The 57,671-nt window shown below is 44.6% G+C and carries 44 protein-coding genes and 1 riboswitch (2 of these 45 running past the window's edge); of the genes, 22 read left to right on the plus strand and 22 right to left on the minus strand.

Annotated features, from left to right (window positions below; genetic code table 11):
- A protein-coding gene (locus ACHA99_RS02415) for an O-acetylhomoserine aminocarboxypropyltransferase/cysteine synthase family protein (protein ID WP_393940830.1) crosses the window boundary here: on the minus strand, positions 1-487 show its beginning. The gene continues 812 nt to the left of window position 1, outside the view; 487 of the gene's 1,299 nt are visible here — the first part of the coding sequence; the start codon lies at positions 485-487; the stop codon falls past the left edge of the window.
- A gap of 123 nt (positions 488-610) precedes the next feature.
- Positions 611-2,050: a PLP-dependent aminotransferase family protein gene (locus tag ACHA99_RS02420; protein ID WP_263208612.1), complete on the minus strand. Its 1,440-nt coding sequence runs from the start codon at positions 2,048-2,050 to the stop codon at positions 611-613.
- Between the two features lie 158 nt (positions 2,051-2,208).
- Between ACHA99_RS02420 and ACHA99_RS02425 the strand changes: the two genes are divergently transcribed.
- From ACHA99_RS02425 to ACHA99_RS02440, 4 genes are all read left to right on the plus strand, one after another.
- A complete protein-coding gene (locus ACHA99_RS02425; RefSeq protein WP_393940833.1) occupies positions 2,209-3,543 on the plus strand; it encodes a cytochrome ubiquinol oxidase subunit I in 1,335 nt (444 codons plus the stop codon).
- A gap of 60 nt (positions 3,544-3,603) precedes the next feature.
- Positions 3,604-4,611 (plus strand): cytochrome d ubiquinol oxidase subunit II, encoded by a 1,008-nt coding sequence (cydB, locus tag ACHA99_RS02430; protein ID WP_263148378.1) that lies wholly within the window; start codon positions 3,604-3,606, stop codon positions 4,609-4,611.
- Between the two features lie 101 nt (positions 4,612-4,712).
- Entirely contained in the window at positions 4,713-4,847 is a 135-nt protein-coding gene (locus tag ACHA99_RS02435) for a DUF2474 domain-containing protein (RefSeq protein WP_105250029.1), read from the plus strand.
- A 623-nt stretch (positions 4,848-5,470) separates the two neighbouring features.
- Positions 5,471-5,875: a GreA/GreB family elongation factor gene (locus tag ACHA99_RS02440; protein ID WP_028759523.1), complete on the plus strand. Its 405-nt coding sequence runs from the start codon at positions 5,471-5,473 to the stop codon at positions 5,873-5,875.
- 775 nt (positions 5,876-6,650) lie between these two features.
- Here ACHA99_RS02440 and ACHA99_RS02445 read toward each other — a convergent pair.
- Positions 6,651-7,427: an AraC family transcriptional regulator gene (locus tag ACHA99_RS02445; RefSeq protein WP_393940836.1), complete on the minus strand. Its 777-nt coding sequence runs from the start codon at positions 7,425-7,427 to the stop codon at positions 6,651-6,653.
- A 212-nt stretch (positions 7,428-7,639) separates the two neighbouring features.
- Here ACHA99_RS02445 and ACHA99_RS02450 point away from each other — a divergent pair, with 212 nt between their 5' ends.
- Both ACHA99_RS02450 and ACHA99_RS02455 read left to right on the plus strand, forming a co-directional pair.
- The gene (locus ACHA99_RS02450; protein WP_028761579.1) at positions 7,640-8,530 is read left to right on the plus strand and encodes a DMT family transporter; all 891 of its coding nucleotides are present in this window, start codon (positions 7,640-7,642) and stop codon (positions 8,528-8,530) included.
- Positions 8,531-8,683: 153 nt separating this feature from the next.
- The gene (locus tag ACHA99_RS02455; RefSeq protein ID WP_393940838.1) at positions 8,684-10,315 is read left to right on the plus strand and encodes a methyl-accepting chemotaxis protein; all 1,632 of its coding nucleotides are present in this window, start codon (positions 8,684-8,686) and stop codon (positions 10,313-10,315) included.
- Between the two features lie 281 nt (positions 10,316-10,596).
- Here the strand turns inward: ACHA99_RS02455 and ACHA99_RS02460 are convergent, their stop codons facing one another.
- On the minus strand, positions 10,597-11,442 hold the full coding sequence (locus ACHA99_RS02460; RefSeq protein WP_393940840.1) for an FAD:protein FMN transferase: 846 nt from the start codon (positions 11,440-11,442) through the stop codon (positions 10,597-10,599).
- Between the two features lie 723 nt (positions 11,443-12,165).
- Here ACHA99_RS02460 and ACHA99_RS02465 point away from each other — a divergent pair.
- Entirely contained in the window at positions 12,166-13,497 is a 1,332-nt protein-coding gene (locus ACHA99_RS02465) for a Na+/H+ antiporter NhaC family protein (protein WP_105250033.1), read from the plus strand.
- A 51-nt stretch (positions 13,498-13,548) separates the two neighbouring features.
- On the opposite strand, the gene ACHA99_RS02470 is transcribed toward ACHA99_RS02465, so the two are convergent.
- Entirely contained in the window at positions 13,549-13,680 is a 132-nt protein-coding gene (locus tag ACHA99_RS02470) for a hypothetical protein (protein ID WP_263195863.1), read from the minus strand.
- 705 nt (positions 13,681-14,385) lie between these two features.
- Between ACHA99_RS02470 and ACHA99_RS02475 the strand changes: the two genes are divergently transcribed.
- From ACHA99_RS02475 to ACHA99_RS02485, 3 genes are all read left to right on the plus strand, one after another.
- Positions 14,386-15,114, plus strand: coding sequence for a 23S rRNA pseudouridine(2604) synthase RluF (locus ACHA99_RS02475; protein ID WP_393940843.1), 729 nt, complete (start codon positions 14,386-14,388; stop codon positions 15,112-15,114).
- 606 nt (positions 15,115-15,720) lie between these two features.
- Positions 15,721-16,410 carry a hypothetical protein gene (locus tag ACHA99_RS02480; RefSeq protein WP_393940845.1) on the plus strand — a complete coding sequence of 230 codons (690 nt, stop codon included), beginning with the start codon at positions 15,721-15,723 and terminating at the stop codon, positions 16,408-16,410.
- Between the two features lie 141 nt (positions 16,411-16,551).
- Positions 16,552-17,034, plus strand: a complete 483-nt coding sequence (locus tag ACHA99_RS02485; RefSeq protein WP_393940847.1) for a hypothetical protein — start codon at positions 16,552-16,554, stop codon at positions 17,032-17,034.
- 695 nt (positions 17,035-17,729) lie between these two features.
- Here the strand turns inward: ACHA99_RS02485 and ACHA99_RS02490 are convergent.
- The 3 genes from ACHA99_RS02490 to gbpA all read right to left on the minus strand — a co-directional run bounded on the left by ACHA99_RS02490 (position 17,730) and on the right by gbpA (position 23,337).
- Positions 17,730-19,886, minus strand: a complete 2,157-nt coding sequence (locus ACHA99_RS02490; RefSeq protein WP_393940849.1) for a S46 family peptidase — start codon at positions 19,884-19,886, stop codon at positions 17,730-17,732.
- A gap of 268 nt (positions 19,887-20,154) precedes the next feature.
- A complete protein-coding gene (locus ACHA99_RS02495) occupies positions 20,155-21,330 on the minus strand; it encodes an aromatic amino acid transport family protein (RefSeq protein WP_173248682.1) in 1,176 nt (391 codons plus the stop codon).
- Positions 21,331-21,891: 561 nt separating this feature from the next.
- Entirely contained in the window at positions 21,892-23,337 is a 1,446-nt protein-coding gene (gene gbpA, locus ACHA99_RS02500) for an N-acetylglucosamine-binding protein GbpA (RefSeq protein WP_393940851.1), read from the minus strand.
- Positions 23,338-23,460: 123 nt separating this feature from the next.
- A riboswitch (cyclic di-GMP riboswitch) is annotated at positions 23,461-23,560 on the minus strand.
- Between the two features lie 410 nt (positions 23,561-23,970).
- Here gbpA and ACHA99_RS02505 point away from each other — a divergent pair.
- Complete coding sequence (locus tag ACHA99_RS02505; RefSeq protein WP_131524629.1) at positions 23,971-24,525, plus strand: TMEM165/GDT1 family protein; 555 nt, start codon at positions 23,971-23,973, stop codon at positions 24,523-24,525.
- 50 nt (positions 24,526-24,575) lie between these two features.
- Here ACHA99_RS02505 and norR read toward each other — a convergent pair whose 3' ends face one another.
- Positions 24,576-26,183 (minus strand): nitric oxide reductase transcriptional regulator NorR, encoded by a 1,608-nt coding sequence (gene norR / locus ACHA99_RS02510; RefSeq protein ID WP_393940854.1) that lies wholly within the window; start codon positions 26,181-26,183, stop codon positions 24,576-24,578.
- Between the two features lie 226 nt (positions 26,184-26,409).
- Here norR and norV point away from each other — a divergent pair, with 226 nt between their 5' ends.
- The gene (gene norV, locus ACHA99_RS02515; protein ID WP_173497349.1) at positions 26,410-27,939 is read left to right on the plus strand and encodes an anaerobic nitric oxide reductase flavorubredoxin; all 1,530 of its coding nucleotides are present in this window, start codon (positions 26,410-26,412) and stop codon (positions 27,937-27,939) included.
- Positions 27,932-29,098, plus strand: a complete 1,167-nt coding sequence (gene norW / locus ACHA99_RS02520; RefSeq protein WP_393940856.1) for an NADH:flavorubredoxin reductase NorW — start codon at positions 27,932-27,934, stop codon at positions 29,096-29,098. The genes norV and norW overlap by 8 nt, the downstream gene beginning before the upstream one ends.
- A gap of 115 nt (positions 29,099-29,213) precedes the next feature.
- Here the strand turns inward: norW and katB are convergent, their stop codons facing one another.
- The 6 genes from katB to fkpA all read right to left on the minus strand — a co-directional run bounded on the left by katB (position 29,214) and on the right by fkpA (position 36,448).
- A complete protein-coding gene (katB, locus tag ACHA99_RS02525) occupies positions 29,214-30,689 on the minus strand; it encodes a catalase KatB (protein WP_173246491.1) in 1,476 nt (491 codons plus the stop codon).
- A 326-nt stretch (positions 30,690-31,015) separates the two neighbouring features.
- On the minus strand, positions 31,016-31,258 hold the full coding sequence (locus ACHA99_RS02530) for a YgjV family protein (RefSeq protein WP_028761593.1): 243 nt from the start codon (positions 31,256-31,258) through the stop codon (positions 31,016-31,018).
- Positions 31,259-31,340: 82 nt separating this feature from the next.
- The gene (locus ACHA99_RS02535) at positions 31,341-31,778 is read right to left on the minus strand and encodes a PaaI family thioesterase (RefSeq protein WP_028761594.1); all 438 of its coding nucleotides are present in this window, start codon (positions 31,776-31,778) and stop codon (positions 31,341-31,343) included.
- A gap of 105 nt (positions 31,779-31,883) precedes the next feature.
- Complete coding sequence (locus tag ACHA99_RS02540) at positions 31,884-32,339, minus strand: hypothetical protein (RefSeq protein ID WP_393940859.1); 456 nt, start codon at positions 32,337-32,339, stop codon at positions 31,884-31,886.
- 110 nt (positions 32,340-32,449) lie between these two features.
- On the minus strand, positions 32,450-35,062 hold the full coding sequence (gene exeM / locus ACHA99_RS02545; protein ID WP_393940861.1) for an extracellular exonuclease ExeM: 2,613 nt from the start codon (positions 35,060-35,062) through the stop codon (positions 32,450-32,452).
- Positions 35,063-35,680: 618 nt separating this feature from the next.
- Positions 35,681-36,448: an FKBP-type peptidyl-prolyl cis-trans isomerase gene (gene fkpA / locus ACHA99_RS02550; protein ID WP_131524662.1), complete on the minus strand. Its 768-nt coding sequence runs from the start codon at positions 36,446-36,448 to the stop codon at positions 35,681-35,683.
- Between the two features lie 154 nt (positions 36,449-36,602).
- On the opposite strand from fkpA, the gene ACHA99_RS02555 reads away from it, so the two are divergent.
- From ACHA99_RS02555 to ACHA99_RS02585, 7 genes are all read left to right on the plus strand, one after another.
- Positions 36,603-37,553: a WD40 repeat domain-containing protein gene (locus tag ACHA99_RS02555; protein ID WP_173246498.1), complete on the plus strand. Its 951-nt coding sequence runs from the start codon at positions 36,603-36,605 to the stop codon at positions 37,551-37,553.
- A gap of 9 nt (positions 37,554-37,562) precedes the next feature.
- Positions 37,563-37,775: a SlyX family protein gene (locus tag ACHA99_RS02560; RefSeq protein WP_006080410.1), complete on the plus strand. Its 213-nt coding sequence runs from the start codon at positions 37,563-37,565 to the stop codon at positions 37,773-37,775.
- Positions 37,776-37,839: 64 nt separating this feature from the next.
- Positions 37,840-38,397: a peptide deformylase gene (gene def, locus ACHA99_RS02565; RefSeq protein WP_393940865.1), complete on the plus strand. Its 558-nt coding sequence runs from the start codon at positions 37,840-37,842 to the stop codon at positions 38,395-38,397.
- On the plus strand, positions 38,397-39,800 hold the full coding sequence (locus ACHA99_RS02570; RefSeq protein ID WP_263168114.1) for a COG3014 family protein: 1,404 nt from the start codon (positions 38,397-38,399) through the stop codon (positions 39,798-39,800). The genes def and ACHA99_RS02570 overlap by 1 nt, the downstream gene beginning before the upstream one ends.
- Before the next feature lie 69 nt (positions 39,801-39,869).
- A complete protein-coding gene (lpoB, locus tag ACHA99_RS02575; protein WP_173246506.1) occupies positions 39,870-40,463 on the plus strand; it encodes a penicillin-binding protein activator LpoB in 594 nt (197 codons plus the stop codon).
- A 256-nt stretch (positions 40,464-40,719) separates the two neighbouring features.
- Positions 40,720-43,353: an aminopeptidase N gene (pepN, locus tag ACHA99_RS02580; protein WP_393940868.1), complete on the plus strand. Its 2,634-nt coding sequence runs from the start codon at positions 40,720-40,722 to the stop codon at positions 43,351-43,353.
- A gap of 496 nt (positions 43,354-43,849) precedes the next feature.
- Positions 43,850-45,742: a methyl-accepting chemotaxis protein gene (locus ACHA99_RS02585; RefSeq protein WP_105250050.1), complete on the plus strand. Its 1,893-nt coding sequence runs from the start codon at positions 43,850-43,852 to the stop codon at positions 45,740-45,742.
- Between the two features lie 134 nt (positions 45,743-45,876).
- Here the strand turns inward: ACHA99_RS02585 and ACHA99_RS02590 are convergent, their stop codons facing one another.
- Positions 45,877-47,304: a diguanylate cyclase domain-containing protein gene (locus ACHA99_RS02590; RefSeq protein ID WP_393940870.1), complete on the minus strand. Its 1,428-nt coding sequence runs from the start codon at positions 47,302-47,304 to the stop codon at positions 45,877-45,879.
- A 291-nt stretch (positions 47,305-47,595) separates the two neighbouring features.
- Here ACHA99_RS02590 and ACHA99_RS02595 point away from each other — a divergent pair, with 291 nt between their 5' ends.
- Complete coding sequence (locus tag ACHA99_RS02595; protein ID WP_263163760.1) at positions 47,596-48,549, plus strand: DUF72 domain-containing protein; 954 nt, start codon at positions 47,596-47,598, stop codon at positions 48,547-48,549.
- 386 nt (positions 48,550-48,935) lie between these two features.
- Here the strand turns inward: ACHA99_RS02595 and ACHA99_RS02600 are convergent, their stop codons facing one another.
- From ACHA99_RS02600 to ACHA99_RS02610, 3 genes are all read right to left on the minus strand, one after another.
- Positions 48,936-49,784 (minus strand): isocitrate lyase/phosphoenolpyruvate mutase family protein, encoded by an 849-nt coding sequence (locus ACHA99_RS02600; RefSeq protein ID WP_393940873.1) that lies wholly within the window; start codon positions 49,782-49,784, stop codon positions 48,936-48,938.
- A gap of 134 nt (positions 49,785-49,918) precedes the next feature.
- Positions 49,919-51,388, minus strand: coding sequence for an inorganic phosphate transporter (locus tag ACHA99_RS02605; protein ID WP_105252986.1), 1,470 nt, complete (start codon positions 51,386-51,388; stop codon positions 49,919-49,921).
- A gap of 249 nt (positions 51,389-51,637) precedes the next feature.
- Positions 51,638-52,453 carry a helix-turn-helix domain-containing protein gene (locus ACHA99_RS02610; RefSeq protein ID WP_131524707.1) on the minus strand — a complete coding sequence of 272 codons (816 nt, stop codon included), beginning with the start codon at positions 52,451-52,453 and terminating at the stop codon, positions 51,638-51,640.
- An 84-nt stretch (positions 52,454-52,537) separates the two neighbouring features.
- Between ACHA99_RS02610 and ACHA99_RS02615 the strand changes: the two genes are divergently transcribed.
- A complete protein-coding gene (locus tag ACHA99_RS02615; RefSeq protein WP_131524678.1) occupies positions 52,538-53,269 on the plus strand; it encodes a glutamine amidotransferase in 732 nt (243 codons plus the stop codon).
- A gap of 83 nt (positions 53,270-53,352) precedes the next feature.
- Here ACHA99_RS02615 and ACHA99_RS02620 read toward each other — a convergent pair whose 3' ends face one another.
- The 3 genes from ACHA99_RS02620 to katG all read right to left on the minus strand — a co-directional run.
- A complete protein-coding gene (locus ACHA99_RS02620; RefSeq protein ID WP_393940875.1) occupies positions 53,353-55,041 on the minus strand; it encodes a glucan biosynthesis protein in 1,689 nt (562 codons plus the stop codon).
- Positions 55,042-55,410: 369 nt separating this feature from the next.
- Positions 55,411-55,845 (minus strand): PaaI family thioesterase, encoded by a 435-nt coding sequence (locus ACHA99_RS02625; protein WP_028761608.1) that lies wholly within the window; start codon positions 55,843-55,845, stop codon positions 55,411-55,413.
- 170 nt (positions 55,846-56,015) lie between these two features.
- Positions 56,016-57,671 carry the 3' portion of a catalase/peroxidase HPI gene (gene katG / locus ACHA99_RS02630; RefSeq protein ID WP_393940878.1) on the minus strand. Its footprint extends 510 nt past the window's final position, so 1,656 of the gene's 2,166 nt are visible here — the last part of the coding sequence; its start codon lies off the right edge, out of view — the gene reads right to left on this strand; its stop codon occupies positions 56,016-56,018.

Below are 57,671 nucleotides of genomic sequence, written 5' to 3' on the forward strand. Positions count from 1 at the left end.
GTAAATCGACAATATTGCCCGCTGGATTACCAATCGATTCGCAGAATAAGGCCTTAGTTTTGTCATCGATCAGCTCATCGAGGCCTTCAAAATCATCGAAGGCCGCCATGCGCACTTCAACGCCTTGGCGCGGCAGCGTATGGGCAAACAGATTATAGGTGCCGCCATAGAGCTGACTGGTACTGACGATGTTATCGCCAACTTGAGTCAGGGCTTGAATCGCATAGGTAATCGCCGCCATACCCGATGCCACGGCCAGCGCACCTATGCCGCCTTCAATGGCCGCCAGACGTTGCTCTAGCACGCTAGTGGTAGGATTCATTATCCGTGTATAAATATTACCAGCGACTTTTAAGTCAAATAAATCAGCACCATGTTGGGTATCATCGAAGGTATAAGAGGTCGTTTGATAGATAGGTACTGCGGCCGCCTTCGTGGTCGCTTCTGACTCATAACCGTAGTGTAATGCCAGTGACTCTAATTTCATTTTCCCTTCCTTATCCGTAGCAGCCCAGTTTTCAATCGACATTGAGAATTGCACAAGATTTGTGCATGCTCAACAAGCTAACAGATAGACATCTAGAAGTCTAAAACTTTTTAGCCACAGCCTTTAACTTCGGCGCGAATAGTTACGAATAAGTTCGGCCAGCACCACGACCGCAGAGACTATCTCTGGCGAGCACTCGTATGAGGCATTCAAACGCATAAAATGGCGGAATTCGACCTGATTACTAAAGAGATTTCCGGGTGCAATACTGATCTCACGCTCAATCGCCTGATAATAAATTTGTGTAGCGTCCATGTGTGATGGCAGCGCTAACCAGAGAAAATAGCCGCCCTGCGCGAAGTTGACCCCCACAGATTCAGGCAGATGCGCGCACAATAATTGATACATGGCCAATTTACGGCTGGCTAACTTTTTACGTAACTGTTTCAAATGGCGTTCATATTGCGCCGACTGAATAAAATCGGCGATGGCGAGCTGCATGGGCGCACTGGTCGATAACGTCGACATGACTTGTAAACGTTGTAACTGCGGTGCATGGCATCCCGCCGCCACCCAGCCGACACGATAACCAGCAATCAAAGACTTAGAAAATGAGCCACAGTGCAACACCCGTCCTTCGGTATCGAAGGCTTTTACTGGCCTTGGCGCGCTGGAGTCGACATAGAGTTCTTGATAAACATCATCCTCAATCAAACTGACTTTATGCTCGTTTAGTAGCTGATAAAGCGCCTGTTTTTTAGCATCCGATAAGCTGCAACCTAAGGGATTTTGATGTTGGCTCATCAACCAGCAGGCTTTCACTGGATAGGTATTTAACACTTCTGCCAGCGCCTCGAGATCAATCCCCTGTTGTGGATCGGTCGCGACCGCAATCGCCCTGAGTTTAAGCCGTTCAATGGCTTGCATCGCGCCATAAAAGGTCGGTGATTCAATGACAACCCAATCACCCGCTTGAGTCAGCGTCGCTAAGCTCAAGTTGAGCGCCTCCATGGCACCCGAGGTAATGATGATTTCGTCGGGCGAAATGCTCATGCCCAATTTGGCATAACGTTGGGAGATCGCCTTACGCAATCCCGCATTTCCTGGCGGTAAATTATCGGCGGCAAAAGAAGGTGACATGTGCCGAGTCACCTTAACTAAAGATCGCGCCAGTGCTTGTTGCGGGAATAAACTAGGATCGGGAAATCCAGAGCCAAAGGGCACTATGTCCGCCTGCTTTGAAGCCTGCAGAACATTGAATACAAACTCATTAATATCCACGCTATCGGAAAGATAAATCGGCTTTTGTCGCTCGGGATAACGAAAGGCTTCTCCCTGCCGCGCGATTAATTCCGGCTTTGGCACCACTAAATAGCCCGATTTTGCCTGCGCCGAGATCACGCCTTGGCTTTCCAATAGCTGATAGGCATTGAGCACTGTCATCAGACTCAAGCCCGAATCGGCCACAGTTTGGCGCAGCGACGGCAACTTGTCCCCCGCCTGCCAGACACCTTGGGCTATTCGTGTCTTTAATTCCTGCGCTAACTGCTCGTACTTCGTCATCTGTTATAGCCAATCCAAGATATTCTGTGTCTGTTATAGCCAGCATATCCCATGGTCTAATAGCACACAAGCTTTCACCGTCAAGCCAATTTAGGGTTCAGTGAACGCGACTAGAACAATGCCTTTGTAACGAGAAATGCCTATCGCTCGAGGAAATTATGTTTGATTTTGATGCCACAGTGCTCGCTAGGATCCAATTTGCTTTTACCATCTCTTTTCACATTATTTTCCCCGCCATCACTATCGGCCTCGCCACCTATCTGGCGGTATTAGAAGGCTTATGGCTGAAAACAGCGAATGAGGTGTACCAACAACTCTATCAATTTTGGTCGAAGATTTTTGCCATAAACTTTGGCATGGGCGTGGTCTCAGGCATAGTGATGGCCTACCAATTTGGTACCCATTGGAGCGCTTTTTCCGCCTTCGCGGGCAGCGTAACTGGGCCGCTACTCACCTATGAAGTCCTCACCGCCTTCTTCCTCGAAGCGGGGTTTCTGGGGGTCATGCTATTTGGTCAGCAGAAGGTAGGCAAAAACCTGCATTTCTTCGCCACTTGTATGGTCGCCACGGGCACGATTATCTCAACCTTCTGGATCTTAGCTTCAAACAGCTGGATGCAGACGCCCCAAGGTTTTGAAATTGTGATTAATCGCGTCATTCCTGTGGATTGGTTTCAGATAGTGTTTAACCCTTCATTTCCCTATCGTTTAGCCCATATGACAGTGGCGGCCTTTATTTCATCGGCTTTCTTTGTGGGCGCATCGGCGGCTTGGCACTTACTCAAAGGTAACGACACGCCCGCGATCCGCAAGATGTTGTCTATGGCGATGTGGATGGCGTTAATTGTCGCGCCGCTGCAAGCTGTGATTGGTGATTTTCATGGTTTAAATACCCTTGAATATCAACCTGTAAAAGTCGCGGCAATGGAAGGCCATTGGCGTAATGAGGGTGACAAACCCACACCGCTTATCTTATTTGCGATTCCCGATATGGACGCAGAGAAAAACCACTTCAGTCTCGAAATCCCAGGGCTGGCGAGCCTGATCTTAAAGCATGATTTAAGCAAACAAGTGCCAGCCTTGACTGAGTATCCCGCCGAGGACAGACCCAATGTGTTGTTAGTGTTCTGGAGTTTTAGGCTCATGGTCGGCTTAGGCTTATTGATGATTTTTGCTGGACTGTGGAGCGCTTATCTCAGGCGCAAAGGCAGCCTCTACAGCAACAAACACTTTCTGCGATTTGTATTGGTGCTCGGCCCCGCCGGATTGCTCGCCACACTAGCAGGTTGGTTTACCACCGAGCTTGGCCGTCAACCTTGGGTGATCCAAGGATTGATGCGCACTCAGGATGCCGTGTCTTCCCACAGCGTTACCCACTTGAGTATCAGCCTAGGGATTTTCATCGTCAGTTACTGCGGCATCTTTGGCGTTGGTTATCGCTATATGATGCGACTCATCCGCAAAGGGCCAGATATCGCGGCAACAAGCCATTAATTTTAAAGTAAATGAATCTAGTTTTACTTATTCAATCTTAAACATATTTAAGGGCTCACCATGGAATTCGATCTACCCTTGATTTGGTTCGGGATCATCATTTTTGCCACCTTAATGTATATCGTGATGGATGGCTTCGATCTCGGCATCGGCATACTGTTTCCCTTTATTCACGATGAGGACGACAGGGATATTATGGTCAATACCGTCGCCCCCGTTTGGGATGGAAACGAAACTTGGTTAGTGCTCGGCGGCGCCAGCCTGCTCGGTGCCTTTCCCCTCGCCTATGCCATAGTGCTCGAAGCGCTAACCATACCGCTGCTCATCATGCTGCTGGCATTGATTTTTCGCGGCGTGGCATTTGAGTTTAGATTTAAGTCGGGCGCAGAAGCTAAACCATTCTGGGATAAAGCGTTTATGTTCGGTTCTATCACGGCCACCTTTTCACAGGGCGTAGTGCTGGGGGCGTTTATCTCTGGCATTTCGGTGAGTAACCAACAATTTAGCGGCAGTAGTTTCGATTGGTTAACGCCCTTCTCACTTTTCTGCGGTTTTGGTCTTATGCTGGCCTATGCTCTGCTCGGCGCGACTTGGCTGGTGAAAAAATGCCAAGGCGAGCTTAAAACGACCATGCAACAACTCGGCAAAGCACTGACCTTATGCCTGTTGATGACCATAGGTTTAGTCAGTTTATGGACCCCCTTCGTGCAACCCAATATTGCCCAGCGCTGGTTTAGCTTGCCGAATTTATTCTACTTCGCCCCAGTGCCAATACTGGTATTAGCCTGCGGTTGGGCCTTGATAAAATCCCTAAATCGTGATGATAACTATCAGCCATTCCTACTCACTCTAGGGCTGATTTTCTTAGGATTTAGTGGCTTAGGGATCAGTATCTGGCCGCACATTATTCCACCCAACATCAGCCTTTGGCAGGCAGCAGCCCCCGACAGCAGCCTAAGCTTTATGCTCGTCGGCGCCCTGATGATCATCCCGCTGATTTTGGTTTATACCTTTTGGAGCTACTACGTGTTCCGCGGCAAAGTAACCAAGGATGCAGGCTATCACTAGCCATGACTCAGGTAAAAGAGGCTCCCCAAAACGCGACCTAAGCTAACTTGGCTTAGGTCGCTGATTCACCTTAGATAACTTTACATATGCAGGAGATCAACATGACGACCCAAACGAAATCCCTCGCCTATCGACTCGGCTGGTTAGTGCTGATTTGGTGTACAAGCGTAAGCTGTCTGTTCCTCGTCTCTATGTGTATCAAAATACTTTTAAAAGGTGCGGGCTTAACAACCTAAGTAAATATTGACTTTAGAAGCTTATATTAAGGCTTAATTCAGTTAGTGCCCATAGCATCTAGCGACAATGCACTAGAACATTCAATGGTTGAATTAATTTGGCTTTCAGTTCCGCCAAATTAACAAGTGCTCAGTTTACTTTACGAGTGCTAGCATTAAATTGACGAAGACTAGCCTCAATGTAGCAAAGTTAAAACTATGTTAAATCTAGCTTTGCTGTTATCAGTATATTCAGCAAGATTAGCTTAGTTAGGCTTGCTTTATATTTTTACTTGACCTATGGTATCAGCCAAGCAATTACTTATTTAGTTAATGGCAAGATTTAGTTAACAGCAAGGCCGATATACTAAATCGATATACAAAAAATAAATAATCAATCGAATATCAACTTTTGACTGGAGATGTAACACTATGTTTAGCACTGCATTTTCATCACTATTTTCCCATGTGTTAGCTAACACATCTAGTTCCGTAAGCTCAATCCGCCTCTCGCTCAAATTCCCAGTCTAAGCCGAGCGTCACTCGCGCTCGGCAGAATTATAACTTCTTGTGAAATAAGCACAGAGTAATACTCATTTTAATTTCTATGCTTATATTTTAACTTTGTTATTTCAGAGGCGGCAATGGCATATTCTTTTTTTAGTGGTCTTTTCCAGAATTTTATTCTAAAAACTGAAACCTATTATTTACAAAACAGTTTTAATGCCTCTCTACGCCCAACGGCTTTGGCAGGCGTGATTAGTAAGCTTGAGCAGCTAAAGCATGATACGACGAGTGATAAAGTGACTGTGGGACGGGAAATTCACTTAGTTAATCTGCAGGATCAGCAAGAGTACCAAATTGAACTCGTGTATCCACCAAGGCATAAACCCAGTGCAGGACGTTTCTCTGTCATATCAGATTTAGGCGTCAGCTTACTTGGGTTATCAAAGGGCGAACTGGCAGAGGTGAGCATTTTAGGCAAACCAGTTCTGTTTATGATTAAAGATGTCAGTTTAACGAAAAAACAACCTAAAAAGTCTGTATAGGAAAAAATCATTTGGGCATACTTTTTGTAAATGGCTATTGAGTATTGCTACTTGATAACATTTCAGAAAATTTTAAAGATATGATTATAAGGTTGTAAGCATTTTAAAATAGAGCATGTTCAATTCAGTGGCAACATGCTTTGAACTCGCTATTAGCGGCGGCTTATAGCGGCATTTTCAACATGATATAATAAGAGGGAATGTTATTTTGAAGTCATTAACTGGCCGCGATATTTATTAAAGAGACACTTTAAATAAGTTTAACACTGCAATTAACGACTCTTTGCAACTATTTACGTATAAGTCATGGCAGTGCTTTAGAGTAAACAGCAAAGGGGTTAAGAGGTTTAGCACGGCGCCTCAATCGTTAAATTTATTTTTATACTCTTTATAAATAAACCGTCTCAATTAAAGCCTGAAATAAAAAATTGAGCCCAACTATCGAAACCGATTTGCGGCGCGGGTTCGGATAGTAACCTTCACTTTGGAGTTTATATCTATGAGTAAAGAAAAAAACAAAAAACCGCCAATGAAAACCTTAAAAGAGAAGCGTCAAGATAAACGGAACCGCCAAAAGGCTTCCGACTAACTTATCTAACTCTGTAAAAAACCTTAAATCCTCTCTTTAAATAGGCCGAAAATAGGGTGTTAATACTTTAGCACCCTATCTTATTTCACAGTTTACCCCAATATTTTTAGTGCATCATCTAGCGCGACTTTCGCATAAGATCTCATCATCTCGCCTTTATTAAGCCTTGCTCCATCAGCCACTCAATCACAATCGGCGGCGATACTGCTCAGGTGAGCACTGAGCATATTTTTTAAACATCACGATATAAGGCGAAGTTTGGTTATAGCCGAGCGTCAATGCCACTTCTTTGATCGCAAGTCCCTGACGTAATAGATGTAATGAATAGATAAACTTATGCCTTTGTCTTAGCTCAGTAAAACTCATCCCCAGAACCTCTTGGCAGCGACGAGCTAAGGTACGCTCTGTGGTATGTAATTCACTGGCCCAAGATTTAAAGGTTTTCGAACTCGCAGGGTCGGCTTCAAGTGCCAGCAACAACGGCTGTAACAGTTTATCTGAAACGGTGGGCAGAAATTGCGGTAGAGCTTTACCCAAGGTCAGCTGATCGAGTAAAACCTCAACCAGTCGCTTATCCGCCGCAGTTTCTGCCACAGTGACTTGCCGTTCCCGCAGATCGTTAACGATAGATTGGGCAATGGGTGTCACGGCTAAAAGACAGGTCTCTATGGGAAAAGCCGCAGCCCGCTCAGCAACTATATTCATCGAGCAATAATGAATACTGCGCCGAGTATAACTTTCATGTTCTATACCCGCAGGAACCCAAATCGCATATTGTGACGGCGATAAAAACCGTTGCCCTGCAGCATGTAACTCCATAATTCCACCGCTGATTAACTGCAGTTGCCCCCAAATATGTTGATGTTTTGGCGTTACCGTATTTGGCAGGAAAGCTTCATAGTTGAAGAAGATATCTGCAGCAGGCTCTTGCTCTGCCGTGAGCGGATGGTAAACCGTGCGCATTTTGATGCCCTCAAAGCTATGGTGGTCCAAAAACTCAAACGAAATCGCTAACCCAGATTACGCTTGTCCGTAGAGGAACTGACCTTGTCTGATAAGCGATATTTATATCATAACCGACCATGGATAATAGCCACTAATCTATTATCTGGATGCTTAAGTGATAAGCCATAAGCTATGGCCAGTCACTTTAGCCAGTACCTAAAGGCAAGACCATGCTGTATTTGTTTCCCCTGTTGGCCGTATTAATTTGGGCAGGCAATTCGATAGTCAACAAGCTCTCATTTGGGATTATCGATCCTGAAGCCATAGCGTTTTACCGTTGGTTTTTCGCTATGTTATTGTTAACCCCCTTTGTCGCAAGTCGCGTCTGGCAAAAACGCCAAGTGATACTACCTTTGTTACCTAAGTTCGCTACTTTGGCTTTGTTAGGTATGGTGCTAAACCAAAGTCTGGCCTATTTTGCGGCGGCAACCACCACGGCAACAAATATGGCATTAATCACCTCTCTCGTGCCTATGATCAGTCTGTTTTTAGCCGTGCCATTACTCAAGCAAAAATTATCACCGTTAGCCTTTGGTGGCACCTTAATCTCGCTATTTGGGTTGATTTTTATGCTCAGTCACGGCGATATGATGAACCTTGCCATCGGCGTGACCCAAGGTGATTTACTGTTGCTCTTTAGCGCCTTTGTGTATGCGCTCTATGGCGTATTACTGAAACGCTGGCAACTGCCACTACCGACTTGGGAATCGGTTTATATTCAAGGACTCATAGCCGTATTCATGCTAACGCCACTGCTGTTTACGAGTCCCAGCATGGCGATCAGTGCCCAATCAGCACCACTGATACTTTACGCTGCTATCGCTGCCTCACTTTTAGCGCCGTGGGCTTGGATCAATGGCATAAGCAAACTCGGCGCCGATCGCACCAGCGTATTCTTTAATTTAATGCCTATTATTGCGGCGATACTGGCGGCCATCATCCTAGATGAAACCTTAGCCATTTATCATTATATTGGCGGTTCTATGGTCATTATTGGCGTCATGCTAGTGCAGATAAAACCTAAGCCTAAAGTCATCCCTACCCTAGCTTGTCCTGAATAATACAAAGTAATGCGTCAACGCCTTGGTAACAGTGACCAAGGCGGTTTCGCTTATTTCAATGTGTACAAAATCCCATCGCAATCTGCTGCACGCAAAGGCAATTCTATAAATAACGGCTAAGCTATTTATTAAGTTATTAATGGAGATCGTCCTATGTTTAACAGTATTCGCGTTAAGTTTTCACTGATGTTTGCCATTATGGCGACAGCGCTCATTGTCATGGCAGTCACCGATGCTATGCAAAGCCGTGCTACTGTGAAACAGATGCAGGAATTTAGTCAGTTATTTAATCCCGCAATTTCGGCAATTCTCAATGCAGATCGCGACCTTTATCAAGCGCAGCTAAGTGAAGAAGTGTTATTGAGGGAAGAATTATCTGCCGATAATCGCAAGAGTGAGATTGATAACTGGCAAGAGAATGTCGATCAAGCCCGTGACAGAATGGGAGAATTTAAAAAAATCCTTACAGCTCACCTGCAAGTACTGCAATCAACCAATGGCTTTGAGGCTCAGTTTTCTCTCTGGTATCAAGCCTCATCAGAGGTCATTAATGCCGTTAAAAGTAATGATTTTGAACGCGCGAAACAACTCCACGAAACCAAATCCAAGCAAGAATTTAAGGCATTAAGAGATATCTACAATGCTGCGGGCGAAGCCGCCGATAACAGAGTAAAAGAGCTAGATTTACAAGCAACGGAACAGGCAACCACCCAAACCCAAATATCCTTAACGATAGCGAGCTTAGTCGCCATTGTGGCGCTGTTGATTGCCTACTTCGGCCCTAAAATCATAGTCAATGCAATTGAAGATATCACTAGCAGGATCAATGACATTGTCGATGGTGACGGTAACTTAACCCAAAGGATCCCTATCACGCGTCAGGATGAAATCGGCGAACTCGCCCATGCATTTAACTTATTTGTAGAGCAGCTACAGCAAATGGTCATCTCGATTATTGGTCAAACTAAAGATGTGAGCCAAACCGTTGAAAGCCTTGCAACTAAGTCAGCCACCACAATCAACATCAGCCATGAACAAGAGCAGTTTGTCGATACCATTGTCACAGCAGTAAATGAAATGAGTGCAGCCGTAAGAGAAGTCGCCAGTAACGCTCTTCATACAGCCACCGAAATCACTAAGGTTAATGACCAAACAGTAGAGGGTAAGAATATCCTCGCCCAGTCCGTTAATCATATTCAGCAACTGTCTGAATCAGTTAAAAATGCTGTGACTGTTATTGAAAAACTTTCAGTCAATTCTGCCAATATTGCCTCAGTGCTTGATGTGATTCGCTCAATCGCTGAGCAAACTAACCTCCTTGCCCTTAACGCGGCCATTGAAGCGGCGCGTGCTGGCGAACAGGGCCGTGGCTTTGCCGTCGTTGCCGATGAAGTACGTACACTGGCGAGTCGTACCGAAACCTCAACCCAAGATATTCAGCGCATGATTGAAGAGCTGCAACGCGGTGTAAATGATGCGGTTAAAAGCATTGAATCGGGAGCTAGCCTGACCACATCAACCGTCACCCTCGCCAGCCAAACCCAAGATGCATTAGATGAAATTCTAAACTCCACTTCTAAGGTCAGTGAGATGTCCACTCAAACGGCGACTGCGACCGAAGAGCAAACCCATGTGACCGAAGAAATTAATCGTAACTTGACCGAATTATCCGATAAAACAAGATACTGCAACTTAGTGATCCAAGAAACGCAGCAAATAGTCGTCAACACTAAAGCCATTTGCAGCAACCTACAAAAAGAAGTTGCGCGATTTAAAGTCGCTTAAGATAAATGACTAACGACACATGGTTAGCGATAAGCTATTGAAACGAAAAGAGTGCCCAATGTAGGCACTCTTTTTAATGGAAATAATACCAAGAAAAGCTTGAAGACAATAAAAGCCCACAACCGTATGCAAGTTGCAAATAACGGTAACAAAACCCAAGTTGTATCGATTCACCCGTTAAAGTGCGAATAACAGTACTAACTGCTTAATGTTAACTCACAGTAATGATTGAATTTCTAATTCAATCATCTGCAAAAGCTGTAAAACAACCAAAAGATACATCAATCAAAACTGATTAATTGACCACCCAAGTGAGCAATTTTTTCAGCGGCCAAGTCGGGATTAAGATAGCCTGCGACTTTCGTTAAGGCATCGGCGCGCCAAGCAAAAGAGGCGCTCACACTAACAATACGCTCGCTTTCAGCATCGACGTTCGTATCGGCAACATTGCCAGTTGGCAGTAATAGTGCAGGGTAATCATGACTTAAGGTTTGTGAGACCCTTGAGCTGGCGAGCGCCATATTGCTAACGCAGAGCTTTTGGCTCGCTCCTAATGGACCGCGGCACACTACATTTAAAGATGCACTGCCAAAAACTTTTAAATCGCCACCCGCATTGACCCAACCTCCGCTCACGCCAGCGCGACGCAGCTCACTCACTGCCATATCGACCGCATAACCTTTAGCTATGCCATCTAAGGTCAAAATTAGCGGTCTAGCTAATCGCGCTTGATTACCTTTTATTTCAATATCTTGCCAGTCACCTTGCAATAACAATGGCATACCAAGGTAAGCAGGCAAAGCGCCGCGAGACATCATTTCGCCGCCAACGGTACAATTGAATAAGTTGTTGCTCGCCTTACCCAGTCCCTTAGCCAACTTGAGCACTCGTAAACTATCTTGGCTTAACGTTACCCAAATTCCCGGCTGCCGATTTAACTGATTTAACTCGCTGTCCTGTTGATGGAAGCTCAGCAACCGCCCAATATGGGTCACACGCGAAAAAGCCGCGCTAATAGCCGCTTCCAATGCTTTATCTTTAAGTTGTACCTCACCGCTTTGATTTGGCAGTGACTCGGCAGCGATTTCCACCAGCGTTCCGAGTAATGGCTTAGCGCGACGTATCATGATAATACCCACTGTGGTAGGAAGATTTGAGGGATCAGCAATAAACGCTTCATCCAGTTAAATTTAAACAAAGCACTAAGAGTAATTAACATAATTTGTGCGGATTCTATTAAAGTCTCTACTTCAATACAAATTGTTGCCATTAGTTTTTATGGGGATTTTAGATGCTTGAAACTGTTTTACATTTAAAAACAATAGATTGCTTATTAAGGTTTTATTAAAGTTATTTGACTTGTCATTGCTATCACAACGCTGCACAAGCGAACTAAGTCAATACGTCCCCAAATGAGCCCTATTGATTAATGCCACTCATCATTTACGCTATTTATGCTGTCTTACCCACCAACAACTCAAACTAAATGGAGCAATAAATAGCCGGCTTACTCCATCACACCAGTCATCCGCTTAAATTTTACGCTATTCCATTCAGTTGAAATACACGCTAAATCAGATATAAACCCTCTAACTCAATCTAAATGAAAACAGGTAAAGTATTGATTAGTAATTAAAATAAAGACTAATTTTCATCTTATACAACCTATTAATAACCTAGCGATCACAACGGAAGTAAAAACATCTAGACGTCTAAATTGACAGGTTATCAGGGATCAAATATGCTTTGCCTCAAGTTGCTAGGATACGATGCCGAGGCAACACTGAATTTAAGCGAGTTTGACTGCCAAGGATCCTGCGGAAAAACCCTAAGCGAAAGAGAGATAACATTTGAGCAATCCAACAGCAGCACAGCACAGCCCGGCATCTTTTATTGCCCTGTTGCCATTATTTGTTTTCCTTGGTCTTTTCATTGGCGCGGGTGTGTATTTCCAAAGCCAAGGTGTCGACTTTGCCTTCTATCAATTACCCAGCGTTATCGCTATTTTACCTGCAATCATTCTGGCGTTGATTTTATCAAAACAGAAATTAAACCAATCGATTGATACCTTTATTGGCGGTATTGGTCACAGCAATATTATTGCTATGTGTTTAATTTACTTACTTGCAGGCGCCTTCGCTGCAGTCGCTAAAGCCACTGGCGGCGTCGATGCTACTGTTGCTCTTGGTTTATCGTTAATCCCATCGAACCTGTTACTACCTGGTTTCTTCGTGATCGCCGCTTTTATCGCAACGGCCATGGGAACCTCTATGGGGACAATCGCTGCTGTCGCTCCCATCGCCCTAGGCGTAGCCGACCAAGCGCAAATCGACTATGCACTGATGGCGGGAGCCGTGATGTCTGGCGCCCTATTTGGTGACAACTTGTCGATTATTTCCGATACCACAATTGCAGCTACGCGCACCCAAGGCTGTGATATGAAAGATAAATTTCGTGAAAATTTGATTTTCGCTATCCCCGCATCACTGCTAACTTTAATCGCCTTTGTATTTGCCGGACAAGGCCAAGCAGAATTAGCAACGCAGAATATCGATCTTATTAAGGTCATTCCTTATCTGACCATTTTGATCTTAGCTGTGGCGGGTCTGAACGTATTTGTCGTCTTAACCTTAGGTATCTTATTAGCAGGCGCAACCGGCCTATTTACTATGGATTACGGTGTGATCCAATTCGGTAAAGATATTTATGCAGGCTTTAGCAATATGCAGGAGATTTTCATTCTATCTATGCTAGTGGGTGGTTTAGCCGCACTCATGCAGCAGCAAGGTGGTCTCGCCTTTGTGAGTAAACAGATTGAAAAGCTGATCACTCGTTTCTCCAAGGCGCAAGGTGAAGCTTCATGCCGCGCAGCAGAGCTAGGCATGGCAGGTATAGTCGCAGTGACTAACTCTTGTGTGGCTAACAACACAGTTTCTATCGTGGTGACGGGTGATATTGCAAAAGACTTAGCAGAGAAGCATGGCGTGAGTCCAAAACGTGCCGCCAGCATACTCGATATTTTCGCCTGTATTATCCAAGGTTTGATCCCGTATGGTGCACAGGCACTCTTAATTGCTTCGACCTTTAGCATCACGCCATTAGCAGCGGTATCACACGCTTGGTACTGTATGATTTTAGCCGTAGTGGCTGTTGCGATTGTAATTTTCCGCAAACGACACTAAATGATATTTGAGTCGCATGAGTAGAATCTAACGTTTATGACAAGGGACGCACTAGGCGTTCCTTGTCATTTTAAAGCCCTCTTTTGGCGAAAAAGCATTAACTCGCTTGCCTTCATTAAACAATTCAGGCAAGTTACCGCATTCAATGTGGTCATATCCCATCAGCATATTTTTAGTCTCCATGAATCCTCTTTATCACCAAGAACCAAGTTATTACGATCTACATCGTCTTATTACATGGTTGATTGTAGGCGCAGCCTTTATTAGTGCTTCTGGAGTTTTAATTGCTATTTATGCTGAATATCAAAACGTTGGAGTTCAAGTCTTACAAATACGAGCTGATTTTTTAGGTAACTATATCAACTCACCCCTCGCTTATGTGTTTAATTTAAGCTTATTGGCTGCGGGGCTCTGCATACTCATTTCAATGACCGGGCTCTACTTACTAAAACTGGATACGTTCAGCCAATGCATAGCACTTACAGGTGCTTGGGTAGGAGTCTCTGTGATTTTGATGGGAATATTCCCCATTAATTTTTTGAGCATACACAGAATAGTTTCAACGAGTTATCTATTAAGCACCCTCATCTTACACAGCCTTGTGATTATAGCGGGGATAGTGCCTCGGTTTATTTGCCCAAAGCCACTGTTCTATTTGAGCCTGATCAGCTTTTGTAGTGCCGTGAGTTTAGCCCTGCAATTAGATTGGACAATATTGGATTTCCCTCCCTGTGTGCCCCAAACACACTTTTGTACTGTTTCAGCCAATATGTGGCTCCAAACTAACTTGAGTATTATTTGGTGTTTAAGCCTAGCCTTTGCAATGCGGCGCCTATCAAAAATACTGTATCATCGCGCCCAAGAACGCCAAATACTTTAGGGTAATCCATGCGCTTAGCAAAATACCTCGCCCAGTGTGGCATAGGCTCACGCCGTGAAGCCTGCCGTTTGATTGAGGCTGGGCGCATCACACTCAATGGCGGTATCGCCCGCCACACAGATCCCATCTGTTTGGACGAGTCATTAAACTGCCTCGACTGTATTGAGTTTGATGGCAAACCTATCACTAAAGCCGAAACGCTCGCCTATTGGGTATTTAACAAAGCTGTGGGCACGGATTGCCGTCTGCTTGAGCAGGATGAAGCGAGCCTTATACACCTACTTCCCAAAGCACCAAGACTCTACCCCGTCGGCAGACTCGATAAGGACTCCCGCGGCCTACTGCTGTTAACTAACGATGGTGAGCTGACCCATAAACTGATGCACCCCAGTTTTGCCCACAGCAAAACCTACCATGTGCGCCTCGATAGGCCATTCGCAGATGATTTTGTTGAGCAAATGGCAAGTGGAGTGCGTTATAAAGATGTGCAAACCCTGCCCTGCCAAGTCCGCCGCCTCAGTTCGGACAGTTTTGAAATCGTGCTGACTCAGGGATTAAATCGACAAATTCGTAGGATGTCCAAGGCACTCGGATATCGCGTTATCGATCTTGAGCGCATCGCCATAATGGCGCTGAATTTACGCAAATTAGCATCTGGTGAGTTACAAGAAGGGCAAATGCGGCCACTAACACCACAGGAAACTACAGCGCTAAAAGCAGTGCTGGCGATAAAATAAGTAGACAGTTGGTTGGGATATTACATTAAGCCAATAGCTGTTAATCGTCATCGTCAGCACCAAAGCAAGACCTTAGAGCTTTCCAAGTTTAGTTTGAATGCTTTGATCAAAATCAAAGTCGTGGGGCTTCACCCCACACCCGACCAAGGAGGACTGCTCGTCCTATCCTCCTTGGATGCTCCAAGACGTCCCCTACGGAGTTGAAAGCCCCTTGTGCTCATTGACAAATTTGCTATCGCTTCCGAAGGATGCGTCCCTGCACCTGCGAAAGCTAGTCGGTCATCCATGACCGAACTCACGCAATTTGTCTATTCGCCCTGCGGCAACTCCGAGGGGAGGTGTATTCCTTGGAGTTTTGAGTCGTTAGATAGCGATTCATCAGCAAAAAATAAGCGCGAAAAAATGATAAAGCTAAAACGATATCAAGTGATTAGCATCAAAGCTGTATAAAAAATAGCTACCGCAAAAAAGTAAATTCCTATAGCATCATTTATACCAATTGACATGAATGTGGCAGCGGCTAAGTCCAACAAGCGATTTATGCCCTGCAAACAGCGCAGCGCATAAATACTAAGACGTTAGGTAACTAAATCAGGAGTTGTGAGTTTGAATCAAAGACAAAATCAGTTTTTACACTATCTTGGAAATACTCTCTCTGAGTTAGAGTATCGACTTAATGAAATTCTAAATTTATGTGATAGATCCATTGAACATTATCAAAATGGAAATTCAGAGATCAAAGGTCAAGAACTTAACTTTGCATTTTCTGCATTCAGTGGGCAATTACAAACCATTAAGGATGTATTACCTGTAATATCTGGAGATCAAATATCTTGGGCAATGCTTGAGACGGTTAGGCATGCAAAATTTATCAAAGGTTGTCGCAATGCTATAACTCATGATGGTCAACAAGTTATCAATATGTGGGTAAAAGGAAAATATTACGTAGCCTGCGACTTTCATCGGATAGCCTTTAAAGAGGTGGAGCTCATTACGGCACCTTCTGAAGATATTGCTACTATCTGCACTGAGTTTACGTTAGAGCTTCTCGACTTAATTAAGCAATGTTTAGATGGCTTAGTTCATGATTTAAGTGAGAGTCAGCCTTTGTATGATGTTCGCTTTTATGACGTCGCAATCCGTCACCCTGCAATCAGCGATTCGGTTCGAGAAATGTACGTTGATGCAGATAAAAGTAAGCTAGATCGACCAGTCGACTTAACTGCTGAACTCAACTCTAAAATTGATAAATTGCGCTCGATATGCACCCCAATACTTACCGAACAAAGCATTTAAGAGGGATTCTCAACGCTTGGCACTTTATGCTTCTACTTCAAATTTAGAGTCTACGGCACAATGCGTTAGGTTGGGTGGTGGCGTTGCTCATCCCTTAATGCGGCGTTATGCGCTACGAAGTAATAATTATGAGGTACGGTGGTGGAAGAAATATCCCTAAAGTTAGATGAGTTGGAAACTGAGCATTATTCCCTTGCAGAATATTATGAAAATAAAGGCTCATATGAAATGTCATATGTTGCTTTGTGGACTATTTTAGAACACATAATGAAACCCATCGCTTCGATTGGTGTAAAAAAGAAGCTTGAATCTGAGTTGCTTGAGTGGGTTAATCATGTCCAAAATCCAACGCCGGGTAAGCAACCAAAGGAAATCAAGAATTTCAAAACAGAGTACACAGAGACATCTATACCACCTATGACACTCATCAAAGAGGCTATTGGTGAGTTACCAAAATTAAAGCTTCTAATGGATTCTCAAGGTAAATATCGTCGTAAGCGCAATGAGATCGCTCATCGCGCTGAGAAATTGTCAGAAACTTCGTATGTAGTCTACAAAGAGTCTGTCTTAGCAGCAGTTATTGAAGTTAAGCAGAGGCTCAGGGAGCTTGAAGAACGCATATAACAAACGCCTTAAGAGGGACTGTCAACGCTTGGCATTTCCAGTACTATTGAGCTGCAGTGGTTTTGGTTGTTGTGTTTAAGTTTAGTGTAAATGCGTTGCCAGCCCCTTAGGCGGGCGTTGCCCATAGAAATTTTAATTCAAAACTCACTCATTCGAGCTAAAAGTCTAACTCAAAAATAGTCCAAAAGCGTGCAGCGTAAGGCTTTTAAATCTACAGATTACACTAACGCTAAAAAGGTGAGCCATGGTGATTTGCGAGACGACCGTCCGCCCCATGGACGGGGCGGTCGAGCATCCAAGGATGGACTTGCTGCGTGTCGACGAGTCAATGCCATGGCGAGCCTATATGCGTGGATACCTGCCAATGCTAACCCACTAAAAAATCTAACTAAAGATGCAGGTCCTCCGGCACTACTTTCCAACACATTTCAGTCTAAAAATATGTTGCGTATATATTTTCAATCCACTGGTTACGCTAATGCTAAAAAGGTGAGCTAATGCCCTGGCGCACCTATCACGGCAGCTATCTTAACAGCCGTCAGCAGGCCATTACACCTACAAAAATAGCGATAAACCCAGTGAGTTTATCGCTATTTTGTTGTGTTGTTATTGCAGTATTTTTTAAACGCCACATCACGCTTAAATGCTGATAATCCAGTCACTACAGGCCGCACCATTGCTGATGCGGCAATGGGTTACTTAACGATTTCCATCTCAGCTAATAAATTGTCGGCATGATCTAAATACTTCATTACCCACAGCATATAACGACTGTCGACATGAATAGAACGGTTAATCTCGTTATCAAATGCCCAACCGCCGATAATGCTTTCATACACACCGTCGAACAATAGGCCGACGAGTTCAGCGCGGCCGTTTAAGGTCGGTGAGCCAGAATTTCCGCCAGTAGTATCTAAAGTTGATAAAAAGTTTACTGGTACAGAATCTATTGATTTCATATAGAAATCACCATATTGCTTCTGCTTAATCAGCTCTAACTCTTTCTTCGGTGCATCGAATGGGTCAACACCCGTGTCCTTTTGCACTATGCCTTCAAGGCGAGTGAATGGCATGGCCACTAAACCGTCTTTTGGCGAATAGCCTTTCACATGACCAACCGTGACACGTAAGCTTGAGTTAGCATCGGCATACACTGGCTTACCTTGCTCTAGGTTGTAAGCAATAATGGCATCCATATATTGCGGACGCACCTTCATTAGTTCACCCGCTAATTCTTTTTCTTTCTTTTCTTCGGCCATATCTGTGTCATACATAGCGACAGCGAATTGAATGAAAGGATCTTTAGAGGCTTTAAAATCGGCAACGGATTTATCCATCCACGCCAGACGAACATCTTTCTTACCTAACTCAGTTTTGGCGTACATTTTATCTAAGGTTTTCGAAAGCTTAGCTTCACTAAACTTTTTATCAATACCAAAGGCTTTATCCAATGCGGGTAGGCGCTGATCTTCTGGCAGTGCGGCGTAGCGTTTTAGCATGTCGAGCAATACCGCTTTATCAACGCTTGGCGCATAACGACGGTCAATACGCTCCATGCTGGCTTTTAGACGTGTCATATCACGATCTTGGAAGCCCGGTTCACGCTGCATATCTGGCAGTTGTTTCTCGTTCGCGAGGCGATATAAGCTGCGCGCCGTCGGCAACATAGTCGTGCTGCCTATGTAGCTTAAGATCATGTCACGCTCTTGATGCGTCTTGCCTTTGGCAATCAAGGCATCTAATTCCGCTAAGGTTTTACCGTATTTCGCTTCACGACTGCTGTCTTTGGCTATCCACGCCGCCAGCTTAGCTTCGAGGGCTTTACGGTCGGCCAACATGGTTGATTTGCCGTAAAACTCGATCATAGAAGTGAAGTTTTTCGCGTAATTTGCAAGGCCAGCAATTTGACTCTCGTACTTAATACGCTCGTCGCTGCCCTCTGGCGCGGTTTCTTTAATGATTTCAATAAAGCGTTCACGCAGCATTTTGCCTTCGGGATAAGCCCACTCAAACTCATTTTGAACTTCAGTGGCTGTGCGATATCTGTTGGTGCGACCTGGGTAGCCTGCCACCATCACAAAATCACCCTCACTCACACCTTTAGCCGATACTTTTAAGAAACTTTTTGGCTCGTATGGCACGTTGTCAGCACTAAATTCTGCGGGTTTACCTGCTTTAGATACATAAGCACGGTAGAAAGAAAAATCGCCTGTGTGACGTGGCCACATCCAGTTGTCTACGTCGCCGCCGTATTTACCCACACTCGCGGCTGGGTTATAGACTAAACGCACATCACGGATTTCCAGTTGTTTAACCAGATAATATTCGAGACCACCGTGAAAGCTATACACTTGGCAACGGTAACCATCTTCTTTTTCACATTCAGCAACTAAGGCTTTCTCTTGGCTTTCAACGCCTTGATAGAAGGCGCTGCCCACTTTACCTTCAAGCCCGTTTTTAACTCGTTCAGTGACATTAGTGACATCTTCAGTCACATAGACACGTGAGCCAGGGGTCGCAGGTAATTCATCGGCGAAGGTCTTAGCTAAAAAACCATCCTGCAGCAGATTTTTCTCAGGAGTGGAGTTGTATTGAATCGCTCCATAGGCACAGTGATGGTTAGTCACGACTAGGCCCTTTGGCGATACAAATGATGCAGTGCAACCGCCGAGGCTTATCACGGCATTCATCGGGAATTCGGTGAGTTTAGAAATCGATTTTGCATCAATTTCAAGGCCTTTTGCTTTCAGCTCATCAGCCATTGCAGGCAGTTGATGAGGCTGCCACATACCTTCGTCAGCCTGTGCGCCAAAACTAGCGGCCACGGCAACTGTGAGTAACCATTTTTTCATTGTGTTAAGTCCGTTTTATGTGAATGAAGCCACGCGCAAGCTGGGCCATTTTCTCGTTTTAATAGCGTTGTTTTAATTTTAAATAACTGTGCTAAAACCCAGCATCACTCGCTTTAAAACCTAAAAAGCAAAAAGTCAGGCCGGGGCCTGACTTTATCACATGCGACACTCTCTATAACAGACTCTGAAAAACTCGCTTACAAAGCAAATACATTTAATCAAAGTTACCCTGCCGCGTTCGCTAAAAAGCCTCACCTATCGCAATGAATTAGATCCCAACAAATAGCTGGGCACCCACAATCACGGCACCTAACAAGCCAGCAATGACTAATGCAACAGATCCGCCAGACACTTGATAACCACCGAGCTGCGACTGACGTTGACGCAGTGCCATAACAATTGGCAAGAAGATGATCATCACGACCAATGGTACGGCCGCAAATCCCAGTACCGCCACAAAGCCTTCAGGCAAATACAAGGCACACAAAACAGGCGGAATAAAGGTCAGTAACCAAGTTTGAATACGGCCGGCAAACGTTTCTTTGGCACGAGTTAATTCGGCGATAAAGTCATATAAACTTAAGGTCACACCGAGGAATGATGTCACTAAAGCTAAGTCAGCGAATAATGAAATACATTTGCTGATCCAAGGCGTATGAGCAATATCCTGCAATGCCGTGACGAGTGAAGGTAGTGAACCTTCAAAACTATTCACCTCATATCCGCCGACTGTGCCTAAAGTCACCAATAACCACAGAACATAACAAGCGAGTGGGATCGTCGAGCCGATTAACAACACTTTACGCAGTGATACCGCATCGCCATCGAGATAACGCACTAAAGTGGCGATACAGACGTGGAAACCAAACGAAGTAAACACCACGGGAATTGCCGCCATCCAATTGCTGGTCATCGACTCGGCAATCGCGCCCGTTGCCATGCTAGCAATACTGACTTCGGGCAATAAAAATAATACCACCACCACGAGCAATAGAATCATTAACGAAAATAGGAAACGTGAAACTTTATCGACCCAAGCAACACCTAGCGCCGCAAAGCCACCGAGCACCAGTGTAAATAACAACACTGCGACTTGATTATCGAGCACGATATCGAACATGTTCTTCGCTTTAAGCACTAATAACGAAGAGCCGCCGGTGAGATAAGCCGCGGTCAAGGCAAATAATAAACTCAGGAAAGAAGCACCTTGAATTATTTGACCTTTTTTACCCAATAACTTACCCGTAATAGCATGCACGTTATCCCCCACGCCAGTGCGTAAGTTAATTTCGAGCATAAGTAATGAGGTATAGGCGGACACGCCCCAAATAACGACGAGTAACACTAAAGCAGGGATAATACCTAAAGCCGCTGTGGCTAAAGGTAACGCTAACATACCTGCGCCAATGGCCGTCCCGGCAACGATGGCGATCGAGCCTAACATTTTTGAATTCACACAATAGTCCTGTTCAATAATTAATTATTATTTTATTTGAGTAAGATTTGAACCGATAAAGCCTTGCGTCTTAAATCGAAATAAGCGACACATCACTTAAAGCATCCAATCAGATCTCGACCTAGCAGATCAATTGGCCCCAATAGCTTTTGAATGTTTCAACCCAGTAGCCATTGAGGCTAACTAAATCGATTATTGAAAAATGGCATGACTTTCAATTGTGATAGCCCAAATTAATGTACCGATATAAGCATCGATTAAATAGATAGTTTGGGACATTAACAGAGCCAAACCCAGTGGGCAAGCCAGTTGTGAACAAAGAAGGGTAGCAAACGGTACGGTAACAACTTAATAGCGCTGTGATAAACGAAAATAAACAAGCCAACAAAATCGCTACCTTTGTTGAGAATACCTGTAATCTTGTATTAGGCTCGAATCAAAATAAAGCCAGTCTTTTTCCATCCGATGCAGACAAAAAGGGCTTAAACACACGGATATGTTTAAGCCCAATGACACCTTTTTGAAGCTAGGTTAGCTCAAAAAGTTAATTTACAGCTCAGTCCACGCCATAGCCCAAGAAGCGCCAACACCTGGCTCAAATCCTGTGGCAGAAGCCGACCACTGCACACAATAGCCGCTATAAGGGAATGGCTTACATTGATACACTTTGCCATTTTTAGGCTGTAACACTGTAGTACCTGCAACGTAACCTTTCACGCCTGCTGGGAATACAAAATCAGCTTCTGGTGCAGGAGCTTGATCCTTTAAGAAGAGATCAAAGTTCTGCTGAATAACATCGCCTTGTTTAGGCTCAGCTTTTACCTGCAAATGATAATGCCCAGCTTTAGGCTCAACGACGTCTAACACTAAGCTCGCGCTGGTATTGTTAACAGTTTGGCTCACAAAACCTGCCGCGGTGCCATCATGGCTAAACAAATACGCTGACACTAGCATCTCGGCGTTACTGGTCACATCAAAGCTGACCTTCGCCGCACCATCGATAATTTGATAATCGTCGGCAAGTGAAGTGACTTCTAAGCTGTTGCCCGGAGCAGGAGCTAAATCAAATCCCACTTCGACACGCTCAATACCTGAGTTTTTCGCTGTAAAAATGTCGTTTTTGCCATACACAGGCTCAATCACACCCGATGCATTTTTTTGTCCCGCTTTTAACTGGGACTGCTGGGCATTAATCGCGCTCGCTAATAGGAAAGGCCAATTTTGTTTATCACCTTGAGTCGCATCACTAATGGTAATGACTGTTTGCTTAGCCGCTTGCTCACCATTGGCGTCAAACACCCGGGTCATCACTTTATCGCCTGCTTTTAGATCGAGTGACGGATTGATATCCCCCACATCTTGCCATTCACTCGGCACAACAGGACCCGAGCCCAAGTTCACATCGATAGCATTGTAGAAACTATTCGTCGTATCTCCCACTTCCCACACGGCCAAGATCACTTGATAACCACTGCGACCTTCTGGCACGTAACAGTCATGGGTCACTAACTTAGGCGGCTGTTCCATGCCACCATCAACTACGCAAAAGGGAGCTAAGTCAAAGCTCGCTCGGCTCAAAGCTTGGTTTGGGTACCAATCTTGGCGAGTTAAATAGTAACGCCAATTACGGGTGACATGGTTTGCTGTGAACTGCCAACTGAACTTATTCCAGCCCGCTTTAATATCCGTCTTTGCCCAACGGCTCGGACTTTGTTCATCCAAAGGTGAAAAAGCACCATTGCCAGCACTCGCCAATTTGCCATCAGCAGGACCTGATTCAGGAAAACCCGATGGCCCCTCAACACTTTGCGGCTCCCATTGCACCGCACCACAATTGGCATTTTTACCTGTTTTACAGGCATATGAACGCGATTCAGGTGCCACAACATAACCGTGCGCCTGCGCAGAGATACTCACAAACGCATTCATCGCCATTACTGCCGCGGCCAATAAACTCAATTTAGAAATAGGGGAAAAAACAGTAGGATTTGCCACTTTAATGCACTCCATTGATTGCCTATCATCCTAAACATAATGATAGGCTTAGATATAAAAGTGGTATTTGGGCAAACAACAGCATTAAACAGCAGTCGTTTATCTTTCACAGAAATCGAATTCTGCGGCAACTCCGCTATCTTAGTTCACTAAAAAATCCATTTACAACCTTAGACCGGAAGCTTTGCGTCCTAACTTTTCAATTAGTTTGCCAAATACAGTCGTTATCATTGAGTCACTACGAGTTAACAGTATGTAACCAAGTAGAAATGACTTGGCTAAATTAGCAACAAAAGACAACGTTGTCAAAAAATAATTCATTTATATTCATTAAGTTACAGAATGTGAATCGGTATTTTTCTGACACCTGTCAAACATTTATCAGCACCTACTGTTATAAACTCGTGCTTGAAACTAAATCTTACCTAGGTATAATGCCCACCTCGCTTCGGGGGAGTAGCTAACTGGATTTCGAGCCATCGTCATCTAGGGTGAACATCAACATACTTGGCAACATGCCATGGTGTTCACAGCAAATAATAGATTTGCCCAGCAAGACCTGAGCACAATTACCGCACCTAGGGGTGGACGGTTTATTGTGCTTATGTCATAACCACCCCTAAAGGATCACACTTGGAAGCCCTACTTGCCTCAACCTTTACGGTTGCTATCGCCGAAATTGGTGATAAAACTCAATTGCTTGCACTAATCCTCGCCGCAAGATTTAAAAATAAAACCGCCATTATTTTAGGTATTTTGCTGTCGACATTATTTAACCATTTTGCCGCAGCTTGGATTGGTCAATGGGCCATTAACTGGGTAAGCCCTGATCTTGCACGTTATTTAGTGGCTGCGTCATTCTTTGCGATCGCTCTTTGGGTGTTAATCCCCGATAAAGTCGATGCAGAAGAGAGCCGTTTCTATAAAATGGGCCCCTTTCTCGCCACCTTTATTCTGTTTTTTATCGCCGAAATGGGGGATAAAACGCAAATCGCAACTGTGGTATTAGCCGCAAAATACGATTCATTAACTATGGTGGTTGCTGGCACAACCTTAGGTATGCTGCTTGCTAACGTACCCGTAGTGATCGCAGGCCACTTCAGCGCCGAAAAATTACCTATGTTGTGGATACACCGTGGCTGCGCCGTATTGTTCGCACTCTTAGGCGTAGCAACACTGTTCTTCTAAGAATCGAGGCAGGGGTTTTGCTGCAGAATAAAATTTCTTCACGCAATATTTTATTCTTTTAAACCTAACCGTTTTGCAAGTCGGTGCAAATTACCTGTATCGATTTGCAATATTCTTGCACACGCAGCCCAATTTTGTTGATTCGCGGCTAAAACTTGGCGAATAAGTTGACGCTGATATCTCTCAGTCGCAGCCTTAAGCCCCAGCATAACACTGGAATTATCTTGCGATTGTCCCTCACGACAGGCCGACTCAGACCTAAATGCTAATTCACTGGCTGGCGTTGCGGCATCTGATGGTCTATCTTCGTCGACTATTCTGTGTGCTTGATTCATCAAAGAATCGAGCTGAAAATGTTTATCACTTAAGCTGATATAAGCCGTTTTTAGCTCGGCTTTCGCCAACACCGCAGCCCTGTGTATCGCATGCTCTAGCTCACGCACATTACCCGGCCATGTGTATTGCTCTAATAACTGCTGCGCTGCGGGTGTGATATTGATATGGGTGAGTCCTAACTTCGCTTTACAACGTTCAAGAAAAAAACCTGTCAGCATAACAATATCTTGCCCACGCTCTCTTAATGGTGCTACGTGGATAGGAAATACGCTCAACCTATGGTAAAGGTCGAAACGAAAACGCCCTTCCGTTGCCTCTTGGTGCAAAATTCGATTAGTGGCGGCAATAATCCGAGTATTAACTTTTAGGCTCTTATCACTGCCCACTCGCTGTAATTCACCGTATTGTAAAACCCTCAATAACTTAGCTTGCAGCCCCAAGGGAAGCTCCCCGATTTCATCTAAAAACAAGGTCCCCTTGTCAGCGAGTTCAAACTTGCCTTGCCTATGACTGATTGCCCCCGTAAATGCCCCTTTTACATGTCCAAATAACTCGCTTTCGGCGACGGACTCAGGCAATGCAGCGCAGTTCAAATAGATAAGTGATTTATCGGCTCTGGTCGATTGATTATGTATCGCCGCGGCCACTAACTCCTTACCCACGCCAGTTTCGCCGGTAATTAATACCGATAAATCAGTGCCTGCCACGGCACTTATCTGCTGCTTTAGCGATTGGATCTGTGTGGATTGCCCTATGATCTCCTGCTGACTAGCAGGACGATTGAGCACCTCAGTTCCATTGGAAACTTCAACAACTTGGGATTCTAGCTGTTGCATCAATAACGCAGTATTAAGACTGGCTGCGGCCAGTGCGCTGATCACACGCAACTCGCTATCACTAAAACCATCAAACTGATGAGGGTTGAAACCATCAATGGTGAGCGCACCAATTAAGCGATCGTTCGCGATTAGTGGTAAACCAATGCAAGCATGTACATGTAAGTTCGCACTATGATGTGGAATTAAACCATCATACGGATCGGGAAGTTCACTGTCGGCCGGGAAACGAACCACATCGCCAGCACGGGCGATAGCCTCTAATCTCGGATGCTCACTAATTTGAAAGCGCCGCCCTAACACTTCGGCAAAGAGCCCATCTATCGCCAAGGGGACAAATTGCTGCTCCCGAAATGCCAATAATGCCGCAGCATCACAATTGACACGCCGCCTGACCACTGCCAACAAACGCTCAAATCTGTCTTGCGTCGACACGCCGACAGTTAAATCTAAGGCTAACTGAGTTAAATCAGCATGGGCACTCATAGCACATCCACAGTCAAATAAAGTCATATTGACAACAGTGTAATGTCAATTTGACCAACATCAAATTGTCATTATGACACCAGCAAGTAATTTTAAATGTTGAAATACGTTAATACCAATAAAAATCAATGCATTAGAATATTGGCATAGTGAGTGCAATAAGAGATTTAACTAAATAAGCAAGATTTACGTAGCGCATTCATTATTAATTATCACAGGTGTATTTATGACTATTCATGTAAAAAACAATATCCACTGGGTGGGCCAACGCGATTGGGAAGTGCAAGATTTTCATGGTACTGAGTACAAAATAACTAAAGGCACAAGCTACAATAGCTACCTTATCCGTGAAGAAAAAACCGTGTTAATTGATACAGTTGATCATCGTTTTAGCCAGCAATTCTTACAAAATCTTGAAGCTGAAATTAATCTAACCGACATAGACTATATTGTGATGAACCATGCAGAGGAAGACCACTCAGGCGCCCTGACTGCATTAATGGCCAAAATTCCTAACACTCCAATTTACTGCAGTGAAAATGCGGTCGACTCCATTGTAGGACATCACCACCACCCAGAATGGAATTTCATTACCGTAAAGACAGGGGATAGTTTAGCAATAGGCAATGGTAAGCAACTGATATTTATCGAAGCACCTATGTTGCATTGGCCAGATAGCATGATGACATACCTCACCGAAGATGCGGTTTTATTCAGTAACGATGCCTTTGGCCAACACTATTGCGACGAACATTTATTCAATGATGAGGTTGATCAAAATGAATTAATGGAACAATGCCTACGGTACTACTCAAACATTTTAACGCCCTTTAGCAGCCTAGTAACGGCTAAAATTCACGAAGTATTAAGCTTTAATTTACCTGTAGATATGATCGCAACTTCACACGGCATTGTGTGGCGTGATAATCCAGCCCAAATTATTCACCAATATTTAGCTTGGGCCGACGCTTATCAAGAAGACCGCATCACGATTTTCTACGACTCCATGTCCAATAATACTCGCATGATGGCCGACGGTATCGCTCAAGGTATCCATGATGTTGACCCCAATGTAGCGGTAAAAGTGTATAACGTCGCACGTCATGATAAAAACGAAATCCTTGCACAGGCATTTAGGTCAAAAGGTATTTTAGTCGGCTCATCCACCATGAATAATGTGATGATGCCTAAAATTGCCGCCATGCTTGAAGAAATCACGGGCCTGCGTTTTCGCAATAAAAAGGCGGCAGCTTTTGGTAGTTATGGCTGGAATGGCGGCGCAGTCGATAGAATTCACACTCGTTTGATGGATGCTGGTTTTGAAACCTCAGTGGGATTAAAAGTCAAATGGCGTCCCGATCGAGATGCGATGCAAGAATGCCGTCAGCACGGCCAGCGAATCGCGCGAGAATGGGCATTGCGGCCCCTCGATAGCGCTAATAGTCGCTCTATCATTAATCAAGTCATGTCAAAACCTAGCCAAGCCACCACGGCCAGTCAAACAGCTGAAAATACTGCTACTAATAACGTCCCTGTGACAGCACCGATTGCAACAAAAGCGTGCGAATTAAATGATACACAATCAATGATTTGCACCGTTTGCCAATGGATTTACGACCCTGAAAAAGGAGAACCTAATCAAGATGTCATTGCTGGCACACCTTGGACTCAAGTGGCCGAAGACTTCCTCTGTCCCGAATGTGGCCTAGGTAAAAGCGTTTTCGCTGTCATAAAAAATGAGGTGACTAATGTCTAAACCTATCGTCATTATCGGCAGTGGATTCGCGGCATATCAGCTAGTCAAAACACTGCGACGTTTAAACCGCGAACAACCGATTACAGTTATCACAGCCGACTCTGGTGACGAATACCATAAACCAGATTTAAGCCATGTGTTTAGCCTTAAAAAAATGGCGTCAGACCTCATAAAATTGACCGCGACTGAATTTGCACATGAGCAACAAATTGATGTAATAAATCACTGTGAAGTCATAAAAATAGATAAAGTTCGTCAGGTAGTCTGTTGCCATCAAGGACGCGAAATTGCGTACAAAAAATTAGTGCTTGCCACGGGTGCGCGACCCTTTATTCCGCCTATAGAGGGGGATGGCGTCGATATCATCCACACAGTTAACAGCTTAATGGAGTATCAGGCCTGCGAAGCAGACATCCATGGCGCGAGGAGAGTACTGGTTATCGGTGCTGGTTTGGTCGGAGTTGAACTGGCAATGGACTTAGCAACTGCAGGTAAGCAAGTGTTTTTGGTCGATCCACAAGCGAGCTTAATGCCGAATATGCTACCCGAAATGTTAAACCACAAACTGACCGCTGTACTAAAGCAGCATAACGTCACAGTGCAATTGCAAACCCGAGTCAGCCAACTGCAACACCAAGATGGCAGTATCTCTGTGTGCCTAGATAATGACCAGCGGTTTATTTGTGATGCGGTTATCTGTGCAGCCGGACTTCTCCCTAACAGTCAACTTGCCCAGCATGCGGGGCTAGAGGTCAATAAAGGTATCGTCGTTAACGAATGCTTACAAACCAACGATGCCCATATTTATGCGCTAGGTGATTGCGCCCAAATCAACGGCCAAAATAGGGCCTATTTGCAACCTGCGTTACTGAGCGCCAATGCGCTGGCGAACACATTACTGAACCAACCGACAGCAGTGAATTTTCCCGCCATGCTCATTAAAGTGAAAACGCCACTGTTACCTATGCAACTCAGCGGTATAACAGTGAATGGCGTCCATCGCTGGCAAGTCGATATTGATGCTCAAGGAAGCTGTATTAAAGCATTCGACGTGGATGAAACATTTATAGGATTTATCGTAACCGAGGATAAAATGCAGCAAGCATTTGGATTGTTAAAGCAGCTAAATAGCCCTAACGCGGCACTCATCGCGGCCTAAGAGCACATTAACGAGAATGTTAATATTATTGTCGCTGATAATAAAAACTGAGTAGAGGCTTTCTACTCAGTTTTATCGTTTCTACTATTATTCAAACATTCGCAACAGTAATAGTTTAAAGACCTAATGCCAGTTTAATACGTTGTCCGTAATCCGCATCGGCTTGAGTAAAATGCGCCACCATACGTTGCTGCACATCTAAACTCGCTTGACTTAATGAACCCGAAATTGTTGCCACTAGGCGCGCTTTCTCAGCTTCAGAGAAGATGCGATACAAATTACCCGCTTGGGTATAATCGTCTTGGTTATAACGACTGTAACGCGCCGCTTCACCTTCTAAACGCAATGGTGGTTCGCTAAAGTTTACTGGCTCAACCAAGGCATCAGCAGTGCTGTTCGGGCCATAGTTTGCCGAAGCGTCGCCACCAGTTTGACTGCCATGATAAGGACATTGTGTACCCGCCATCGCACCTGCACGTTGATGGTGATTTGCCTTAGCGGCATGCGGGCAATTCACTGGCAATTGGTTGTAGTTAGCACCAATGCGGTAACGCTGCGCATCGGCGTAGGCAAATAAACGCGCTTGTAACATCTTGTCAGGTGAAGCCCCGACGCCTGGGACCAAATTACTAGGTGCCAATGCTACTTGCTCAACTTCAGCAAAGTAGTTTTGTGGCAGACGATTCAGCTCTAATACACCAATCTCAAGTAATGGATAGTCGCTATGCGGCCAAACCTTAGTTAAATCAAATGGATTGATATGGTAAGTATTGGCATCCGCCTCAGGCATAATCTGCACATTAACCGTCCAACGCGGGAAGTTACCATCAGTAATAGCAACCACCATATCGCGCTGTGATGAATCGGGATCAATCCCTTTTAATTTATCAGCCTGTTCATTGGTTAAGTTGACCACGCCTTGCTGCGATTTAAAGTGGAACTTCACCCAGAAACGCTCGCCCTTGGCATTCCACAGCGAGAAAGTGTGTGAACCATAACCGTGCATTTGACGGTAGTTCGCCGGAATACCACGATCCGACATCAAAATGGTTACTTGATGCATAGCTTCAGGGTTCAATGACCAAAAGTCCCACATAGCCTGCGGATCTTTTAAGTTTGTCTTAGGATTACGCTTTTGCGTATGAATAAAGTCTGGAAACTTAATCCCATCTCGCAAGAAAAAGGTCGGCGTATTGTTACCCACGATATCGTGATTACCACGGGCAGTATAAAAACGTAAACCAAAGCCACGTGGATCGCGCTCTGCGTCGGCAGAACCCATTTCTCCACCTACGGTTGAGAAACGAATAAAGGTTTCGGTTTGCTTACCAACACCATTGAAATGGTCAGCAATGGTGTAATCGCTTAAATCTTTAGTCAGCGTAAATGTACCGTAAACCCCAGTACCTTTGGCATGCACGATACGCTCAGGAATACGCTCACGGTTGAAATGGGCTAACTTTTCAATTAAATGCCAATCTTGTAATAGCAGAGGACCACGTTCACCCGCCGACAGTGAGTTTTGATCGTCGGCCACTGGGGCGCCGTTTTGGCTCGTTAAGTACTGACTTGTTTGATGTTGTTGACTCATGCCCTGCTCCTTAGTCTTGATTGCTGGTTAACCAGGTTTCAATTAAATCGTAAATGGTGGCCATGGTTTATCTCCTTGGCTGCGACGTGTTGTCGATAGAACAAGAATAGAGAATTACCAATTGAGAATAAAACGATTAAACTAGATTTTCATAATCTAAAAAAAAGATTAAGAATAGGTTTGGCAAGACAGTTAATGAATTACACGGACTCACAGCCAATGGTCCGCTCACATCACTTAAGATGCTGTTGAAAAACCAAATAGCTGCTCAGGACAATGGAGCGAAGTGCGGTGCAAGAAAGCGGAGTTAAGCTGATACACTGCCATTAACTGCTGGATAAGTCGGCTTCACGATAAAGCTTAACCAAATAATAAGTGTCAATCAGCACGATAAAAAAGTTAACTAAGGCAACAGGATAAGCCCCAATTGCCACACCGTAGGCCACAAATAAAGCCGCACCAATGAGATTCCACCAGCGCAGTTTCTTAATGTTTGACATCATCAGTGATATTGCAACAACCACTGAAGCTAAATAACCAACCCATTCCCAAATTGTAGCGTTATCCATATCCAATCCTTATCTATATATTATTTAAATCAAACGATTGATACGCCATTCACACCACAGGTAATAAGCTGGCTCATTGCATTTAGCGTTTAACGACAGCCGCCGTCATCCGTGAAATACAAGTCAGTTCACCCGCACTGTTGTGGATTAAAATCTCCCATACAGAGCTGCGCTTCCCTAAGTGGATAGGCTTAGCCGTGGCGGTTAATACCCCATTACGGGAAGCCCGTAAGTGGTTAGCGTTAATTTCTTGACCGACACAATAGTACTGCTCAAAATCCACCGCGAAATTTGCCGCATAGCTGGCAACGGTTTCAGCAAGCGCGACATTCGCGCCACCATGCACTATGCCCAAAGGGTTATGCACCGCCGGACTGGCTGGCATAGTGGCCTTCATGTAATCGTCGCCAATCTCACTGATCTCAATTCCTAAAGTCTGCATCAAGGTGCCTTTGCCACCCATACCTGCGTCTAAACGCGCGCAATCCTCTAACGTTACAGCTCTAAACCAAATACTCATTGCAACTTCCTAGTCAATAAAACCAATCAGCAGTTTACTGTGAAGTGGATGAAGTTCAACTAGTTTACTCTCAGCTGGTCACATCAATATCAGCAAAAATAAGGCTCAAACTAACCAAGATTTAACGGTACTTAGCTGACTAAACCAGACAAGAAATAATCCCCACACCACGACTACACTTGGCATAATTAACGCGTCAGCTCCTAGCACCACAGCCGCTTGCTGAATGCAAAATACATAGGTCATTTGCAACAAAATAGCGATAAGCGAGGCGACCAGCACTTTATAAGCAATTAATTTTCTGAATAACAATAATAAACATCCTAGAACCCCTGAAACCACGGCAAAGCCAAACACAGCATCAACCCAAATTGGCGTCGTTTCATAGAGTGTAATTTGATCTGGGCTCATCTGTGCGAGTGCATCTGGCGTCATAGTCATTTGCATCACAAAAGCCATCAGCCCCATGATATTCCACAACAAACTGAGCGTTGCGACAAAGTAAAACCACAGTGGCGCCTTGATATTCATGGTTTTCAGCGGATTTGAGGTGGTATCCATACTCACTCCTAATAAAAACTGAAAAAAAGAGATAAAAAAGGGATGGTTAACCATCCCTTTGTTTCAGTCTAGCTCACAAATTGCACTTGTGAGTTAACCCCATATACAGGTTAACGGCGACGACGCTGCAAACCAAACAAGGACATCAGTGCTAAACCTAAATAACCTAAAGCACCGCCATCATCTTTAGGCTTTGGCTCAGGTTTTGGCGGCACTACTGGCGCAGGATAACTTAAAGCAACAATCACAGGATCATGATCCGATGCAGAAAAAGCATTTTCAGATTTAACCAGATCACCAGAGAACTTCTTACCGTATTCAAACAGGCTAGATTCCACTGAGTTGATATGCCAATCTTCAATATCCACTAAACGTTTGGCTAAGCTAGCATTGGCTAAAGCATGATCTAAGTTACCTAACTCGCCGTTATAGCTATAAGAGAAAGTGCTTGCACCGTGGGCTTTCGTGTTCAAGTTGATAAAGCCATAACCTTTTTCAATCTTGCTGCCTTGGCGTTCAAACACTTTGCCGTCGAGCGTCGTCCACGAAGCGGTCATGATGTCACGCTCTGACTTGCTCGCATCGAAGTCGGTTAGTACACGGATAGGATCCTCCATACCATAGGCATTCATATCACCGATGATCAGTAAGTCGCCTTTCACGTCTTTTAGCGTTTCACCCAAGACTTTGGCTGCAGATACGCGGAAAGCATTACACTTGCCCTGTTGATCGGCAGGATCAACTGACTCTTCGAAGTTAACCCAATCTTCTAAACAACCTGAGCCTTTAGATTTCAAATGGTTAACGACTACGGTCAGAGACTCATCATGGATTTTAAAGGTTTGCGCTAAGCTGTGACGTTGATAAGCATCATTGCCAGGGTTAGTCTCAGTTTTGCCATCTTTTGTGCGAGTCACGCTGCCAGCACTGGCGTGCTGTTCTGGAGTACCGATAACTTGTGCTGCCCCCGCTAAAGCCACTTTACCACCACGGTATAACATGCCGACAGTGATCGCATCTGTGCCAAAGTACTTGCCGTCATACTTATCAGCATCGGTGATTTCAACAAAGCTATAGGCGTTTTCAGGCGTCTGCTTGTCATTTAGTGCATCGACTAAATCCTTAATCGCACTCTTCTCACCAAAACCGTTGTTAGCAATTTCCATCAAACCGACGATATCGGCATTCATGGCGGTAATAGCGCTAACGATTTTAGTACGTTGTAGCACCATTTCTTCCAGCGTTAGAGCGCCACGGTTACTGCCTGATGGATTGGTATCGCCACCATCAACATCGTTAAAGAAGTTCAGCACGTTAAAGCTAGCCACGCGCAGATCTCCCTTAGTTGCAACACTTGGGGCTTCGGTTCTATCGTCACCACGGATAAAATCACCCGCTGTAATAGTATTAGTCGCCACTAAACGATAAGCGCCGTAGCTGTAACCAATCACACCTTGCAGGTTAGTCAGTTGATCGCCAACACGGATGTAACCCGTTTCCACATTGAAATCAGGGAAGTATGGAATAACACCATTGGCAGGCTTGTAATCGGATTCGATAAAGAGTTGGTTTTCGCGGTTAGATTTAACTAATGCTGTTGCTTCAGCAGAAAGCGCTGGATACAGCTGTGTAGGCTTCATCAAAGGTGCTTGATATGACACTAGCATGTTATTGCGACTACCCGCATAGTCGAAGCTGAAGGTGCGGCTGATTTTAAGATCGCTGCCCGCATCTAAGGCCACATTCATGCCTTCATAGCGCTCTAATGCTTGCGCTAAGGTTTCGCCATCGGCCACATAGAAAGGTGCGGCAACAGGGACTTCTCCCTTAGCGCCAACATCAAATTTCTTATCGGCTTTAATATCGATTTGAGTTAAGCCAAAGTATTCTTTCACTTTACCCTGCACACACACTTCAACCCCTGGTTGAATCGCTTCAGGTGCAGCTTCACCTAAGAATACAAATACACCATCAGAGGTATACGGTGAGTTATCACCCTTAACTTCTTGTAAGTAAAAACCTTTAAACAAGCTTTCACCACGGGCAGTCACTACGCCACGCACAGTCACTTCGGCTTCAGATTCGAATGCCCCTGCTGGTACAAATGGGCTCGACTCGCCCGCACCTTGTACTTGATAAATAGGCACAATTTTAGCGCCAGTACAGCTAAAGAGCGGCACTTCTGGCTCAGCAGGTGTTTCTAGTGAACCTAAACCTGAGAAGGTGTCTTTAGGTAATTGTTCCCACTGGGCGGCATTAAATACAGTATTCGCCACTAACGCATCTAATTTACGTTTTAAGGTAACGTCTAATCCCCAACCCGCTGGCGTCGGCACATCACCAATAATATCGATGACTGCATCATCTTTCATTAAGGCAACCGCATCACCGCCATTAAAACTTAAACTACCAGAGTAACTATCAACCCCTTGAGCAACAGTAATAGTACCGCTAGTATTTAAAATAACTTTTGTCGATTTTGCCGCAATAGTTTGACCACCTAAAGCCACCATATCCGACGCAACAGTAACACCATCTTTATAACGAACCAGTTTATAACCCGCGAGATCAATTGCCGTATCGCCGCTGTTATACAGTTCAATCGCTTTATTATTTGAGCTACCTTCAACATATTCGGTGATAATCACATCTGCGCTTGCCATCATAGGCAAAGCCGCTGCAACAGCTAAAGAAATAGCCGTTAATTTATTAACATTATCCATATCATCAACCCCATTATTATAATATTGCCGCTAACTTCTATTAACGTGCGAGCGGATTATTTCAGAGTTGAATGCGTAAAAAAAGAGGGCAAGATCGCACATTGCCAATGTAACACATTGATGAGTAACTAATTATAGACACCTCACTGTTCACCTAACAGAACAGGATGGTAAATCAAAAGTATTAGCCATGTAAAAACAAACAGTAAGAGCAATACACATAAGCTCAAAGCATCTAGTGTGCCGCTCAAATAATAATCAATATTTTAATGTGATATTTTGATGATATTATTCAGTATGCAATACCCAATAAAATATAAGGAACACGGGTCCTTAAAAGGTAATGGATATAATTAAAACTTAATTTAGCATTCATTATTTTGAAATAAACATAACAGTCAAACTGCTAAAGTGGATGATTTATACCCTTGGTTATTGCAGCAGATTAATGTTGATGATGGGTATAAAAATGAAACACAGAGCCAGTCTGAGAACCAACGGCTGTAAGATAGTGAGCTCAATATTAAAACAATAATGCGAATTTTACAGACAAAAAAATACCGCTCATTTAGGAGCGGTATTTTCAATTGCGGCGTATTACACGTCGCAGCTAATCAATTACTTTTTAGCAGGTTCAGCTACTGGCGCCGCAGAAGCTTTCTCGATTGATTTCAACTCAACTTCGAAAATCAACGTAGAGTTTGGTGGAATAGTACCAGTATCACGTACGCCATAGGCTAATTCCGATGGGATCACAAACTTGAACTTAGCGCCAACAGGCATTAATTGCACGCCTTCAGTCCAACCTGGAATAACGCGATTCAAAGGGAACTTAGCCGCTTCGCCGCGTTTATAAGAACTATCAAACTCAGTACCATCAAGTAAAGTACCGACATAATCCACTTCTACAGTGTCTTCTGCGGCAGGCTTTTCACCCGTGCCTGGAGTTAATACTTCATATTGTAAGCCAGACTCAGTTGTCACTACACCAGGCTTAACCTTGTTTTCTTCAAGGAATTTTTTACCATCTTCGATATTTTTCGCAGAAATAGCTGTTGCTTGTTCCTGACGTTTATCGTTTAACTTTTTATCTAGACCTTGAAGAATGGTTTGCATTTCTTCTTCGGTTAAACTTAATTGGTCATTCAGACCATTAGTGAAACCAGTGACGATCAGAGTGCGATCAACTGGCAGGCCTAATTCTTCTTGCTCTTTGATATGGCCAGACATATAACGACCGATTGAAGCGCCTACACTGTAAGCTTCTTTTTGAGCTTCAGTCGTTAATTCAACATTTGTACTCGTAGCTGCTTTTTCTTCTTGATTACAAGCAGATAGGCCAATAATAGCCAATGCAACTAACGATAATTTATAAATCGATTTCATTAAAGCTTCCTCAGCATCCTCAAGCGGTTACAATAACCTAAGCGTGACAACTTTATACTAGTTATCTCGGTTATACCAACTAGATTCTTTATGGGTTAACAGTGATTAATGTCACTTGATCAAGTCTAAAGACAACAACTTAGGGAGCAAGTTCATGAAGAAAAATCTACTGCTGGTAATTTGCACAGTTTTTCTAATCGCTTGCCACCCCAAAGCAGAAGATATCAGTGTTCTCACAACAGAGCCCAGCTATAGCGCGAGCCTATCAAGTAATGGGCAATTCGCCTTAGTTGCCACTCAAAGTAGTGGAGTTCAATGTTGGGATCTCAGCACCCATACCCTCAAATACCAATGGATACATGGCGATATTAATACTGGCGTCACAGGTACGGCGATTTCTCCCAACGGGATATTTGCAGCATCGTTAAGCCGAGATTCAGTTGCTATGTGGAAAATAGCCGACGGTAAGCCTTTGGGCTGGTGGTCCTTACCTTCATCCGGTGAAAGTGTCGCGGTAGCCGATAATGGCGCACTACTTATTGGTTTAAATGATGGTTCAGTCATGTCGCTTAATGCCGAAAAATCTGCCTTAATCAAGTTTCTTGGACATAAAGAGCGCGTCAATAGTGTAGCCCTCTCTGCTGATGGCCGATTAGCATTAACGGGGTCAAATGATATGCAGGCGATTCTCTGGCAGGCACAAACTGGCCAACCGCTTCATACGTGGACACTCGGCAGCCGTATAACCAAAGTGGCACTCAACGACAGTGGTAGTTTAAGTTTTACCAATGGCAGCACAGATGAAGCAAAAATCTGGGATAACACAAGCGGTAAGCTGTTAAATAAGCTGGATATTACCCGTCGCCAAATGAACTTTTCAGCGGTGAGGTTTATCAAACAAGACAGCCAGCTATTAACAGGTACGCCAGCGCGGGAAGTTATACTCTGGCAACGTGACTCGGGTAAACAAATTGAAAAATGGCAGGTTGCACTCACTAAAAACAGCCAAAATCGAGGAGCCGTTGTATACTCTGTGGCAATTCGAGATACCAATAAAGTCGTTAGTATCAGTAGCCAAGGCTTAGTTGAAACTTGGCAGAAATAGAGGTTAGCCATGCAAGGCGTACAAGCACAGATTGAAGATCTAGAAACCAAATTGGCTTTTCAAGAGCTCACAGTCGAAGAATTAAACCAAGAAGTCATCAAATTGAATCGACTGGTGGCTCACCAGCAACACCAAATTCACATGTTAATTGGTAAGTTGCAGGATATGGAACCGAGTAATATGGCGACTCAGGCTGAAGAAACGCCACCACCACATTATTAACACTGACGCTTTAGATGTTAACTTTGATTAAAAAACAGTTACTGCAAAATATCCAGGGAATGCGATGTTTAAACATTTAATGCCAAAAGAAACCCCAATTCTATTACCCATAGCGTTAGTGGGTGAACCCATTCTAAGGCAGACTGCAATCACAGTGCACCATTTCGATGCCGAGCTCGTGCATCTTGCCGAGCAAATGTCTGCCAGCATGGACGCTGCCAATGGCGTTGGTATCGCAGCCCCCCAAGTTCACAGCCCTTTAGCCTTATTTATTATGGCTTCTCGTCCTAATGAGCGTTATCCCGACGCGCCTAATATGGCGCCTGTGGTCGTGGTTAATCCGCAAATCATTAATGCATCAAGCGAGTTGGTCAGCGGAGAAGAAGGCTGCTTATCTGTACCGGGGCAAAGATTTACGATACAAAGACATCAAGCCATTGAAGTACGCTATCAAAATTTACAAGGCGAGTGGCAACAAACCGAATTAACGGGCTTTATTGCACGGATTTTTCAACATGAATTTGATCACCTTCAAGGGATCACATTACTCGAGCGTTCACTTATGCCAGAACAGACTCAGGCGATTTCAGCCCAATCCATCAAAAAAGGTGAAGCGCAATAATGAAACTGTCCTTCATAACACCTTTTTCTCGCGCATTTATTGCACCAACCTTGGCAATGGGATTGGTTTTAAACTTATCTGGCTGCGCTTATAACAGTATTTTCATTAATTATCCTGCGCAGATCGAACCACTCAAACAAGAACTTAATAGTGCGACTCCCATGGCCGATATCGACAAACTTGCTAGTAATATCAATGGCAATGACGGCTTACTCTATGCCCAAGAAGCGGGACGAATTGCTCAAGTCGCCGGCGATTTTGCTGCCAGTAAAAAATATTATCAGCAAGCAGTAGATGCTTATACCGCCTTTGATGATAAGGCCAAAGTCAGCGTTAGTGACATTGGCGCAACAGCCAGCAGCTTAGTGTTAAACGACAATGCGATTCCGTACCGAGGCCCTGGGTATGAACGCATTATGCTGCACCAATACCAAGCTCTTAACTATTTGTTTAGTGGCGACTATCAGGGGGCTCTCGTCGAAGTTCGTCGCAGTAACGAACTACAGAGCAGCGAGCAAGAACGTTATCAAAAATCACAAAAGTCAGTTCAAGCCATGGCAAACGGCACCATAGATGCCGAGGTTAATAAACTAGGACAAGCTGCGGGCACAGTCACCAGTTCTTTCTTAAACGCTTACAGTTATTACACCACTGGCGTACTGCACGAAGTGCTGGGTGAGCCGAATGATGCCTATATCGATTATCGTAAAGCAGCACAAATCACTCCAGATAACACCTATTTACAGCAAGATCTGGTCCGCCTCGCCAAGCAACTCGGCATGCCACAATATGATGAGTTTAAGCGCCGTTGGGGCGATGCTAAGTTGCCCAATCCCAAAGATGGTCAAGTGATTTTGATGGTCGAGCGCGGCTTTGTGCCTGCAAAACAAGCTCTCACGGTACCTTTTACTATCCATGGTAACTGGCAGACAGTGTCACTCGCTACCTACATGCCAAACAATACTTTTGTGCCAGAGACGCAAGTGCAAGGTTTAGGTACAGTGCTGAAAACTGAACCTATTGCCAATATCGATGCCTTAGCCATCACAGCACTCAAGGAAGATCTGCCCGCGACGCTAGTTCGTCAAGTCGCTAGGGTCTATGCTAAATCTGAGATGGCCTATCAGATTGAGAAGAGTGGTAAACCAGGGAACAATGCTGCCGATATTGGCAGTATAGCGATGCAGATTTTTAACGTAGTAACAGAACAAGCGGATCGTCGTAGTTGGCTGACGCTCCCTAAACAAGCACAGATCGGGCGGCGTTATTTGAGTGCAGGTGAATACACTTTGCAGTTAGACAAAGCGCCACCGGCTAAAATTGATGTTGCAGCAGGCAAAACCACCTTAGTCTGGGCAATTGATACTGGTAATTACACCCGAATTTATTCAATAATCATTTAGCCTAGCGGTTGTGGTATTTGAATAAGACGTGTGTCATTAAGTTTATACAATCACAAAATGGAACTGACTATGAAACAATTTAAACTGATTTTTGTACTGGCTGCCGTTATGGGTCTAGCTGCATGTCAATCTAAAGTCGAATATGGCGATGCCACAGAAGTTGAAACCGTCAATGAGAACTTTGGCTCGACGGATCTACAAGCTATTGCAGCCAAGATGGTGGATAGCATGATGACTTTCCCTCCTATCGTGGCAATAACAGCCAATGACCGCCCGATTTTATTTGTTGACAGCATCAAAAACAAAACCTCAGAACATATCGACACTGAGTCTGTCACTGACTCTATCAGTAACAAATTATTGCGCTCAGGCAAGTTCCGTTTTATCGACATGACTAAAGTAGATTCAGTCCGTAAACAACTGGATTACCAAAACAACACTGGCATGGTTGACCCATCAACCGCCATCAAGTTTGGTCGTCAAATTGGCGCTCAATACATGTTATATGGCAATTTATCTAGCATAGTGAAGCAAGACGGTAGCACTAAAGACGTCTACTATAAGATGACAATGCGTTTAATGGATTTAGAAACAGGCCTTATCGAATGGTCTGATGAAAAAGAAATCCGTAAGATGAAGTCTAAGTCTTTCTTAGGCATGTAATTGTCCTATTGGCACTTAATTCTGCCAAACAGTAATCTCAAGAAGCCAGCGTTAACGCTGGCTTTTTTTTACATTTTTAACATTGGTAATCCAAGGTAAATAAGGTAGTGTACTCGGCCAAAATACACTGCGATGATGATGCTCAAAATTGGCGCTGGCGCGAGGGATAATTTGCCACAAAGGCAAACCTACACACACGATATTGAATGCAAACATCCAAGCAGAAAACAAAACAAATCGTTGAAGGATTTAAGTTGTGAACTTGTTTAAAGCCAGTCTCGTTGCCCTTACCTGCGGCACATTAATGTCGTGTGCAACCCAAAGTACACTCAATACGGGTCCACGTGATGCTAGCGCTTATATTAGCCAATATCAGGCTGCGCTTCGCTCGCAGGTCATCTCCGATATTCACTATGACTTGGATTTTCAGCTCACAGGGGATGCCGAGTTTTCCGCCACCTCCAAAGTGACATTTCAATTAAGTGAAGTGCCAAAACAACTGAGCTTAGATTTAAACAAGGCGCAGATAAAACGCTTTATCATCAACGGTACCGCCGTATACCCCAATTACAATGGCGCTTACATCAGCTTAAATACGCGTTTGCTCACCTCAGGTGAAAATACCATTGAAGTGCAATTTAGCCGTGCCCACAGCACCAATGGTGAAGGTTTACACCGTTTTAAAGATCCAATCGATGGCAAGGTCTACCTCTACTCTCATTTTGAACCCGCTGCAGCTCAGCAGATGTTCGCAGTATTCGACCAACCGGATCTCAAGGCTAACTATCAAATTACGGTAACAGCGCCCAAAGACTGGCAAGTCATTAGCTCGATGCGTGAAAGCCAAATCACCCCAGCGGGTGCTTACAATCGTTGGACTTTCCCACAAACACCTAAGCTAAGCCCATATAACTTTTCAATGCACGCGGGCCCTTATCACATGTGGCAAGACAACTCAGGCCGCTATCCTATGCGCCTGTTCGCCCGCCAATCCGTTGCTAACCAAGTCACGGAGCAAGATTGGTTTACCTATACGAAACAAGGGTTAACTTTTTTCGATAATTACTTTGGTATTCCTTACCCCTTTAAGAAATACGATCAAATTCTAGTGCCAGACTTCCTTTATGGCGCAATGGAAAACGCGGGCGCAGTGACCTTTTCCGAAGATATCTTCCTTCATAAAGCGGCTATGACAGCGGATCAGAAGCAAAATCTTGCGGGCGTGATCATGCACGAAATGGCGCACCAGTGGTTTGGCGATCTCGTCACCATGAAATGGTGGAACGGCTTGTGGTTAAATGAAAGTTTTGCTTCATTTATGGGCACACTAGCGACTCAAGAAGCTACAGAGTTCACTAATGCTTGGCGTACCTTCTATGCTAAAGGCAAGCAAAAAGCCTATGAGCAAGACAGCTTAGTCACCACGCACCCCATTGAAGTACCCGTAGCAACGACTCAGAACGCCTTCGACAATATCGATGCTATCACTTACCAAAAAGGCGCATCAACGCTAAAACAATTACGCCATTTACTCGGCGATATGGTGTTTCGTCGTGGCGTCAGTAACTATTTAAAACAATACAGTTATCAAAACGCTGAGTTAGACGATTTTATCAATAGCCTAGGGAAAGCCGCTGGCCGCGATTTAAGTGCATGGACTCAAGAATGGCTCTACAGCGCGGGCGTTAACACCATCAAGGCGGAATATCGTTGTGAGGGCAACCGAATCAGCGAATTTAGCCTACGACAGCTCCCTGCAAGCGCAGAGCTACCCACATTACGTGAACAAAAAGTCCAAGTGGCTCTATTTACCCAAGGTCGCTTTGATCTGCGAAATGACATTACAGTGCCAGTGACTTACAAAGGCGAGCGTACTGAAGTTAAACAACTGATTGGTGAGCGCTGCCCAGACCTAGTCTATCCAAACTTTGATGATTGGGGCTTTGTGAAAGTCGAGCTTGATGACAAGTCATTTAATACCGCAAAACAACAACTGAGTAATATTTCCGATCCACTACTGCGATCTATGCTGTGGCAAAGTCTGTGGGACAGCGTCCGCGAAGGTAAATTGAGCTTAGATCAATACCTAAGCACAGTGTTTGTTAACGCGCCTGCTGAGACGGACTACACGATTGTTGGTCAGATCATCGATAGCATGTTGCGCTCAAAGGAATATCTCGCGCAGATCGCCCCTATTCAGCAAAACTACGCTGAAAATGCAATTAAAGGCTTAAGCCAAATGAGTCTGAGAAAAGCAATGGAAAATAAAGGCGATAATGACTTCCAACGGATCTGGTTCAATGCCTATGTCAGTTTAGCAAGCGACAGAGATTCACTGCGTCATTTAGCACAACTCATTGACAGTGAATCAAAAATTAAGGGATTAACCTTAGATCAAGATTTACGATGGGCAATCATCACCCAGCTTAATCGCTATGATTTTCCTAACGCGCTGCAGCGCTTAACCAAAGAAGCTGCCAAGGATAATTCAGACTCTGGTGAAAAAGCGGCACTTGCGGCACAAGTGATCCGCCCTGAAGCGGCCGCAAAACGTCGTTGGTTAAGTAAAGTCCATCTAGACAGCCTGCCTTTCTCCAAACAGCGGATTATTATGCAAAATCTTTATCCTGCTGAGCAAAAACTATTAAGCGCAGCTACAGCGGAAGAGCGTCTGGCGAGCTTAATGGATATGGACAAAAAAGGGCCAGTATTTATGCGTAATTATAGCCATTTCCTCATCCCAACCGATTGTAATTACACTAGCATAGCGGCATTGGACAAAGTACTTGATCGCCAAACTGGGCTATCTAACCTTACCCGCCGTAATCTACTGGAAACCCGTCAAATAGAGCAGCGTTGTGTGCTGATCAAAAATAAAATGACTCACTAATATTTAGGTCATTTTAAAATTAACAAGGGGCTCCTAGGAGTCCCTTTTTATGTTCTGTTACAGATGAACCTTAAACTTGAACCAGCACACAAAATGTTACCTGTGCGAAATTAAGCTCACTAACCTTTGATATAAACAAGCCAGCATTCTGAATAATGAATTAATCACACTCACAACCAGTGACATATTTAATTAAATTGTTAGCTTGAGCTTATGTATTTTAACGGCCTACTGACGATAACTAATGTTATTTATCACCTGTAAAATATTATTCATCTCTTCAGTTTAGTCTGCTAAGTTCCATCAGCTCATCAAATAAACAACTGCTGACGCAATCGTTATTGATATAAAAATCATGTAATTATTAAATTCATAAATTATGGGCGTCACTTCTAAATTTATTACTATAATTCTTCAATGATTTAATGTTTTGCCCCGTACTGCCGCTATACTAAAACAACGTTAGAGAGCTAACGGAATATAAAGGATATAGATTATGCGATCGACACTCAAAACGCGGCTGCTGTTTAGCAGTCTTTCCGCTGTACTGATCACTATTGCTGTACTCGTGAGTATCTCTAGTTATTTCATTAGAAATAATGCGTTAGAAAACACCCAACATGAAATTGACCAACTGGCGAAGACTTTTTCATCCGGCATAGGTCAGTGGATACAAGACAGAAAAATGGCCATTACTAGCCTAAAGCAAACCATTGAAGCCAATCCTAGTACCAACGTTACCCCTCATTTGTTGCAAGCGCATACTGCGGTTGACTTTGCCCTCACCTACTATGGTGACGAGCAAGGCAACATGTATCGCCAAGATCCGTCGCTGAATACCGCAAATTATGATCCCCGCGTTCGCCCTTGGTATATGGATGCTAAAACGGCGGGTAAAATGATCATGACGGCGCCCTACGTCAGCGCCACATTGAAAAAACAAGTCGTAACTATAGCTGAACCTGTGATGAGCTCAGGCCAGCTCATAGGCGTAGCGGCTGCAAACTTAACCATAGATCAGTTAACAGATGCAGTGCAGCGCCTCCAAGTACCTGGTAAAGGTTACACTCTGATGGTCGATAATGCAGGGCTCATTATTAGTCATCCCAATAGCCAGCTAAATACTCAACAACTCACTAAAATCGATAGTAATTTTAGCAATAACTGGTTATCACAGCGCACTAATGCCAATACGATGGAAGAGCGAAACCTCGATGGTGCCACTAAGTTAGTCTATGTTGCGGCAATACCCTCAACTGACTGGGCACTGATTTTCGTGATGGATAAGCAAGAAATCATGTCACAGGCAACCGATCTTGCTTGGTGGATGTCTGCCGTAGGTGTTGCACTATTGGTGCTGTTTGGTTTGATTTTAATCGCCATCTTTAAAATCCAATTCAAAGATCTCGAACGCGTTGCCCAAGCACTCAATGATATCGCCGAAGGCGATGGCGATCTCACTGTGCGCATTCATACTGCCAACAGTCACGATGAAATTGGTATGTTAGCTTCGGGTTTTAACCGCTTTGTAGAACGTCTACACGGTATGATTTCCCGCATGCACAAGATTGCGGGTCAATTGGAATATCAAGCCAAAGGAAGTAGTGCGTCGGCAACGGATAACAGTCAGCGCATTGAAGTACAGCAAGATGAAGTGACTATGGTTGCCACTGCGGTGACCGAAATGGCCAGCGCCACCGAGGAAATTGCCAGTAATGCTGAGCATACAGCGCAGACCGCTCAAAATGCGGTCGGACTTTCAAACCATGGCCATAAACAGGTAATGCAAAGCCAGCAATCTATCCGTAATTTAGCCAGTGAAGTCGAAACTGCAGGGCGAATTATCGGTGAACTGAACGAGCACTCACAAAAGATCAACAGCATTTTGTTGACCATTAGCGGCATCGCAGAGCAAACCAACTTACTTGCACTCAATGCAGCCATTGAGGCGGCACGTGCAGGAGAACAAGGTCGTGGCTTCGCTGTAGTTGCTGATGAGGTGCGTGTACTGTCACAACGTACGCATTCATCGACACAAGAAATTCAAGCGATGATCGAAACCCTACAACAAACTGCAGGCAAAGCCGTTAAGTCTATGACTCAAAGTCATGAAATGGCAGAAACCAGTGTGGCCGATGCTAATTCAGCCAGCGAAAGTCTGTTGCAAATCAGCAAAGCCATTAATGATATTTCAGATATGGCGAGCCAAATTGCCACAGCAGCCGAGGAGCAAACCTCAGTCACCAGCGAAATCAACCGTAATACAGAGTCGATTCGTGAAGTGTCAGAGAATCTCTCGATTGAGGCACAAACGTCTATGGTCCAAGCTCAAGAGCTCGCCCATTTAGCCGCATCATTGCAGCAGGAAGTTAATCGCTTCAAACTGTAATCAAAAGCCTTATTTTATATAAAGATTACATCAACAGTTCCATACAATAATGCCCGCAAGTGTCAGTGACATTTGCGGGCATTTCTTTACATATTATTTCTTTATAGACTTACAATGGCTTACCTAAAGCAAGCTTAAATGATCTTCATCGCTTTATTTTCAGGAATATTGGCCTCAGGTCGAAGCTCAGCATGTAAGTTTCTTAATCCTTGATAACCCATTTCAATTCGATTTCCGCCATTCTTTTTAGCTTTATACATAGCGGCATCGGCACAGGAAATAAGCTGTTTCTCATTTTCACCGTGCTCTGGATACAGAGCAATACCGATACTCGGCAGAATATGGATCTGCTGTTCGGCAAGCTCGAAGGGTTGCTCGAATACTTGCAATATTTTTTGCGCGGCCAGCAGGGTATTATGTGCTGAATCGACTCGTTCAAGTAAGATGACAAACTCATCCCCCCCAAAACGCGCAACGGTATCTGAGCCCCTCACACAACTGACTATTCGCTGCGCTGTCACTTGCAGTAATAAATCGCCCACGCTATGACCAAAAGTATCGTTAACCCACTTAAATTTATCTAAGTCTAAATAAAGCAAAGAGAAATAACTTGATTCCCTATGGGCTCGAGATAGCGCCTTTTGAAATCTATCGTAAAAAAGCTCACGATTGGGTAACAAGGTTAACTGATCATAAAGTGCAATATGCTCTAATCGCGCGAGCATTTGTCGACGCTCAATCGCAAAGGCTATTTGCGTAGAAACAAACTCCAATAACTCACGGTCTTGGTGTGTATATGAAGCCGAAGTGGGCAAGCTATGCATAATCAAAGCGCCAATAACGCCTTTCTGTAGCTTCAGCGGCACACCCAGCCAACTTAAACAGCCATTACCCAAATCTTCACGAATCGCTTGGGGATAATCAGTTAAGGTCACGGGGCACAGGAGTAAAGACTCAGCACTGCGGATCACTTGGTCAGTGAACACACTGAAACTTGCAATATCGATAAGTGAATCCTCGCCAGTAGCGGCTTTATAAGGAAAACTTAATTCATTTAAATCTTGATCGTACAATGCAATAGCAAAGTTTGCTGCAGGCAATAATTTAGCAATAATTTCATGAATTCGACGATATAGGGCTAGCAAGTCCTCAGCGACATGCACAGCCTCTGAAATCTCATATAAGGCTGCTTGTCTACGTTCGGCATTTTTGCTCTTAGAAATATCTCTAGCGACTGCGACACGCTGTTGATAAGCATCGGACCAACGTGCAGACCAAAGAATATCGACGATAACACCATCTTTACGCACATAACGGTTTTCAAAATCGACTTTAAAGCGACCTGCCATAATTTCATTGGCCGTTGCGAGAGTGCGTTCCCTATCCTCTGGAATGACAAGATCTAGCATCTGCATACCCATCATTTCTTCTGGGGTATAGCCAAAAATACGTTCTGCCCCAGCACTGACAAATTCAAACCTCCCCGCTTTATCGACGACACAAATAGCATCCAAGAGAAGGTCGATAAAATTGCTTAAGGAAGTGTAGCCATCATTATTCACGTAATTCTCCAATAAACGTCCGTCTTTGGCTAAGTCCTAAGTTTGATCATAAGCATAAAAATAATAATAACGCACTATTAGAGTAGGTTAATTTTCAATGTCATTCCAGAGTTGGCTAAGTTAAGTCCGACTTTTACAGAGTTAAATTCAAACAAAATCAAACACAATACTTAAGGTCATCGGTGGCACTATTTGACTCTGGACGACAGATATCGGCACAATACCCTAAAATGTTGGTCAACATCAGGGCGCAGCTTTGGTACGCGCAAATCGCATTAAAGGAATTTATTTTTGGACCGATTGTGCTCTCCGTTACATCAACCCAACCATTTTCGCCTTGGGCTTGCCATGTGGTCGCACTCGAATTGGCAAGAAAGTGTGTATGGTCACGGAACTAAACAAGCGGAGCGACTCGCCCGTTACGCGACAATATTCAATACTGTCGAAGGGAACACCAGCTTCTACGCAACGCCTGCACAGCAAACGGTAATGAATTGGCACAGTGCCACGCCCGAGAGCTTTCGTTTTACCTTCAAACTACCGCAAACCATCACTCACCAAAGATTATTGCAACACTGCGGCCAAGAATTGAAAGATTTTTTCCAGATAATGACACCATTAATCGATAAAACAGGGATCTGGAAAATTCAACTGCCCGCCCATTTCGGCCCAGAAAACTTGCCTGCGTTAGCGCAATTTCTAGATCAAATCCCCCAAGGGTTAACCTATGGCGTCGAAGTCAGGCATGCTGCGTTTTTTGCTAAGGGAGATGCCGAGCGTGCGCTTAATCGATTACTCATCGATAAAAAAGTGAATCGCATCATCATGGACAGCAGGCCCTTGTTTGCACTGCCGCCAAGCAATGTCGCAATTATCGACGCTCACAAGAAAAAACCTCGAGTGCCAGTGCATGCGATTGCCACCGCCAATAATCCAGTGGTGCGTTTTATCGGCCAACCAGACGATGCCGTAACACAACTCGCACAGCAAGGCGTTACTGCTTTACCTAAGGATAACGATGCCTTTTTTGTTAATTGGCTGACCCAACTCCCGCAATGGCTCGCAGAAGGTCGAGAGCCCTATCTATTTATTCATACTCCCGACAATGAAGCCGCGCCTGAACTAGCCATCCGTCTCTATCAAAAATTGCGCAGCCAAATTGCAGCGCACATTCAACTCGCCGAGCTATGCCTGCTTGATAAGAAACCTGAGGAGACAAGCACGCAGCTGGGACTTTCTTGGTAAAACGGACGCTAAGTAAAATGGACGTAAGAAGAAACCCACGGCAAACTCGCCGTGGGTATATACCCAAACAACCTGAAGATGCAGGATTCAGCGGGAATTTAACGCACTTTAGGCAAGGCCATTTATTGCTCCTGCATAAATGGCATTCACGCCATCCATGGCGATTGCGGTTATTTGCAGGCCTAGCGGGCTAAGTTAAAAATAACCAACGCAGCATAAAGTGCGTTAAAACCCGCCGTGACGGAGCGCCCAGGGCACTCCACTTCCGTGTTGCATCAATTCAAAAGGTGGCCGACATTCTGTCATTAATGCGCCTTGAATTGAAGCACCCTGGGCGCTCTGAAACTCGTATCTTCAGGTAGCTTGGGTATAGATGAAAAACAGCTTTAACTCGGGATAAATAAGTTATTCATTTGCTCAAAACCAAGGGAAATGGCTTTAGGTATTGAATCATTATCAACGGCAATAACCACATCATTTGACTCTCGCTGAAACGGTTTTGCCTTAATTGAATTTAACAAAATTGGATTAAGCAAAGTGCTATAGGCCTGTAAAAATGAAGCTGGGCCAGTGGAAAAACGCTGCACACCTGCGGCAAATAACTCGCCGATATCCATCTGCTCATTCAATAGCATAAAATTCAGTGGCATATCCACAGCGGCAGACAAGCGCTTAGCGGTCTCGACCTGATTCGTGCCAGGGATAAAGCCACCATCCGCACCCGCAGCCTGATATTGAGTTAACCTATCGATAGTCATAACAACAGTGGCCTCACCACTGGCTAAACCCAGTAAATACACATCAGTTCGCGCATTAATAAATAATCCTTGGCAACGAGGATGGGCGCGAATAGCTTTAATTTTTGCCACCATCTCAGCAACACTTGCACTGCCATCCTCAATATTAATTCCTGCTACGCCAAGCTTAGCGAGCTGCGCAACAAAAGCAGCAACCTCATCGGGATCTTGGCTATAACCAGATTCAATATCTATCGTCACGGGCACTCGGCTCAGCCGTAGGATATTGTTCACTACGTCCAATAAAGCCACTTTAGGTAACGCTTGGCCATCGGGATAACCGAGCGACCAAGCCAATGCCGCGCTACTGGTCGCAATCGCACGGGCGCCCGATGCTTGGATGATGGCCGCACTGGCGGCATCCCAAACGTTAGTTAATATCAGCGGCTCTGATTGTTGATGTAGTGCTTTGAAAAGTATTCTAGATTGCTCAGCCATCTTATGTCCTTGTTGGTGTTGAAGGCTCAACTCTAACAAGATGGCTTAGGTAATTATCGCGGGAAACGGCACTGAACCGAAAAGCCAAGCCCTCAAGGCTTGGCTATGTGAGCATTCAACTTGAGTATTCTTGGCTAACCCCAAAGTGCATTGGCAAGGATAAACACACTCGCGGAGAGCAACATAGTAATAGGTAGTGTCAGCAGCCAAGCAAGCATGATCTGCTTAATGGTTTGGATCTGAAGCCCTGAACGATTAGCCACCATAGTACCCGCTACAGCGGAAGACAAAATATGAGTCGTCGATACAGGCATCCCCGTCATACTGGCAATCCCAATAGAGACGGCAGCGGTGACCTGCGCGGCAATGCCTTGGCTGTAAGTCATACTCGATGAACCAATTTTTTCCCCCACGGTATATACAATCCGCCGCCACCCCACCAACGTGCCGCAACCCAGCGCAGTAGCAATGGCAATAATCACCCAAATGGGCGCATACTCAGTAGTTCTAGTGAGATCTTTTCGCCATTTAGCCAATGAACTCAAATCCTTAGCAGGAAGATCCAATTTAGCCACTTGGCGAGCAGTATCATCGATGCACAACAATAAACGTCGCACCTCGCGTCGCTCTTCTACATCCATATCTTTGTAAGTTGAGACTTTTGCTAAGCGACGGTCAAGCAACGACATCGCCGGTAATACATTGGCAGATGAGCAATGGGCCAGCATATATTCGGGAACGTTGACTAAGGCTTTAAAGTCGATAACATCCGCGATAACGGCTTGGTTACGGTCATAAATCGCCATAATGCGACGATTAGCATCTTGAGTTCTTTCTAAATCATAGGGTTGACTGCCCATGTCCAAGGCAAAATAAGCCGGTGCCATACAAATCAGCACTAGCATCACTAAACCTATCCCCTTCTGTCCATCGTTAGAACCATGGGCGAAACTCACCCCCATAGCGGAGATAATTAAACTCGCCCTTGCCCAAAATGGAGGATGTTTTTTACCATTAATCTGCATCTGCTCATCGGGGGTACGGTGAATTTTATGTTTCTGCCAAACGTATTTCATGATGAGCAAAAAAATCCCTGCCATCACAAACCCTAAGGTCGGCGAAATAATCAAGGACAGCATGATCTGCGTTGCTTTAGAGACATTAATGCCCTGCAAGATAGGCTGATGATTTATCCAAGCGAACGCGCCACCCACACCCATTATCGAACCAATCAAGGTATGGGAGCTCGATGCCGGAATACCAAAATACCAAGTACCTAAGTTCCAGATAATTGCCGAAAATAGCAGGGAAAACACCATCAGCAAGCCTTGGATTGAGTCCATACCGAGCAAGGAGTCTACAGGTAATAAATGCACTATCGCATAGGCCACCCCTAACCCCCCTAACAGCACACCCGCAAAATTAAATAGTGCGGAGGTAACGACCGCCAGATTTGCCGGCATTGCCTTGGTATAGATCACCGTCGCCACCGCATTTGCCGTGTCGTGGAAGCCATTAATAAATTCGTATGCCAGTACAAAAAGTACGGCAAGGACTAAACCCACCGACCACGCAAAGCCTAACGTTGTGAACATTTCAAACATAAAATACTTACCCATGGCGAGAACGCCCACAGGTTACGCCCAAGTTTGGGGTCTTTTACAGTGAAAAATTGTTTAGATTGTCAAAAAGTGAATTAGCCCCCAATAACTCAGTAGCATGCTTGCAATTACAACTGGCTTGATTTTATTCGGCCAAATGAATATTTGTGCCGCAAAAAGGTGCAATATATTGATTCAATATTAAATAAGCCAACTAGAAATAGTTGTTCATGACCATACGTCGTAACAGGGTTATATCCCATGATCGCCTAACCGAAATCGCTGTGGCGTCATCCCAAAACGCTCCTTGAAGGCTTTGATATAGGATGAATCATTTTGATAACCAATTTGGTGGGCCACATTCTGTATTGATAGGTCAGTGGCCAATAACGACAGCGAATAGATCAGCCGTAAATGTTGACGCCATAATACGAATGAAGAACCAAACTCCCTCACAAATAGCCTCGACAATGTTCGTTCCGATGCCCCAACCATCTCACCCCATTTCACTAAAGAGAAATCTAAAGCTGGCGTTTGGGTTAAATGCTCAAAAATCAATTTTAGGCGCCTATCTTGCGGTATCAGTAACTTAAAAGTCTGCCCCCCGGCACTATTAATTTGATCATATAACACCTCAAGCAAACGCAGTATTGGCGCCTGAACCATTGGTTCAACATTCGTTGGGGTATTAAAAGCACATTGTTTTCTGAGCGTTAACACTAACTCCCTTATAAAAGCACTCATAGCGACGGGCTTAACCATGGCACCATAATCTCGACCATACATAGGATTCAAATAGACACCAATAAAGCAAGTATCTGTAATCGCAACAGACTCATGCATGACACCTGCAGGCACAAAAAGCGCAGTGGTATGGGGGACCAAAAAAAGTGCCTCATTTGCCTCTGTCTGTAACAGGCCTTGAAGCGGAAAAATAAGCTGATGCCAACAGTGCTGGTGTAAAACATCCACATAACCCTTCTGCATCTCAATCGTTTTGACAAAAGAAGGCATATTAGGCGCTTGCTCAATAATGGCGTTAATCGAATCGAGTTGGCGACTTAGCATCATTACTTGTCCATATAACGTTATTCAGCCAAATAAAAAGGATTGTAGCATAGCGTTATCCCATAAAAGACACAGGAAAACTCGATGCGCATTCATTGCATTATCCATGAAAGCTATGAAGGTCCAGGCTATTTTAGCGATTGGGCTGCAAGCAAAAACTACAGTATGAGCTTTAGCAGAATCTATCTAGATGAAGCTTTACCCGACAATAGTAATGGTTTTGATCTTTTAATTATCCTCGGTGGCCCTCAGTCTCCCGCGACATGCCAAAACGATTGTCCATATTTTGATAGCCAAGCAGAACAAAGGTTTATCAGACAAGCTATCCAAAAAAATAAAGCCGTTGTGGGGGTTTGTCTTGGGGCACAGTTAATAGGAGAGGCATTAGGTGCCCGTTATCAAAAGAGCCCGCATACCGAGATTGGTTACTTCCCCATTGAACTGACTGCGGCAGGAAAAAGTGATGTTAACCTTACGACATTTTCGACAACTGAAGTGGTTGGCCACTGGCATAACGATATGCCTGGCCTCACTCCCGATTGCGAAGTGCTCGCCACAAGTGAAGCTTGCCCGCGGCAAATTGTACGTTACACACATTTAGTTTTTGGATTTCAATGCCATCTTGAATTTATCAGTAGCCAATTAGCGCCATTAATTGCTCAAGAAAATGCTTTTTCTAGCACACAGAAAATGCCATATATTCAAAGCCCTGAGTTCATACTGGGGCAATCAACGGCTAGGATGAATCAGTTGCTGGGGCATTTTTTAGATAATCTAGTCCTAACCTATCAAGCCGTATATACCCAAACAACCTGAAGCTGCAGGATTCTGCGGGCTAAGCCAAAACAAAAACGCCAGCTAAGTTAGCTGGCGTTTTAGATTAATGACTCACAAATCGCTTATTGCAAATGACCCGCATTGTGCAATTCACGATCATCCTTGGCAGGCGGATTCCACTGATACATCCAAGTTTCAGACAATGGCTGACCATCAACCTCCAAATAGACTCTCAGGTTAATCGGCTCAGTACCGTCTCCGGGTGGCACTACGTCAAACATAGCGCGGTAACCATTAATCGAGGCTAAAGGACGGGCTGATTCAATTTCCACTTTGCCTTCAGATGCTGTGATCACGGCTTTAACTTGGGTGTCTTTACCTATCATAGGTAAAGTTCCACCCGCGAAATCAACCACAAAACGCTTACTGTAGTATTTGCGTTTCTGGCCAACTACGCCGCCAATCCCGGTGAAGGTATCGACAACCCGAGCACGGGGTGATTGAACCGGTGGAATGCCACCCCAGTACATGTTGTAGCTGTACAGCAGCTCTTGACCAGGAACAATCGGCTCAGCAGGATTCCAGAAAGCCACTATGTTATCAAAGGTTTCATCCAGTGTTGGAATTTCAACCAACTGCACTGAACCTTTACCCCAACTGCTGGTTGGTTCAATCCATAGGCTTGGGCGTTTATCATAAAACACGCCGTCGTCCTGATAATGATCGAAGTTACGATCACGTTGCAGTAAACCAAAACCTTTTGGATTTTCATCGCTATAGGCATTGAATCGCAGGTTTTCAGGGTTACCTAGCGGACGCCAAATCCATTCACCATTGCCCGTGTGCATGGCTAGACCATCGGTGTCATGGATTTCTGGACGCCAGTCATAACCGGTGCGGCGATCATTCTCACCCACCATAAACATACTGGTCAGTGGCGCAACGCCTAAACGTTCAATCGCTTTACGTGGATAAACAGCCACATCCACCTTCATTTTTAAACGTTCACCCGGTTCGATATCAAAACGATAAGCCCCCGTGACACTCGGAGAATCTAACAAGGCATACACAGTGGTGATATTCGATCCTGGTTTAGGTTTTTCTAACCAGAAATTGGTGAACATTGGAAACTCTTCGGGTTTTGGCAGTGCAGTATCAACCGCTAAGCCACGAGCCGACAAACCGTACTGCATTTCTTGACCCACTGCGCGGAAATAACTAGCGCCAAGGAAGGCAACAATGTCACGCTGCCAATCGGTATTAAATTGCATACGGAAACCCGCAAAACCAAGATCCTTAGGCAACTGACTACCTTTGACCTTTGACTTGCCGTAATCGAACATTGAAGGTGAATATTCGATTAACTTAGCCTTACCCTCATTTAGCTCATAAATATGGATAGGGGTATCAAAAAACAGCCCAAGATGGAACAGTTCGGCACGAAACTCCGAATCTTGATCACGCCATAGTGCGGCTTTCTTCTTGAAGTGGAATTGTTGGTAATCATCCCAACTCATGCCCTGAAGGCTTTTAGGTAATTCGCCTTTATGACTCTCATAGGGTTGTGCAGCCATAGTACGGGCATAACCCTTAAGCCAAGCGTAACTAAACTCTTCACCTTCTTGTGGTGACGCCTGCTTACCTGCCGCACATGCTGAAAGACTCAGCAATACGCTACAGGTTAACAATACGCCGCCAACCATACGCTGCAAACGGCCGCGACGAGAGGAAGATTGGGCTTCAATCGAGGGTTGTGTCGCCATCGATTCTTGATAAACGTTTCTTTGTTCGGGAAATAAATTGGGTTGCATAAGCAGACTCTGAATTGGTGTAACTTCCTGACACTTCCCTGCAAATCTGACTCAATTGCAGCGATGGCCCTGTGGAGAACTGTTGATGACAGAGGTAACAATACAGCGATCAGCAACAATTCGCCAGAATCTAGCATACTTTCTGTCGAATGGAATATGGCATGCTAGCTATTTTCAATCTTGAGGCCTATTTATGAAAATATGATTAAAAAATTCCGTTATTTACTGAATTCACGCCCATAAAAACTTCACTGCCAGCAAGAAGGCCGTCGACTTAATACCTGAAGATAAAGTGCACGTTCGGCATAGGTTAATTATCTGCTCAGCATGTTAACTCGAAGAGATAATACGCCAGCCCGCAAAATCGGTTTATGGCCTTAAAATCATACAAGTCGCCGTAGCAGTGGCGAGCAGTTTTCCATCCTGTGTTTTTAGCGTACCTTCCGAAATTCCTAAAGACTTAGATAAATTGATCACCTTGCCCTCAGCCACTAACACTTGATGTTTAGGCACAGGTCGAATCATTTTAATATTCAAATCGATAGTGCCGTAACCAACACCCGCTTCAAGCAATGTATGCACGGCGCAACCGGTAACCGAATCCAGTACAGTCGCGGCAAAACCACCATGAACGCCGCCCAATGGGTTGAGGTGCTTATCATCGGCAGTCGCATGGAATGTCACCGTTCCTTCGTCGGCTTGAACCAGCGACATTGGCATAGTGAGAGAGATAGAAGGTGCGGGTAATTCCCCCCTTGCCATTGCCTGTAAAATGGCTAAACCCGACATTTGCTGAATATTCATAATCCACCTAAATTGATGAGCGTCAAAGCACATGAATAAAAATGACCGCTTAACCACTTTGGATTAGGCGATCATTTAACTAAAAATCCACTTAAACGCTCGGTCCGCATTAACCCCAGCGGCGCCTAAATTGGATCCATATACCACTAAAAAGACTAATAAATATAAGCTCAGCGAAGATCGAATCTATCTAAGTTCATCACCTTAGTCCAAGCGTCGATAAAATCATCGATAAATCGCAGCTGTGCATCACTGCTCGCGTACACTTCTGCGAGTGCACGCAGCTGCGAATTAGAGCCAAAGATCAAATCAACACGACTTGCAGTCCACTTTTGCTGGCCACTGACGCGATCAACACCCACAAACATATCCTCCGCTTTAGAAGTGGGTTTCCACGTCGTCCCCATATCGAGCAAGTTAACAAAAAAGTCATTGGTCAAAAACTCAGGACGCGCAGTCAAGACACCTGTTTTTGACTGATCAGAGTTCGTATCTAACACCCGCAGACCGCCAATAAGCACTGTCATTTCCGGCGCAGTTAAGGTCAGCAATTGTGCCCTATCGACCAATAACTCCTCCGCCGAAACAGAAAACGGAGTGGGATGATAATTTCTAAAGCCATCTGCGACAGGTTCAAGTACCGCAAAAGATTCCACATCAGTTTGTGCTTGCGTGGCATCCATACGACCCGGCGTAAATGGAATCGTCACTTCACCCCCCGCATTTCTAGCCGCTTGATCAATACCGACACAGCCTGCTAGCACAATCAAGTCAGCAAGGGAGATTGTCTTACCTCCTTGATTGAACTCAGACTGAATACTCTCAAGCACTTTGAGCACCTTAGCAAGTTGCTCAGGCTGATTCACTGGCCAATCTTTTTGCGGCGCGAGTCGAATTCGCGCACCGTTCGCACCACCGCGCATATCGGAACCCCGGAAGGTCGACGCCGAGGCCCAAGCGGTTGCAACGACTTCTGAAATCGTTAATCCAGAACCAATAATCTTCAGTTTAAGATCCGTGACATCCTGCTCATTAACCAGGGGATGATCAACCGCTGGAATGGGATCTTGCCAAAGAAACGTTTCTGCAGGCACTTCAGGACCCAAATAGCGCGTGCATGGCCCCATATCTCTGTGTGTCAGCTTGTACCAAGCTTTTGCAAATACATCGGCAAACTCATCGGGATTTTCAAAGAATCGACGTGATATTTTCTCGTAATCAGGATCGAAGATCAGTGCAAGGTCAGTAGTCAACATGGTTGGTACATGACGTTTTGAGGCATCATGCGCATCGGGGATCACCCCTTTACCCGCGCCATTTTTAGGTATCCACTGATGGGCACCCGCAGGGCTCTTAGTCAGTTCCCATTCATATCCGAATAGATTTTCAAAAAAATTGTTACTCCATTGGGTTGGTGTTGAGGTCCAAGTCACTTCGAGGCCACTGGAAATAGTATCGCCACCTTTACCGCTTTTATAGCGACTCTGCCAGCCTAGGCCTTGCTGCTCAATACCTGCGGCTTCTGGCTCAGGTCCGACTAATGCTGCGTCACCTGCACCATGGGTTTTACCAAAAGTATGACCACCAGCAATCAAGGCTACGGTTTCTTCATCATTCATCGCCATACGGGCAAAGGTTTCGCGGATATCTACGGCGGCAGCGAAAGGATCTGGGTCGCCATTGGGTCCCTCAGGGTTAACATAAATCAACCCCATTTGGACTGCGGCGAGGGGATCTTCAAGGTCTCGCTCTCCCGAGTAACGCTTATCGTCTAACCATTTATTTTCCGCGCCCCAGTAAATATCAGCTTCGGGTTCCCAAATATC

This window comes from Shewanella sp. S23-S33, assembly GCF_043359565.1.
In the GTDB taxonomy this organism is placed as follows: Bacteria; Pseudomonadota; Gammaproteobacteria; order Enterobacterales; family Shewanellaceae; genus Shewanella; species Shewanella oncorhynchi.

What these genes read in the sequence shown, in the direction of transcription:
- ACHA99_RS02420 (WP_263208612.1), bottom strand. Translation starts at nt 2,050, where the DNA reads ATGACGAAGTACGAGCAGTTAGCGCAGGAATTAAAGACACGAATAGCC.
- ACHA99_RS02425 (WP_393940833.1), top strand. Translation starts at nt 2,209, where the DNA reads ATGTTTGATTTTGATGCCACAGTGCTCGCTAGGATCCAATTTGCTTTT.
- cydB (WP_263148378.1), top strand. Translation starts at nt 3,604, where the DNA reads ATGGAATTCGATCTACCCTTGATTTGGTTCGGGATCATCATTTTTGCC.
- ACHA99_RS02435 (WP_105250029.1), top strand. Translation starts at nt 4,713, where the DNA reads ATGACGACCCAAACGAAATCCCTCGCCTATCGACTCGGCTGGTTAGTG.
- ACHA99_RS02440 (WP_028759523.1), top strand. Translation starts at nt 5,471, where the DNA reads ATGGCATATTCTTTTTTTAGTGGTCTTTTCCAGAATTTTATTCTAAAA.
- ACHA99_RS02445 (WP_393940836.1), bottom strand. Translation starts at nt 7,427, where the DNA reads ATGCGCACGGTTTACCATCCGCTCACGGCAGAGCAAGAGCCTGCTGCA.
- ACHA99_RS02450 (WP_028761579.1), top strand. Translation starts at nt 7,640, where the DNA reads ATGCTGTATTTGTTTCCCCTGTTGGCCGTATTAATTTGGGCAGGCAAT.
- ACHA99_RS02455 (WP_393940838.1), top strand. Translation starts at nt 8,684, where the DNA reads ATGTTTAACAGTATTCGCGTTAAGTTTTCACTGATGTTTGCCATTATG.
- ACHA99_RS02460 (WP_393940840.1), bottom strand. Translation starts at nt 11,442, where the DNA reads ATGATACGTCGCGCTAAGCCATTACTCGGAACGCTGGTGGAAATCGCT.
- ACHA99_RS02470 (WP_263195863.1), bottom strand. Translation starts at nt 13,680, where the DNA reads ATGGAGACTAAAAATATGCTGATGGGATATGACCACATTGAATGCGGT.
- ACHA99_RS02475 (WP_393940843.1), top strand. Translation starts at nt 14,386, where the DNA reads ATGCGCTTAGCAAAATACCTCGCCCAGTGTGGCATAGGCTCACGCCGT.
- ACHA99_RS02490 (WP_393940849.1), bottom strand. Translation starts at nt 19,886, where the DNA reads ATGAAAAAATGGTTACTCACAGTTGCCGTGGCCGCTAGTTTTGGCGCA.
- ACHA99_RS02495 (WP_173248682.1), bottom strand. Translation starts at nt 21,330, where the DNA reads ATGTTAGGCTCGATCGCCATCGTTGCCGGGACGGCCATTGGCGCAGGT.
- norR (WP_393940854.1), bottom strand. Translation starts at nt 26,183, where the DNA reads ATGAGTGCCCATGCTGATTTAACTCAGTTAGCCTTAGATTTAACTGTC.
- norV (WP_173497349.1), top strand. Translation starts at nt 26,410, where the DNA reads ATGACTATTCATGTAAAAAACAATATCCACTGGGTGGGCCAACGCGAT.
- norW (WP_393940856.1), top strand. Translation starts at nt 27,932, where the DNA reads ATGTCTAAACCTATCGTCATTATCGGCAGTGGATTCGCGGCATATCAG.
- katB (WP_173246491.1), bottom strand. Translation starts at nt 30,689, where the DNA reads ATGAGTCAACAACATCAAACAAGTCAGTACTTAACGAGCCAAAACGGC.
- ACHA99_RS02530 (WP_028761593.1), bottom strand. Translation starts at nt 31,258, where the DNA reads ATGGATAACGCTACAATTTGGGAATGGGTTGGTTATTTAGCTTCAGTG.
- ACHA99_RS02535 (WP_028761594.1), bottom strand. Translation starts at nt 31,778, where the DNA reads ATGAGTATTTGGTTTAGAGCTGTAACGTTAGAGGATTGCGCGCGTTTA.
- ACHA99_RS02540 (WP_393940859.1), bottom strand. Translation starts at nt 32,339, where the DNA reads ATGGATACCACCTCAAATCCGCTGAAAACCATGAATATCAAGGCGCCA.
- exeM (WP_393940861.1), bottom strand. Translation starts at nt 35,062, where the DNA reads ATGGATAATGTTAATAAATTAACGGCTATTTCTTTAGCTGTTGCAGCG.
- fkpA (WP_131524662.1), bottom strand. Translation starts at nt 36,448, where the DNA reads ATGAAATCGATTTATAAATTATCGTTAGTTGCATTGGCTATTATTGGC.
- ACHA99_RS02555 (WP_173246498.1), top strand. Translation starts at nt 36,603, where the DNA reads ATGAAGAAAAATCTACTGCTGGTAATTTGCACAGTTTTTCTAATCGCT.
- ACHA99_RS02560 (WP_006080410.1), top strand. Translation starts at nt 37,563, where the DNA reads ATGCAAGGCGTACAAGCACAGATTGAAGATCTAGAAACCAAATTGGCT.
- def (WP_393940865.1), top strand. Translation starts at nt 37,840, where the DNA reads ATGTTTAAACATTTAATGCCAAAAGAAACCCCAATTCTATTACCCATA.
- ACHA99_RS02570 (WP_263168114.1), top strand. Translation starts at nt 38,397, where the DNA reads ATGAAACTGTCCTTCATAACACCTTTTTCTCGCGCATTTATTGCACCA.
- lpoB (WP_173246506.1), top strand. Translation starts at nt 39,870, where the DNA reads ATGAAACAATTTAAACTGATTTTTGTACTGGCTGCCGTTATGGGTCTA.
- ACHA99_RS02585 (WP_105250050.1), top strand. Translation starts at nt 43,850, where the DNA reads ATGCGATCGACACTCAAAACGCGGCTGCTGTTTAGCAGTCTTTCCGCT.
- ACHA99_RS02600 (WP_393940873.1), bottom strand. Translation starts at nt 49,784, where the DNA reads ATGGCTGAGCAATCTAGAATACTTTTCAAAGCACTACATCAACAATCA.
- ACHA99_RS02605 (WP_105252986.1), bottom strand. Translation starts at nt 51,388, where the DNA reads ATGTTTGAAATGTTCACAACGTTAGGCTTTGCGTGGTCGGTGGGTTTA.
- ACHA99_RS02610 (WP_131524707.1), bottom strand. Translation starts at nt 52,453, where the DNA reads ATGCTAAGTCGCCAACTCGATTCGATTAACGCCATTATTGAGCAAGCG.
- ACHA99_RS02615 (WP_131524678.1), top strand. Translation starts at nt 52,538, where the DNA reads ATGCGCATTCATTGCATTATCCATGAAAGCTATGAAGGTCCAGGCTAT.
- ACHA99_RS02620 (WP_393940875.1), bottom strand. Translation starts at nt 55,041, where the DNA reads ATGCAACCCAATTTATTTCCCGAACAAAGAAACGTTTATCAAGAATCG.
- ACHA99_RS02625 (WP_028761608.1), bottom strand. Translation starts at nt 55,845, where the DNA reads ATGAATATTCAGCAAATGTCGGGTTTAGCCATTTTACAGGCAATGGCA.